The organism is Pseudomonas sp. GW458-11-26-14-LB4 (assembly GCF_059423925.1).
Map to the genome: position 1 here is coordinate 1 of NZ_JBWKYU010000031.1, position 56901 is coordinate 56901.

The window sequence follows — 56901 nt, forward strand, 5'->3', positions numbered from 1 at the left end:
TACTTAACTCATTGAATCTCAAGGAGTTTTCCGTTTCGACTGCGCCGGAAGTGGGGCGAATTATAGAGACTCAGAATTTGCCGTCAACCCTTATTTTCATAAATCTGTCATATCGGTCAAAAAAGCCCCGAAACGCGAAGGCCGACCTTAAAAGGTCGGCCTTCGTTGCACTGCCCTTCTACTTACAAGCTAGGGAAAGCGAATTGCGAAGCCTCATGGCTCGCACGCTGCGGCCAGCGCTGGGTGATCGCCTTGCGACGGGTATAGAAGCGCACACCATCCGGACCATAGGCATGCAGATCGCCGAACAGCGAACGCTTCCAACCACCGAAGCTGTGGTAAGCCACTGGCACCGGCAATGGAACGTTGACGCCGACCATGCCGACTTCGATCTCGTCGCAGAACAGACGCGCCGCTTCACCGTCACGGGTGAAGATGCAAGTGCCGTTGCCGTATTCGTGATCGTTGATCAGTTGCATCGCCTCTTCCAGGCTGTTCACCCGGACGACGCACAGCACCGGCCCGAAGATCTCTTCTTTATAGATGCGCATCTCAGGCGTGACGTTGTCGAACAGGCAGCCACCCAGGAAGAAGCCTTCTTCATGACCGGCAACGCTCAGACCACGACCGTCGACCACCAGGGTCGCGCCCGCTGCCACGCCGTCTTCCACATAACCGCTGACCTTGTCGCGCGCCTGACCGGTGACCAGCGGCCCCATGTCCAGACCGCAAGAAGTGCCGGCACCGATTTTCAGCGCCTTGATCTGTGGAACCAGTTTGGCCACCAGTGCGTCCGCCACCTGATCGCCCACACACACGGCCACCGAGATCGCCATGCAGCGTTCGCCGCAGGAACCGTAAGCCGCGCCCATCAGTGCGCTGACCGCGTTGTCCAGATCCGCATCCGGCATCAGCACCGCGTGGTTCTTCGCGCCGCCCAGTGCCTGAACGCGCTTACCGCGCTTGGTGCCTTCGGAATAGATGTACTCGGCAATCGGGGTCGAGCCCACGAAGCTCAGCGCTTTGACTTCCGGCGCTTCGATCAGCGCGTCCACCGCAGTCTTGTCACCGTGCACCACGCTCAGCACACCTTTCGGCAGGCCGGCTTCCAGCAGCAACTGAGCGATCAGCAGGGTCGAGCTCGGATCACGCTCGGACGGCTTGAGGATAAAGCAGTTGCCGCAGACGATCGCCAGCGGATACATCCACAGCGGCACCATCGCCGGGAAGTTGAACGGGGTGATACCGGCCACCACGCCCAGCGGCTGGAAGTCCGACCACGCATCGATGTTCGGGCCGACGTTGCGGCTGTACTCGCCCTTGAGGATTTCCGGCGCTGCGCAGGCGAACTCGACGTTCTCGATACCACGCTTCAGTTCACCGGCAGCGTCTTCCAGGGTCTTGCCGTGTTCTTCGCTGATCAATTGCGAGATACGTGCTTCGTTCTGCTCCAGCAATTGCTTGAAGCGGAACATCACCTGAGCACGTTTGGCCGGTGGCGTGTTACGCCAGGCCGGGAACGCAGCCTTGGCGGCATCGATGGCGTGCTGGATGGTTTCGCGAGTCGCCAGCGGCAGTTTGTGGATAGCCTGACCGGTAGACGGGTTGAACACATCGACCGCGCGACCGTTCTCGGTCACCAGTTCGCCATTGATCAAATGCGGGATAACGCTCATCGGGGAACTCCTGAATTCTTGTGCACAGACGCCCGCAAGGGCGCCTGCTATTGGCGTATCTATATAGAAGGAAAAATCAGTCGAGCTTGTTCAGCACTTCGCCGACCGCGTCGAACAGACGATCAAGGTCCTGCGGCTTGCTGTTGAAGGTTGGGCCGAACTGCAGGGTGTCGCCGCCGAAGCGCACGTAGAACCCGGCTTTCCACAACGCCATACCGGCTTCGAACGGACGCACGATAGCGTCGCCGTCACGGCCCGCAATCTGGATCGCACCGGCCAGACCGAAGTTACGAATGTCGATGACGTTCTTCGCGCCTTTCAGACCATGCAGGGCATTTTCGAAATGCGGTGCGACGTCGGCCACGCTCTGCACCAGGTTTTCCTTTTGCAGCAGGTCGAGTGCCGCGAGACCTGCGGCGCAAGCCACCGGGTGCGCCGAGTAGGTGTAGCCGTGCGGGAATTCCACGGCGTATTCCGGGGTCGGCTGGTTCATGAAGGTCTGGTAGATCTCGGAGCTGGCAATCACCGCGCCCATCGGGATCGCGCCGTTGGTGACTTGCTTGGCGATGCACATCAGGTCCGGGGTCACGCCGAACGTGGTGGCGCCGAACATGGTGCCGGTACGGCCGAACCCGGTAATCACTTCGTCGAATACCAGCAGGATGTTGTGCTGGTCGCAGATTTCACGCAGACGCTTGAGGTAGCCCTGTGGCGGAACCAGCACGCCAGCGGAACCGGCCATCGGCTCAACGAACACCGCTGCGATGTTCGACGCATCGTGCAGTTCGATCAGCTTCAGCAGCTCATCGGCCAGGGCGATACCGCCCTGCTCCGGCATGCCACGGGAGAACGCATTGCTCGCCAGCAAAGTGTGCGGCAGGTGATCGACATCCATCATCGCCTGACCGAACAGCTTGCGGTTGCCGTTGACGCCGCCGAGGCTGGTGCCGGCGATGTTCACACCGTGGTAGCCACGGGCGCGGCCGATCATCTTGGTCTTGGTCGACTGGCCTTTGAGGCGCCAGTAAGCGCGGACCATTTTCACCGCGGTATCGGCGCATTCGGAACCGGAGTCAGTGAAGAACACGTGGTTCAGGTTACCCGGGGTCAGATCGGTGATTTTCTCCGCCAGCTGGAACGACAGCGGGTGGCCGTACTGGAAGCCCGGCGAGTAATCGAGGGTGCCCAACTGCTTGGCCACCGCTTCCTGGATTTCCTTGCGGGTATGCCCGGCGCCGCAGGTCCACAGACCGGACAGCGAGTCGTACACCTTGCGGCCCTTGTCGTCGATCAGCCAGCTGCCTTCGGCACCAACGATCAGACGCGGGTCGCGCTGGAAGTTGCGGTTGGCGGTGTACGGCATCCAGTGCGCGTCCAGCTTCAGTTGACTGGCCAGTGGCGACGGCGCGTTTTCAGGCATGTTCATCGGGCAAAACCTCGCAGGGCAATAAGCTTCAGAGAGATAGAAAGCGTTGTTGCAGCTAAATTGCCACGCGGATAAAGTCGGTGAAATTCAACTCTTCTAACCTTCAGTTAGAACTCTGCTAAACAATGAGAACATCAGCATGAGCAGCCGCCGCCCCGATCCACTGGCCCAGGTCAGTGACTTTGATATTCGCCTGCTGCGGATTTTTCGCAGCGTGGTGGAGTGCGGCGGCTTCTCGGCGGCGGAAACCGTGCTCGGCATCGGTCGCTCGGCGATCAGCCAACAGATGAGCGATCTGGAGCAACGCCTGGGCCTGCGTCTGTGCCAGCGCGGGCGCGCCGGTTTCTCCCTGACCGAAGAAGGTCGCGAGGTCTATCAGTCGGCGTTGCAGCTTTTAAGTGCGCTGGAAAGTTTCCGCACCGAGGTCAACGGCCTGCACCAGCACTTGCGCGGCGAGTTGATCATCGGCCTGACCGACAACCTCGTCACCCTGCCCCACATGCGCATCACCCACGCATTGGCCCAATTGAAGGAACGCGGGCCGGACGTGCAGATCCAGATCCGCATGATCGCTCCCAACGAAGTCGAACAAGGCGTACTCGACGGACGCTTGCACGTCGGCGTAGTGCCGCAGGCCAGTGCGTTGTCGGGACTGGAATACCAGCCGCTGTACAGCGAACGTTCGCTTCTCTACTGCGCAGTTGGTCATCCGCTGTTTTACGTCGACGATAAACAGTTGGATGAAGAGCGCCTCAACAGTCAGGACGCCATCGCCCCGACCTTCCGCTTGCCGGCGGAGATCCAGGCGCACTATCAAGCCCTCAATTGCACCGCCAGCGCTTCCGACCGTGAAGGCATGGCGTTCCTGATTCTGACCGGACGCTACATCGGCTACCTGCCGGATCACTACGCCAGTCTCTGGGTACAACAAGGTCGCTTGCGTGCGCTCAAGGCCAGTACCCGCTTCTATGATTTGAGCCTGGCCTCGGTCACCCGCAAGGGCCGTCGCCCTCATCTGGTACTGGAAAGTTTTCTCGAAAGCCTGGCCGCCACTCGCTGACGACCGGGTTTTATGCGCCCGGGGCTTGTCCCGCGCCGGTGGTTGCGCTATCAACGCAACTGGTTGCACCCCACAGACCAACCCGGAAGTGCCTATGACCTTTGAAGTCCCCGCTCACGGCGGCAAACCTGCCAGCCGCATTCGTCAGAAGAATGAAGAGACCATCATCAAAGCCGCCGAAGACGAGTTCGCCCGTCACGGGTACAAAGGCACGAGCATGAACACCATCGCCACCAAGGCCGGACTGCCCAAGGCGAATCTGCATTACTACTTCAGCAACAAGCTCGGGTTGTACGTGGCGGTGCTGAGCAACATCCTTCAATTGTGGGACAGCACCTTCAACTCCCTCACGGCCGAGGACGATCCGGCCGAAGCGCTGACCCGCTACATCCGCGCGAAAATGGAATTCTCCCGTCGCCAGCCGCAAGCGTCGCGGATCTTCGCGATGGAAGTGATCAGCGGCGGCGAATGCCTGACCGAATATTTCAACCAGGATTACCGCGCCTGGTTCCAGGGCCGCGCCGGCGTTTTCCAGGCCTGGATCGACGCGGGCAAAATGGATCCGGTCGACCCGGTGCACCTGATCTTCCTGTTGTGGGGCAGCACCCAGCATTACGCCGACTTCGCCACCCAGATCTGCCGGGTGACCGGTCGCAGCAAGTTGACCAAACAGGATATGGAAGACGCCGGCAACAATCTGATCCGCATCATTCTCAAAGGCTGCGGCCTCACTGCTTCTATATAAGTCGTTTTATGCCATTCACCCTCAGCGGCTTTTGCGAGTTCCGCGAAGAAATCCGCAAAAGCCGTTTCATCACCTTCGCTGCGCCGATCGGCAGCCCCGCTGAGGCGCAAGCCTTCATCGAGCAGCACAGCGACTTGAACGCTTCGCACAATTGCTGGGCGTGGAAACTCGGCGATCAGTACCGCAGCAACGACGACGGCGAACCCGGCGGCACTGCCGGTCGGCCGATTCTCGCGGCCATCGAGGCGCAGGACTGCGATCAGGTCGCGGTGCTGGTGATCCGTTGGTACGGCGGCATTCAACTGGGCACCGGCGGTCTGGCCCGGGCCTATGGCGGCGGCGCCAACAAATGTCTGCAAGCCGCGCCGAAGATCGAGTTGATCAGTCGCGTGCCCGTGCGTTGCGCCTGCGCTTTCAGTGAACTGGCGCTGGTGAAGCTGCGGGTCGCGGATCTGGGTGGATTGGTGATCGAAGAAAACTTCACCGCCAATGGTGTCGAGCTGCAACTGGCCGTGGGCGAAGCGCACATCGAGCTGTTGCAGAATCAGTTGGCCGATCTGAGTCGTGGGCGAATCCTGCTGCAGCGTTGAAGCCCCGCCATGTTTTAGGGCACAAGCCGATTTGCTTATACCCGAGACTTGCCCACATCCGCTGTGCACCCGGCTGTGGATAACCTGAGCACAGGAGGCTGTAACCCTTCTGTCACGTGGCTTTGCGGGATTTGCTCACTTTTCGTCCAATCGCCCATCACAACAAACAATTTCACGTAAAAACAATCGCTTAGCGTCGTTTATCGCCTTTGGAAGAAAGCCCGGCAGTGCTTATGCCCGGGATTTTGTCTTGCGCACAAATACTGTGGAGCAACCTGTGGATAAGCCGTTCATGGCTGGCGCAGTCGCATGTTCTGCATGGCTTCGGCGGGATTGCTCGTTTTTTGATCAGCCCGGTGCGGGCAAAACTGGAGCCTGATCAAAGGCTTTGCCCTCAAGTGGTGCCGCGCAAGACGTCGAATTCATTTCACAGGCTCTACGCCACAGGCTGGCAAACAGCGGTCGTGCAGGTTCCTGACTCAATGGCCAGGAAATTGCTTTATCCACAGGCACAAATCCAAGCGACCCGAGCCTGTCATGCCAAACCCCACATCCATACCGCGCCTGCAACTGCGCCACATCAGCAAACGTTATCCCGGTTGCCTTGCCAATGACGCCATCGACCTGAGCATCGCCCCCGGTGAAATCCACGCGCTGCTCGGTGAAAACGGCGCGGGTAAAAGCACGTTGATGAAGATCATCTACGGCGTCACCCAGGCCGATTCGGGCGAGATGCTGTGGCAGGGTCACCCGGTGAGCATGCGCAACCCGGCCCAGGCGCGGCAGTTGGGCATCGGCATGGTGTTCCAGCATTTCTCGCTGTTCGAGACCCTGAGCGTGGCGCAAAACATCGCGCTGGCGATGGGTGCAGCGGCCGGTTCGCCGAAACAGCTTGAGGCGAAAATCCGTGAAGTGTCGCGCCGATATGGCATGGCGCTGGAACCCCAGCGACTTGTCCACAGCCTGTCGATCGGCGAGCGGCAACGAGTCGAGATCGTTCGTTGCCTGATGCAGGACATTCGCCTGCTGATTCTCGATGAGCCGACCTCGGTGCTCACGCCGCAGGAAGCCGACGAGTTGTTCATCACCCTGCGCCGGCTCGCGGCCGAGGGCTGCAGCATTCTGTTCATCAGCCACAAACTCGGCGAGGTGCGCGCCTTGTGCCACAGCGCCACGGTATTGCGTGGTGGCCGAGTGGCCGGGCATTGCGTACCGGCCGACTGCACTGATCGGCAACTGGCGCAATTGATGGTGGGAGAAGCCGCGACATTGATCGGCGAGTTCACGAAGGTCACCGGTGGCGTGGCGTTCTTGCAGGTCAGTGGATTGAACTGGCACAACCCGGATCCGTTCGGCTGCTCCCTGAGCGACATCGATCTGCAGGTGCGCAGCGGTGAAATCGTCGGCATCGCCGGCGTGGCGGGCAACGGTCAGGACGAGTTACTCGCCTTGCTCAGCGGCGAACAAACGTTGCCCCGCGAATCAGCGGCAACCATCCGTTTCCGAGAACACCCCGTCGCCGATCGGCGCCCGGATGCGCGACGCAAACTCGGCCTGGCGTTCGTCCCCGCCGAACGCCTCGGGCATGGCGCGGTGCCGGACATGAGCCTGGCGGACAACGCCCTGCTCACCGCTTTTCAACAAGGCCTGGTCAGCCACGGCTTGATAGAGCGCGGCAAGGTCGAAACCCTCGCCCGAACGATCATCCAGCGCTTCGGCGTGAAAACCCCGGACACCCAGACCGCCGCCCGCAGCCTGTCCGGCGGCAACCTGCAGAAATTCATCCTCGGCCGGGAAATCCTCCAGCAACCGAAACTGCTGATCGCCGCGCACCCGACCTGGGGCGTGGATGTCGGCGCGGCGGCCACCATCCACCGCGCGCTGATTGCCCTGCGCGATGCCGGGGCGGCGATTCTGGTGATCTCCGAAGACCTCGACGAACTGTTCCAGATCAGCGACCGCCTCGGCGCGCTGTGCGGCGGGCGCCTGTCAGCGTTGCAGGACACGGCGCTGACCCGCCTCAGCGACGTCGGCGGCTGGATGGCCGGCCAGTTCGACACCCCTCAATCACAACCGGCCACGGTTTAACGGAGTTTTCCCATGTTGCTTTCCCTCGAACCCCGTGGCCGGCAGTCGCGCCTGATGCTGTGGTGCTCGCCGGTGCTGGCGGCGGCGCTGACGCTGGTCTGCGGATCTTTGCTGTTCGTCGCCCTTGGCCATGATCCGCTGAAGACTTTGCACACCTTGTTGATCGCCCCGATCAGTGACCTGTACGGCGTCTCCGAGCTGCTGGTCAAAACCCTGCCGATTCTGTTGTGTGCGTTGGGCCTCGCAGTGGCCTATCAGGCGCGGATCTGGAACATCGGCGCCGAAGGCCAATTGCTGCTCGGCGCCCTCGCCGGCAGTGCGCTGGCGGTGAACATCATCGATGTGCAAAGCCGTTGGGCGCTGGTGCTGATCCTGCTGACTGGCACGTTCGCCGGCGCCGCGTGGGCCGGCCTCACCGCCTGGTTGCGCACGCGCTTCAACGCCAACGAAATCCTCACCAGCATCATGCTCAATTACATCGCGCTGAACCTGCTGCTGTTCTGCGTACACGGGCCGCTGAAGGATCCGGCCGGGTTCAACTTTCCCGAGTCGGCAATGTTCAGCGATGCCAGCCGCCTGCCGCTGTTGATGGAGGACGGTCGGGCACACATCGGCGTGTATTTCGCCTTGCTCGCATTGGTCGCGGTGTGGGTATTGCTGCAAAAAAGCTTCGTCGGTTTCCAGATCAAGGTGCTGGGCCTGGACAAGCGTGCGGCAGGTTTTGTCGGGTTTCGCGAGAAACGTCTGATCTGGCTCGCACTGCTGATCAGCGGAGGATTGGCGGGGCTTGCCGGTGTCTGCGAAGTCACCGGGCCGATCGGCCAACTGGTGCCGCAGGTCTCGCCGGGCTACGGCTATGCGGCGATCACTGTGGCGTTTCTCGGGCGGCTCAATCCGATCGGTATTCTGTTTTCCAGCCTGTTGATGGCGCTGCTGTACATCGGTGGCGAGAGCGCACAGATGACGCTGAATCTGCCGCAGGCGATCACTCAGCTGTTCCAGGGAATGATGCTGTTTTTTCTGCTGGCCTGTGACGTGCTGATCCTCTATCGGCCACGCCTGAACCTGCGCTGGGTGCGGCGCACTTCTACCACCGCCGTAACCGCCGGAGCGCTGTGATGGATATCGATCTGCTGAGCAATATTTTCTATGCCATGGTGCGCTGCGGTACGCCATTGCTGTTGGTGGCGCTGGGTGAGCTGATCTGCGAGAAGAGCGGCGTACTCAACCTCGGTCAGGAAGGCATGATGCTGTTTGGCGCGGTGATCGGTTTCATCGTCGCGTTCAACAGTGGCAACCTGTGGCTCGGTGTGGCGCTGGCGATGCTAGCCGGGATGCTGTTGTCATCGCTGTTTGCGCTGGTGGCGCTGGTGTTCAACGCCAATCAGGTGGCAACCGGGCTGGCGCTGACGATTTTTGGCGTGGGCCTGTCGACCTTTGTCGGCGCGGCGTGGGTCGGCAAACCGCTGGCGGGATTCGAGCCGCTGGCGATTCCATTCTTGAGTGAAATCCCGCTGATCGGCCGCATGCTGTTTGCCCAGGACCTGCTGGTTTACCTGTCATTCGCGCTGTTTGCGCTGGTGGCGTGGGTGATCGTGAAAAGCCGTGTCGGGCTGATCGTTCAAGCGGTCGGCGAGAACCCGGATGCGGCCAGTGCCATGGGTTTGCCGGTGCTGACCGTGCGCACACTGGCGGTATTGTTCGGCGGGGCGATGGCCGGACTGGCCGGCGCTTATCTGTCGCTGGCGTACACGCCGATGTGGGCCGAGAACATGACCGCCGGACGCGGCTGGATAGCGCTGGCGCTGGTGGTGTTCGCCAGTTGGCGGGTGTGGCGATTGCTGCTCGGCGCGTATCTGTTCGGACTCGCCAGCATCCTGCACCTGGTGGCGCAGGGGTTGGGGCTGGCGATTCCTTCGAGTCTGCTGGCGATGTTGCCGTACGTCGCGACGATTCTGGTGCTGGTGTTGTTGTCGCGGGATGCGCTGCGTACGCGGTTGTATGCGCCGGTGTCACTGGGGCAGCCGTGGCAGGCCGGGCGCTAAGCCGTTACAGCTCGCGACAGCGGCCGGACCGGCAACGCCTGAGCGATGCCCCACGCCACTTCGAGAACCAGGAAACCCACCACCAACGAGCTGGCGCCGTGGGCCAGGGCATACGTCATCCACGCGGCGAACAGAAACCGCGTCACCGCGTCATAGCGCCCATAAACCGGCTGCGGATCACGAATCCGCAGCACCGCCCACATACACACCACCGAACCGAACAAATTGGCTATCAACAGGTGCGCAGGTTCGAACGGCGGCAGCTCGCCGGGCAGCTCCAGCGCCTGACTGAGCGCCGTCAGCAACCCATGCAACACAGCAAAACTCCACGGCGTGACAAACGCCGCCGTCACGATCAAGTCATACCAGGCGCTGCCGCGCACCACCTGCCGATACTGCGTTGAAGTCCACATCATCCTTGCTCCGAAAATTCAGGGAGCAACTACGGTAAAGCCTGGAGTATGCTCCAGGGTCAAACACTTTCGAGACCTGCAAGATGCGCATCGGTGAGTTAGCCCAGGCCTGCGATGTCAGCCGTGACACGCTGCGTTTTTACGAGGAGCGCGGATTGATCGCGGCGCAACGCAGCGCCAACGGTTATCGCGACTATCCGCCGGAGATGGTGCAACTGGTGCTCTATATCAAAACGGCGCAACGTCTGGGCTTTACCCTTGGCGAGATTGGCAACAGCGTTGGCGCGTTGTGGCACTCGCCAAACCCCGACACCACCGTCACGCAACTGCTGCAAGACAAACTCAAGCTGGTCGAAACCCGCATGGCCGAGCTCGGTGAGTTGCGCCAGGAATTGCAGCATCGGCTCGGTCAACGCTGTCCATTGAACCCGTGATCTTTCAACTTTCAAGGAAAGCCAATCATGTCCGCACTTAATCCTGCCAAGCACGCATTGATCATCGGCGCCTCCCGGGGCCTGGGCCTGGGTCTGGTGAAAACCCTGCTGGCCGACGGCTGGCAAGTCACCGCCACGGTTCGCAATCCTTCCAACGCCGAGGCTCTCGAAGCACTGGGCAACGTGCAAATCGAAAAACTCGACATGGACGACCAGCAAGCGGTGATCGCCCTGAGCCAGAAGCTCAAGGGCGAGACCTTTGACCTGCTGTTCGTCAACGCCGGGGTCAAAGGCCCTGACGTGCAAACTCCGGGCGGCGCGACGCTGGCGGAAGTCGGTCAGTTGTTCTTCACCAACGCGGTGGCACCGATCAATCTGGCCCAGCGCTTTGTCGGGCAGATCCGCGACGGCAGCGGCGTGCTGGCGTTCATGAGTTCGGTGCTCGGCAGTGTGACCATGCCCGACGCGCCGGAACTGGCGCTGTACAAGGCCAGCAAGGCGGCGCTGAACTCGATGACCAACAGCTTCGTCACGCAGTTGGGCGAGCAGAAACTCACGGTGCTGTCGCTGCATCCGGGCTGGGTGAAAACCGACATGGGCGGCGAAGGTGCCGACATCGACGTGGAGACCAGCACCCGTGGCCTGGTGGATCAGGTGGACGCGTTTGCCGGCAAGGGCGGCCATCATTTCGTGAACTACAAGGGTGAAACCATTCCCTGGTAATCACTGAACCCTGTGGGGGGCTTGCCCCCGCAGGGTTATCCCGGTGTCTGGTCGGGTCGGGCTTGCCCGTCGCAACATTTTGTTCGAAACTCCGCACCTCGCCCCTCGCGGCGACCCTGGATCAGCAGACAGGGCAACACTGAGCTGGCAACCCTGAACCCCACTTTCAGAGGAGCCGGCCACAATGCCTGCGACCCGTACCTGGTTAAAAAATCCCCTCGCCATTTTCACGGCCAACGGTCTCGATGCCCGTGGCGGTCTGGTGCTGCAAGACGGTGTGATCACCGAAGTGCTCGGCGCCGGCCAGCAACCTTCCGCCCCATGCAATGAAGTGTTCGACGCCCGTGAACACGTGATCCTGCCGGGCCTGATCAACACCCATCACCACTTCTATCAGACCCTGACCCGCGCCTGGGCGCCGGTGGTCAATCAGCCGTTGTTCCCGTGGCTGAAAACCCTCTACCCGGTGTGGGCGCGCCTGACGCCTGAAAAACTCGCCCTCGCCACCAAAGTCGCGCTGGCCGAGTTGCTGTTGTCGGGTTGCACCACCGCCGCCGACCACCATTACCTGTTCCCGGATGGTCTGGAAAACGCCATCGACGTGCAAGTCGAAACCGTGCGCGAACTGGGCATGCGCGCGATGCTCACCCGCGGTTCGATGAGCCTCGGCGAGAAGGACGGCGGCCTGCCTCCGCAGCAGACCGTGCAGGAAGGCCAGGTGATTCTCGACGACAGCCAGCGGCTGATTCACGAGTACCACGAACGTGGCGACGGCGCGCAAATCCAGATCGCCCTGGCACCGTGCTCGCCGTTCTCGGTGACCCCGGAAATCATGTCCGCCAGCGCCGAACTGGCGAACAAACTTGATGTGCGTCTGCACACCCACCTCGCCGAAACCCTCGACGAAGAAGACTTCTGCCTGCAACGCTTCGGCCTGCGCACCGTGGATTATCTGGACAGCGTCGGCTGGCTCGGCCCGCGCACGTGGCTGGCCCACGGCATACACTTCAACCCCGACGAAATCGCCCGTCTCGGCGCGGCGGGCACCGGTATCTGCCATTGCCCGAGCTCGAACATGCGTCTGGCGTCCGGCATCTGCCCGAGCATCGAACTGACCGATGCCGGCGCGTTGTTCGGTATCGGTGTGGATGGTTCGGCGTCCAACGATGCGTCGAACATGATCCTCGAAGCGCGTCAGGCTCTGTACATCCAGCGCCTGCGCTATGGCGCCGAAAAGATCACTCCGGAACGTGTGCTGGGCTGGGCGACCAAGGGTTCGGCGAGCCTGTTGGGCCGTACCGATATCGGTGAACTGGCGGTGGGCAAGCAGGCGGATCTGGCGTTGTTCAAGCTCGATGAGCTGCGTTTCTCCGGCAGCCATGACCCGATCTCGGCGCTGCTGTTGTGCGGCGCAGACCGCGCGGATCGAGTGATGGTCGGCGGCAAGTGGCGCGTGGTTGACGGGCAGGTTGAAGGGCTGGATCTCAAAGGCCTGATTGCCGATCACAGCCAGGCGGCTCGGCAGTTGATTGCCGGCACCTGATCTCCCCCCTCTGATCGTTCCCACGCTCCGCGTGGGAATGCATAACGGGACGCTCTGCGTTCCAGCGTTGGACGCGGAGCGTCCCTTGCGGCATTCCCACGCAGAGCGTGGGAACGATCTGTCGGTGCTGGTCGCTCTCAGAGGCCCAGCAGCGACAACATGATGAACGTCGCAAACAGCACAAAGTGCGTCATGCCCTCAATGGCATTGGTCTCGCCGTCATTGAGGTTGATCGCACTGACGATCAGCGTGATAAAGATCATCACCGTCTGCACCGGCGTCATCGCCATCTGAAACGGCTGCCCCGTGTAGAGCGCCATCGCTTCCATCACCGGCACCGTCAGGATCACCGTCGATAACGAAGCACCCATCGCAATGTTGACCACCGACTGCATGCGGTTGGCCAACGCCGCGCGCAACGCGGTCAGAATCTCCGGCGCCGCCGAAATCGCCGCCACCAGAATCGCCGTGATCACCGGCGGTGCGCCCGTCCCTTCCAGGCCCAGATCGAGGGTCTTGGACATCACCTCGGCCAGTGCGCCGATCACCACCACACCGAACACCAGAATGCCGATCGACAGCGCCAGGCTGACCGGTTTCGGCTCTTCTTCCACGGGCTCTTTCTTGCGGCGTTTGTCCGGGTAGCTGTAGCTGAAAAAGTAGCTGTGCGGCCCGACCTGCATGCGCAAAAACAACGCATAAAGCACCACCATCGCGCCGATGGTGAACGCCGAATAGATTTTCCAGTTGGCCTCGGGGATGAACTCCGGCACCACCATCGACACGCCCATGGCAGTGAGGATCATCACGCTGTAACTGCGGGCCGAATCATCGTTGTATGACTGCTCGCCATGCTTGATCCCGCCCATCAGCGCGGCGAGGCCGAGGATGCCGTTGATGTCGAGCATCACCGCCGAATAGATCGTGTCGCGCACCAGCGTCGGCGAGGCTTCGTTGCTCATCATGATCGCCAGGATCACCACTTCCACCAGCACGGCGGCGAGGGTCAGGATCATCGTGCCGTACGGGTCGCCGACTTTTTCCGCGAGCAATTCGGCTTGATGGGCGACGCGCATCGAGGCGGCGACGATGAACGCGATCAGCACCAGCCCGGCCGTCAGCGCGACGATCTGGCCGCTGTGCAGCAGCCAGTGCTCCAGCGGATACGCAACACAGGTGGCAATGACGGCCAACAGCAGAAAGCTTTCTTGCTTGAGGATGGTGAACATGACGGGCCTTTTTGCCGAAGAGTGCGAATGAGCTACTGACTGCGGGGCGGCGCTAACGTTTCGTTACACCTTAGCGCACCAGTGGATGGCGTCCTTGTACGGACATGCACTTTTTTCGGCCCGGCCGGCCTCATCGCGAGCAGGCTCGCTCCCACTGATCAACGTGTTGCCACATGGGAGCGAGCTTGCTCGCAAAGGCCCCGCCGCGATTTCGACTCGATTTGTTGTCCGCTTGGTCAGTCTTTTGCATTGCCCTCCCCACACACAACAAAAGGGAGTTCGCGTTCATGCAAAAACGTCCACTGCAAACACTGCTGTGCATCGCCATGGGCCTTGGCCTCAGCCTGAGCGCCAGTGCCGCCGATCCACTGAAAGTCGGTTTCGTCTACATCGGCCCCATCGGCGACCACGGCTGGACGTATCAGCATGAACAGGGGCGCAAGGCGCTGGCGGAAAAACTCGGCACGCAGATCACCACCAACTACGTGGAAAACGTCGCCGAAGGCGCCGATGCCGAGCGGGTGATCCGCAACATGGCCAAGGACAATTACGACCTGATCTTCACCACCTCTTTCGGCTACATGAACCCAACGGTGAAAGTCGCCAAACAGTTTCCCAAGGTGACCTTCGAACACGCCACCGGCTACAAGCAGGACAAGAACCTCGGCACCTATCTCGCGCGCACCTACGAGGGCCGTTACGTCGGTGGCTTCCTCGCGGCGAAGATGACCAAGACCAAAAAGATCGGTTACGTCGCCTCGTTCCCGATCCCCGAAGTGATCCGCGACATCAACGCCATCCAGCTGGCCTTGAACAAGTACAACCCCGGCACCGAGATCAAAGTGGTATGGGTCAACTCGTGGTTCGATCCCGGCAAAGAGGCCGATGCCGCCAACGCGCTGATCGATCAGGGCGTGGACGTGGTGTTCCAGCACACCGACAGCCCGGCGCCGATCCAGGCCGCCGAGCGACGTGGTGTGTATGCCGTGGGCTACGCTTCAGACATGGCGCACTTCGGGCCGAAAGCGGTGCTGACCTCGATCGTCAACGACTGGGCGCCGCACTACATTCAGGCGACCCAGAGCGTGATCGACCACAACTGGAAATCCCAGGACTACTGGGGCGGTTTGAAGGAGGGCACGGTCGAACTGCCGATCAGCGATCTGGTGCCGGCACCGGTGAAGGCCGAAGCCGAGCAGATCATCGCCGACATCAAGAGCGGCGCCCTGCAACCGTTCACCGGGCCGATCAAGGATCAGGCCGGCGTCGAGAAAATCCCGGCGGGGGTCAGCGCCACCAACGCCGAACTGGCGTCGATGAACTACTACGTCGAAGGCATGAAGGCCGAGATGCCGAAGTAAATTCCAACATCTACCCTGTGATCGTTCCCACGCTCCGCGTGGGAATGCAGCCCGGGACGCTCCGCGTCCCTGCCGAAAGCGGACGCGGAGCGTCCATTGAGGCATTCCCACGCAGACGGTTCGACGCCTCGACGTGGGAACGATCATTAAAGAGCATTCGAAATGAACCAACTTCCGATCATCGACATCTCGCCACTTTACTCCGACGACCAGAACGCCTGGCCCGCCGTCGCCGAACAGATCGACCACGCCTGCCGCGAATGGGGCTTTTTCTACATCAAGGGTCACCCGATTTCTGCGCAGCGCATTGCATCCCTGCTCGCTCACGCCCGGCGCTTCTTTGCATTGCCGACCGCGGAAAAGCTCAAGATCGACATCACCCGGACCGTCCATCATCGCGGCTACGGCGCCATCGCTACCGAACAACTCGACCCGGACAAACCCAGCGACCTCAAGGAAACCTTCGACATGGGCCTGCACCTGCCGGCCGATCATCCCGAGGTGCTGGCGGAAAAACCGTTGCGAGGCCCCAACCGTCATCCGGCGATTCCCGGTTGGGAAACACTGATGGAGCAGCACTACCTCGACATGCAGGCCCTCGCGCAAACCCTGCTGCGGGCCATGACGTTAGCGCTGGGCATCGAGCGCGACTTCTTCGACACACGCTTTAACGAACCGGTCAGCGTGCTGCGGATGATCCATTACCCGCCGCGCCACACCGCCAGTTCCGCCGAGCAGCAAGGGGCCGGCGCGCACACCGATTACGGCTGCATCACGCTGCTCTATCAGGACACGGCCGGCGGCTTGCAGGTGAAAAACGTCAAAGGCCAGTGGATCGACGCACCGCCCATCGACGGCACGTTCGTGGTCAACCTTGGCGACATGATGGCGCGCTGGAGCAACGACCGTTATCGCTCGACCCCGCACCGGGTCATCAGCCCGCTCGGCGTGGATCGCTACTCGATGCCGTTCTTCGCCGAACCGCACCCGGACACCCGCATCGAGTGCCTGCCCGGTTGCCAGGACGCACACCATCCGGCGAAATATCCGACCACCACCTGCGCCGAATTCCTGCTGTCGCGCTTCGCCGATACCTACGCCTATCGCCGGGAGCAAGAAGCGGTGTGATGGATCGGTTGGTCAGGTTTTGCCAATTGTTTCGGCGGGCATCTGTAGAATGCCGTCATTGCACCTGATGAGAAAAGAATATGTACGACTGGCTCAACGCCCTGCCCAAGGCCGAACTGCACCTGCACCTCGAAGGCTCGCTGGAGCCCGAACTGCTGTTCGCCCTGGCCGAACGCAACAATATCGCCCTGCCGTGGAGCGACGTCGAAACCCTGCGCAAGGCTTACGCCTTCAACAATCTGCAGGAATTCCTCGACCTGTATTACCAGGGCGCCGATGTGCTGCGCACCTCCCAGGATTTCTACGACCTGACCTGGGCCTACCTGCTGCGCTGCAAAGAGCAGAACGTGATCCACACCGAACCGTTCTTCGATCCGCAGACCCACACCGACCGTGGCATCCCATTCGAAGTGGTGCTCAACGGCATCGCCGCCGCGCTGAAGGATGGCGAGCAGCAACTGGGCATCACCAGCGGCTTGATCCTGAGTTTCCTGCGCCACCTGAGCGAAGACGAAGCACAGAAAACCCTCGATCAGGCGCTGCCGTTCCGTGACGCGTTTGTCGCCGTAGGTCTGGACAGTTCCGAAATGGGTCACCCGCCGAGCAAGTTCCAGCGCGTGTTCGATCGTGCCCGTCACGAAGGTTTCCTGACCGTCGCCCACGCTGGCGAAGAAGGTCCGCCGGAGTACATTTGGGAAGCCATCGACCTGCTGAAAATCCAGCGTATCGACCATGGCGTGCGCGCCATCGAAGACGAGCGCCTGATGCAGCGGATCATCGACGAGCAGATCCCGCTGACCGTATGCCCGCTGTCGAACACCAAGCTCTGCGTGTTCGATCACATGTCGCAGCACAACATCCTCGACATGCTCGAGCGTGGCGTGAAGGTCACGGTGAACTCCGATGACCCGGCGTACTTCGGTGGTTACGTGACCGAGAACTTCCACGCGCTGCACACTCACCTGGGCATGACCCAGGATCAGGCCAAGCGCCTGGCGCAGAACAGCCTGGATGCGCGGTTGGTAAAACCGTAACAGCACAAAGCCGTTCGAACACGCCCGTGTTCTAACGGCTTTTCAGTTCTCAGCGCACGACCGCTTCCGTCAGCTCTTCCAGCGTCTTGCCCCGGGTCTCCATCCCGAACAGCCACACCACCCCCGCCGCAATCGCAAAGCACAGCGCCCCCAACGCAAACACCCCGCCCTGCCCGGTGATCGGGAACACCAGCCCGGTGACCAACGGACCGAGCAACGACCCCACGCGCCCGATGGCCGAGGCGAACCCCGAGCCCGTCGCCCGCGCCGAGGTCGGATACAGTTCCGGCGTGTAGGTGTAGAGCACCGCCCACATGCCGAACAGGAAAAACTGCATCAACAGCCCCGTGCCGATCAGCAGCGCCACGTTGCCGCCAAACACCGCGCTTTGTCCGTACAGAAACGCCATCACTCCGCCGCCGAGCAACGTGACGATGCACACCGGCTTGCGTCCCCAACGTTCCACCAGCCAGGCCGCCATCAGGAAGCCGGGAATCCCGCCGAGGGAAATCAGCACCGTGTAATACACCGACTGAGTCACGGCAAAACCCGACTGTTGCAACAACGCACTGAGCCAGGACGTCAGACCGTAAAAGCCGAGTAACGCAAAGAACCACAGGCTCCAGATCATCGTCGTGCGCTGGCGATACAGCGGTGACCAGATCTGTTTGAGTGCCGAAAGGAAATGGCCCGGCGGGGACACGCTGCGTGGCAGACGAACCGGCTCCGGCAATGCAGCACCACCGAGTGAGGCCTGTACCCGCGCCTCGATCCCGCGCAACACTTTGTCCGCCGCGTCATGCTTGCCGGCCTGTTCCAGCCAGCGCGGCGACTCGGGAATGAAAAAGCGGATCGCCAGCACGAACACTGCCGGCACCGCCAGCACCAGAAAGATGTCGCGCCAGCCAATCAACGGCAGCAGGAAATACGACAGCACGCCCGCCGCGACGAAACCCAGCGGCCAGAAACCGTCCATCAAGGCGATGTAACGACCCCGACGCTGGGCAGGAATCAACTCCGACAACATCGACTGGGCAATCGGAAACTCCATACCCATGCCGATTCCCAGCAGGATGCGAAACAGCGTCAGGCTCTCGACCGTCTGCGCCGTGGAGCACAGGTAACTGGCCAGTCCCCACAAGACGATGCTCCACTGGAACACCGGTTTGCGACCGAACCGATCCGCCAGCAATCCGGACAGCGACGCCCCCAGCACCATGCCGAAAAAACTCGAACTGGCCAGCAGGCCAGCCTGCGCACTGCTCAGGCCGAACTCGGCTTTGATCGAGCCGAGCAGGAAGGTCATCATCGCCAGATCCATGGAGTCGAAAAAAAACGCCAGGGCGATGATGATGAAGATGATCCGGTGATAACCGCTGACTGGCAGGCGCTCCAGTCGATCTGCCGCGCTGAAGTTTCCCGTGTCCATGCCACCTCCTCAATCCGAAAAGTCCCCGGATCGAGTGTGCGCGATAGCGGTTGCGCGCCTGTGCCAGATGCGACGTGTTCGCAGCCGTTGACGACGTTCAGTAGCAAGCCAGTGGAAGAAAGCGCTCTACAACGCCATTTCCAGCTCGGTTTCACAGGCGAAACGATGAATTTCCCGCTGGCCCGCCGCCGTCAGTTGCAGGGCTCTGGAATCGTTGGGCAGCACCAGCCAGCCCGACTGCATGAACAGCTGCAGCAACGCCGCGCCCAGCGAGCCCCCCATGTGCGGGCGACGCTCGCTCCAGTCCGGACAGGCGCACGCCACCTGAGCGTTGCGGTGGGCCAGCGCCTGGATGTACACCCCGCGCCCGGCCAGTTGTGTCGAGCCTTTGTGCGTGACCACCACTCTATGTTCAAGCTGCTCGATCCAGCCGGCGTCGAGCAGGCGCTGGTACAGGTCGGCGGCCAGCGTTCCACCCAGATGGTCGTCGCAAAACCGCGCGCGCAGCAGTGACGAAGGCGCCGCCTGGGGTCTGACGACCGGCGAAGCACGCTTGAATACGTCGGGGATTTCTCGTGGAGCGCTGGCCAACGTGGCGCTGGCCAGCGCTTCGATGGCCGCGCCGATTTCGGGAGCCGCCAGGCGGAAGAAGCGTTTGCGACCGCGCGCCTCGACCTTCAACAGACCGCCAGCGGACAAGCGCCCCAGATGCGCACTGGCCGATGACGGCGATAGCCCCGCCAGCAACGCCAGCTCCTCGGTCTGCCGCGCCGAGCCATCCATGAGCGCCCACATCATTGCGCTGCGTTTGGGATCGGCCAGCAACGTGGCGATCTGGCTGATGCAAGGTGCATGTTCCATCTATTCACTCCCTGTTGAATCGTATCGTCTACAGCTCATAGACATCTTGACCAGTAATCAGTCGTCGGCCAAGGCGCGCAAAATACCTTGAGCCCAAGCGAGGCAGCGCGCCGCAGCAAGGAAACCGCAGCACTGTCGCGACCCTCGTCCCTACCCGGCCGGTTGCGGTCTGATCGTTCTCGCATCGGCCTTTTGGTGCGGGCATCAGGCGGTCGCTAGTATAAGCGGGTTGCTCGCGGCGTCCTGCGCCGGAGCGGCCGTGGTTGGTGATTGTTCCTGAGAGAAATTTCGCTATTTACCTGCGACTAATGGTCAGACTTCTGGAAAACGGGAAAACGGCTACTCAATTCGGCGCAACGGCTGGCGAGCATCTCCCTCAGAAGGTTCACCGGCTTACTCAATTGTGCGCGATGGGCGCACAGCAGATTCAGCGGAGCGCGTTCGCAGAGCAGCTCCGGCAACAGCACTTTCAGCCGTCCCGCCAGCACATCACCGGCCACATCGAGCCACGACTTGTAAGCGATGCCGGCTCCCGCCACAGCCCAAAGGCGCACCACATCGGCGTCGTCACTGAAGCGGTCGCCACTGACGGTCAGGCCGACCTCGCGCTTGCCGTCGTGGAAACTCCAATGGTCGTGCACCCGGCCTCCGAGCATATAAAGCAGGCAGTTGTGCTGTGCGAGCTGTTCCAGATGCAGCGGTTCGCCGTGCCGGGCCAGGTAGGCCGGTGATGCACACAGCACCCGTCGGTTGTGCGGGGCAATCGGCAACGCCACCAGACTGGAATCCTCCGGCTCGCCGTAGCGCAAGGCGATGTCCACCGGCTGGCGAAACAGGTCGGCGATGCGGTCACCCAGCAGCAGGCGCACCGTCAGTTTCGGGTGTTCGCGCTGAAAATCATCGAGCCACGGCAACAGCAAGTTGCGCCCGAAATCCGAGGGCGCCGACAGCTGCAGAATTCCGCTGACCTGATCCTGCCCGCTGGCCAGCAGGCGGCGACCCTCATCAAGGTTGCTCAGCGCCGCCCGGGCGTATTCGAGAAACCCTTCACCTTCAGCCGTCAGCCGCAAACTGCGAGTGGAGCGTGCCAACAGCCGCGCGCCCAGTTGCTGTTCTATACGTTTGAGTGCGGCACTGGCCACGGCGGCGGACAGGTCCATCACCCGCGCCGCCGCCGACAGGCTGCCCAGATCCGCCGCCCGGACAAACAACTGCAAGTCATCGAAACGCAGCATCGTCAGCCCCGATTATCAAAAAAATATTGAAAGAGACTGCTCTTTTAGCCGGTTTTATCTCCGGCAGAAATAGCCAATCATGCCATCCATCGAATTCATCCCGTCCCGGAGTCGAACATGTCCCAGCCTTTCACCGCCATCGCCACCCTGATTGCCCGACCTGGCCAGCAGGACGCCCTCGAACAGCACCTGCGTGCCCTGATCGAACCGACCCGCGCCGAAGCCGGTTGCGGTCAATACGAACTGCACCAGGATCTGGCCAACCCGCTGGCCTTCTACATGATCGAGCAGTGGGCCAGCGACGAAGCCCTGCAAGCCCATGATGCCAGCGCCCATATCCAGCATTTCCGCAGCCAGGCCGAGGCGTTCCTCGAACACTTCGAACTCAAGCGCCTGCGCGTCATCGCCTGAAACCTTCCTTTATTCACTTTCGGAGTTCGCCATGAAAGCCATCGCCTATTACGCCTCGCTCCCGATCAGCGACGAAAAATCCCTGCAAGACATCGAACTGCCAGAGCCGGTAGCCGGCCCGCGCGACTTGCTGGTGGAAGTCAAAGCGATTTCGGTCAACCCGGTCGACACCAAGGTTCGCCAGAACGTCGCGCCGGAAGGCGGCGCCGCCAAGGTGCTGGGCTGGGACGTGGCCGGTGTGGTCAAGTCGGTCGGCAGTGAAGTGACATTGTTCAAGGCCGGCGACAAGGTGTTCTACGCCGGCTCCATCGCCCGGGCCGGTGGCAACAGCGAACTGCACGTGGTGGATGAGCGGATCGTCGGCCATATGCCAAAAACCCTCGGTTTCGCCGAAGCCGCTGCTCTGCCGCTGACCGCGATTACCGCTTGGGAATTGCTGTTCGAACGCCTGCAGATTCGCGAAGGCAATACCGATGAAGACCAGAGCCTGCTGATCGTCGGTGCGGCGGGCGGCGTCGGTTCGATCCTCACCCAACTCGCCAGCCAGTTGACCGGGCTCAAAGTGATCGGCACCGCCTCCCGCCCGGAGACCCGCAACTGGGTGACCGAGCTGGGTGCTGACCTGGTGATTGATCACAGCCAGCCGTTGAGCGAAGAACTGAAACGCGCCGATGTCACCCACGTGACCCACGTTGCCAGCCTGACCCAGACCGACCAGCACCTGGACCAACTGGTCGAAGCCCTGGCGCCGCAAGGCAAACTGGCGCTGATCGACGATCCGAAGGCGCTGGACGTGACCAAGCTCAAGCGCAAGAGCCTGTCGCTGCACTGGGAGTTCATGTACACCCGCTCGCTGTTCGAAACGCCGGACATGATCGAGCAGCACAAACTGCTCAACCGGGTGGCCGGGCTGATCGACAGCGGGACGTTGAAAACCACGGTCGGCGAGCACTTCGGCACGATCAACGCGAGCAACCTGCGCCGCGCCCATGAACTGCTGGAAAGCGGCAAGGCCAAGGGGAAAATTGTTTTAGAAGGTTTCTAAAACTCGCAAGACCGCAGCCTTCTCCAGCCTCCGATGTGGCTGGCTCGGGGGCTGCGGTGTTTTTTTGCCGTCAGTCAGATGCTTGACCCTTGTCACAATTGCGATCGTATTCAGGACTACAATCGAGTCCTCTGCGATGCAATCTTTTACGTACGGGAGGTCAGCAATGAAGATCCTGATAAAAGAAGTGGCAAAGTCCCAGTGGCAAGTTCGTCTCGACCAGCACGCCGTGACCTTCCGCAGTGAGGCCGAAGCTCGCGCCTTCACTCGCACCCTCGAAGCGCGTATCTGCGCGCCCCATCAGATTCCCGACCCCGGCCAGCAGCGCGCTGTCGGCTGAGGCAATTCGTCTTAGATTTCAGCCTGCGCCTTTGCCAGCGCCCGGGCATTCTGTATGCGCCGGGTGAGCGTCGCTGCGCACACCACCAGCAAACCACACAAGCTGATGACGATGGCCATCGGCACGGCGGTGCCATCGTGCAGGATCCCCACCAGCGCCGAAGCCCCGGCGGCGACGCTGAACTGCATGCTGCCGAGCAACGCTGAAGCACTGCCGGCGCGACCACCCTGCCCGTTCATCGCACACGCCGCCGCATTGGGGCTGATGCAGCCCAGGCTGGCCACGCAGATGAACAACGGAATCAGCAATGGCCACAGCGCCTCGGTGTGCAAAGAGCTGACCGCAAGAAGCGTCAGCCCGGCACCGAAGTAAACCCAGACCGCTCGCGATAGCAGAAACGCTGGGCCACGCTTGGCCAACAGTCGCGCGTTGACCTGTGCAACAAGAATGAACCCTGCGGCGTTGGTACCGAACAGCCAGCCGAAATGCTCGGCCGGTACGCCATACAACTTGATGAAAATGAACGGCGAGCCGGCGATGTAGGCAAACATCCCGGCGATGGCGATGCCGCCGGTCAGGGCATGGCCCATGTAGACCGGATCAGCCAGCAGCCGGCCGTACTGACGCAAAGCGCCGGACAGCGGCTGACGCGGAACATGCGCCGGCAGACTTTCCGGCAGGCCGAGGGCCACCGCCAGCCCGGCGAGGGCACTGAATACCGTCAGCACCAGGAAGATCGACTGCCATCCCGACGTATTCACCAGCAGTCCGCCGAGCATCGGCGCCAGGATCGGTGCCAGCCCCATCACCAGCATCAACTGCGAGAAGACTTTCGCCGACCCCACCGCGTCGCATTTGTCGCTGACCACCGCCCGGGCAATCACCATCCCCGCACAGCCGCCCAGCGCCTGCACGAGCCGCGCGCCGATCAGCCATTCCAGATTCGGCGCATAGGCGCAGGCCACCGACGCCAGCGTGAACAGCGTCAGACCAATAAGCAGCGGAATCCGCCGACCGAAGCGATCCGCCACCGGCCCGTAAGCCAGTTGGCCGATGGACAAGCCGAAGAAATAGGCCGACAGCGTCAGCTGGACGTGTTTCTCGTCGGTGCTGAACGCCAGCGCCATGGTTGGAAATGCGGGCAGATAGAAGTCGATCGCCAACGGACCGAAAGCGGTCAGGGCACCGAGAATCAGAAGGGTACGGAAGTTCATCAGGCGTCCACGTTCGGCAGGCTTTGGGAGGGCACTTTAGTAGAGAGTGCAGCCCGACAGTCTAGCCGCGCGAGGACGCCTTGAACATTCCGGTAGCTCGCTAACTATTAAAAAGATCAGGCGAGTTTGATGGCGTAGCCTTCTTCGCTGATCGCCTCGATCACCTGCTCGGCACTCAGCGCACTTTCGACGCCGACTTCCTTCGCCGCCAGATCGACCCGCACGCTGGCGGCCGGATCCTTGCTCTGCACCGCCTGGGTGACGGCTTTGACACAGTGACCGCAGGACATGCCTTCAACAGTGAACACTTGCATGGAATGACTCCTTTGAGTGAGGTTGCCGGCAGTTTCGGGCTTGCCACGATGGCAAGGTCAAGTTCTGCAAAAAACTGCCGGGCTGGCAATCGTCGCCGCGCTCGGCCAAGCTGCATGCATCAATGACATGAATTCAGGAGATTCAGCCATGCGCTGGTCAGCTTTCAGCCTGTTTGGCTTTCTCAGCCTCTTTGCCGCGATCCCTTCGGTGCATGCCGCCGGGGAAGATTACGGGGTGCTGATCATTTCCCGCGAGCGCCTGGAAGTCGCGACCTCGTGCGAAATCGGCGTGTACATCCAGGATCAACTGTCGGCGCGCCTGTTCCAGGAGCAAAGCACGTCGTTCAACCTGCCGCCGGGCAATGTCTCGCTGCGCCTTAAACTGCTGCCGGGACAAATGCCGGGCTGCAACCCGGGCATGCTCGCGCCGGGCTCGCAGGAGATCAGACTGCATGCCGGCGAAATCCTGAAATTCCGCATCGCGATGAACCAGGAAGGCATGTACCTCAAGCCGACCGGCCTCGGTTACTAAGGCCTGCCGCTCGTTCCCACGCTCTGCGTGGGAATGCCTCTTGTGACGCTCTGCGTCACGCTTTGGGACGCAGAGCGTCCCCGGCTGCATTCCCACGCGGAGCGTGGGAACGATCAGGCGAACAAGCGAGCAGCCGGTAGCGGAAACTGGCGCTTGACCTTGCCAGCATGGCAAGGTTGATCCTGTAGGCATCTTCTACAGGGAGTACGACCGATGTCCGATTCCATCACGTTCGATCTGCCCATCAGCGGCATGACCTGCGCCAGTTGCGCCGGTCGTGTCGAGCGGGCGTTGAGCAAAGTCAGCGGCGCCAGCGCCGTCAGCGTCAACCTCGCCACCGAACAGGCCCGGGTGCAGGCCCCCGGCGACAGCCTGCCGGCGCTGATGGAGGCGGTCGAACGCGCCGGTTACAGCGTGCCGCAGCAAACCGTGGAATTGAACATCGACGGCATGACCTGCGCGTCCTGCGTCGGTCGTGTCGAACGTGCCCTGAATAAAGTGCCGGGGGTGAAAAGCGTCAGCGTCAACCTCGCCAATGAACGTGCTCATCTCGAATTGCTCGGCGCGGTCGATCCGCAAACCCTGATCGCCGCCGTGAGCAAAGCCGGCTATTCGGCCAGTCTCTTCGAACTCGAACATCCACAATCCGACAATCGCCAGCAACGCCTGAACCATGAACGCTGGGCGCTGATCTGCGCCATCGCCCTCGCCTTGCCGCTGGTGCTGCCGATGCTGCTGCAACCGTTCGGCATTCACTGGATGCTGCCGGCCTGGGCGCAGTTCGCCCTCGCGACCCCGGTGCAATTCATCTTCGGTGCACGTTTCTACGTCGCCGCGTGGAAAGCCGTGCGCGCCGGGGCCGGCAACATGGACTTGCTGGTCGCGCTGGGCACCAGCGCCGGTTATGGCCTGAGTCTCTATGAATGGGCGACTGCTGACGGACGCATGCCGCACCTGTATTTCGAAGCCTCGGCGGTGGTCATCGCTCTGGTGCTGCTCGGCAAATACCTGGAAAGCCGCGCCAAACGCCAGACCGCCAGCGCCATCCGCGCACTGGAAGCGTTGCGCCCGGAGCGGGCGATTCAAGTCATCGATGGCCGCGAACAGGACGTCGCCATCAGCGCCCTGCGCCTCGGTGACCTCGTATTGGTCAAACCCGGTGAACGCTTCCCGGTGGACGGCGAAGTGCTGGAAGGCCAGAGCCACGCTGACGAAGCGTTGATCAGTGGCGAAAGCCTGCCGGTACCCAAACAACCGGGCGACAAGGTTACCGGCGGGGCAATCAATGGCGAAGGTCGCTTGCTGGTGAGCACCACGGCGCTCGGCGCGGAAAGCGTGCTGGCGCGGATCATCCGCCTGGTGGAGGACGCCCAGGCCGCGAAAGCACCGATCCAGAAACTGGTGGATAAAGTCAGTCAGGTGTTCGTGCCGACCGTGTTGCTGCTGGCCCTGGCCACGCTGATCGGCTGGTGGCTGTACGGCGCGCCGCTGGAAACCGCGTTGATCAATGCCGTCGCAGTGCTGGTGATCGCCTGCCCCTGCGCCCTCGGCCTGGCGACACCGACCGCGATCATGGCTGGCACCGGCGTGGCCGCGCGGCACGGGATTCTGATCAAGGATGCCGAAGCACTGGAACGTGCCCATGAAGTCAGCGCCGTGGTGTTCGACAAGACCGGCACCCTGACCTCCGGCACGCCGCGCATTGCGCATTTCAGTGCGATCGACGGTGACGAAAACGCCCTGCTGACAGCGGCCGGCGCGCTGCAACGCGGCAGCGAGCATCCGCTGGCCAAAGCGGTGCTGGATGCCTGTGCCGAACGTAGCCTGAACGTACCGGATGTCAGCGACAGCCAGTCCCTGACCGGGCGCGGCATCGCCGGCAGCCTCGACGGCCGGCGCCTGGCGCTGGGCAACCGGCGCTTGCTGGAAGAAAGCGGTCTGAACGCCGGAAACCTGAGCGAATCTGCCAAGGCCTGGGAAACCGAGGGTCGCACGCTGTCGTGGCTGATCGAGCAAAGTCCGACGCCCCGCGTACTCGGCCTGTTCGCCTTCGGCGACACCCTCAAGCCCGGCGCGCTGCACGCGGTGCAACAACTGGCCGCCCAGCACATCCACAGCCACCTGCTGACCGGCGACAACCGCGGCAGCGCCCGGGTGGTCGCCGATGCGCTGGGCATCGAAAACGTCCACGCCGAAGTGCTGCCGGCGGAGAAAGCCGCCACTGTCGCCGAGCTGAAGAAAACCGGGGTCGTGGCCATGGTCGGCGACGGCATCAACGACGCACCGGCGCTGGCCGCCGCAGACATCGGCATCGCCATGGGCGGCGGCACCGACGTGGCCATGCACGCCGCCGGCATCACCCTGATGCGCGGCGATCCTCGGCTGGTGCCGGCGGCGCTGGAGATCAGCCGCAAGACCTACGCGAAGATCCGCCAGAACCTGTTCTGGGCCTTCGTCTATAACCTGATCGGCATTCCGCTGGCGGCGTTCGGCTTCCTCAATCCGGTGCTGGCCGGCGCGGCGATGGCCCTGTCGAGCGTCAGCGTGGTGAGCAATGCGCTACTGTTGAAAACCTGGAAACCCGAGGATCTGGAGGACAACCGATGAACATCGGCCAAGCGGCCCGCCACAGTGGCCTGAGCGCAAAGATGATCCGTTACTACGAGTCGATCGGTCTGCTCAAGGCTGCCCATCGCACCGACAGCGGCTATCGCGTCTACGGTGACGATGACCTGCACACGCTGGCATTCATCAAGCGTTCGCGGGACCTGGGCTTTTCGCTGGAGGAAGTCGGCAAGCTGCTGACGCTCTGGCAGGATCGCCAGCGCGCCAGCGCCGATGTGAAGGCCCTGGCCCGCCAGCACATCGACGAGCTGAATCAGAAGATCCGCGAACTCGGCGAACTGCGCGACACCCTGCAGGATCTGGTCGAGCACTGCCACGGCGACCATCGCCCGGACTGCCCGATCCTCAAGGAACTGGCGTCGGGCTGCTGCGCGCAACCCGCTCGCGCCTGAGCAGCAGGACTTTCATCGACAGCACAGTGGCGAGGGGAATGCCGTGGAACAACAGCACCACGGCACCCGGCGCCCACCACTCATAGAACGGTGCAGCGATCAGCATGCCGACGCCGAATCCGGTCATCTGCAACAGCGTCAGGAAGCTGAAGATCGGCAGGCGCAGGGGCTCCGGTTCCCGTTGCAGCCGTGACATCAGGCCGACTTCCGAGAAACCGTCACCCAGTCCGGCCGGCAGCGAAAACAGCAACAGACCAACGACGCTGTGCTGCTGGAACATCAGGATGAAGCCGCAGGACATCAGCAACACGCCGCCGAAATAGCGGCGCTCCAGATGGATGTTTTCCGAGCCGTTGAGGCGACTGGCGATCCGCGCGCCAAGCAGCTTGCCGGCGGCCCAGACCGCGAGCATCAGGCCCAGCGTGGTGCTGGCTGAGTCCGGCGTGAGCAGTCTGGAAATGATCGGGAAACCGACGTTGTGAGCAGCGCTGCCAAGGGTGTCAGCCATGGTCACCGCCAGCATCGCGGCCACCACCGGAGCGCTGCGCAGGCCTTGCAGCAAAGCCGACCATTCACCCTGTTTAGCGCTGGATTCGGCCACCGGCTCCGGTGCGCTGAACCGCAGCGGCGCAATCAACACTGCCGCCAACAGATAGGTCAGCGCATTCAGCGCAAACACCGTTTCAAAACCAAATCCCGCGACCAGCAGCCCGGACACCAGACTGCCGCCGACCATCGCCATGGACGAGGCGGACGTGATCCAGGCATTGGTCTTGAGCAACTGCGCCGGCTCGATCAAGCGCGGCAACTGGCTGTTGAGGCCGATGGCGAACATCGAATTACCAAAGCCCAGACCGAACGCGATCAGCGGCAGCAACAACGCCTGCTGACTGACCGGCACGATGAGCAACAGCCCAAGCACAGCGGCGCGCAACAGATCGAAGGCAATCAACGGCAGACGGCTACTGCATCGACGATAAAACGCCGTGCCGATCAAGCTGGCAAAAATCCCGCCGCCCACCCGACTGGCCAGGAAGATCCCGACGCTCATCGCGCTGTTACTCAGCAGATAGACATAAGTGGCCAGCGCAACCATGTTCAGGAAAGCGCCGAAATCGGAAATCAGCCGCGCCGTGATGATCAGCCGGGCATTGTGAGAGGTGGTGGTCACAATCAATCCTTGAATGTGTAAAACCCGGCCGAAGCCGGGTTTTCTTTTTCAGATGCTCACTGCATCCACGGTGGCGGAGGCGGTTCGTCGGACTTGCCCTTGGGCTCGTCGTCCGCCGCGCGGATGGCTTGCTTGCGCTCCTCATCCAGACGCGCCGCTTCGATCTCGCGCAGCACCCCGCCGACATCGGCCAGGTCCTCGGGATCGTCGAACTCGCCGGTCAGCACGCTGGCCGGGTGCAACGTACCCGCTTCGTACAACGCCCACATTTCCTTGGCGTACTTGGTCTTCTTCAACTCCGGGGCAAAGCGACCGAAGTACGAAGCCATGTTGCCGACGTCACGCTCGAGCATGCTGAACGCGTGGTTGTTGCCGGCGGCGTCCACCGCTTGCGGCAGGTCGATGATGACCGGCCCTGTCGGCGTCAGCAGCACGTTGAACTCCGAGAGGTCACCGTGCACCAGACCGGTACACAACATCAGCACGATCTGCGAAATCAGGAACGCGTGATACTCGCGGGCCTGATCCGGCTCCAGCACCACATCGTTCAGACGCGGCGCGGCATCGCCGTATTCATCGGCCACCAGCTCCATCAGCAGCACGCCTTCGAGGAAGTCGTACGGCTTGGGCACACGCACACCGGCGTTGGCCAGGCGGAACAGCGCCGCGACTTCGGCGTTCTGCCAGGCGTCTTCGGCTTCCTTGCGCCCGAACTTGGAACCCTTGGCCATCGCCCGGGCCTGTCGGCTGTTGCGAACCTTGCGGCCTTCCTGATACTCGGCCGCCTGGCGGAAACTGCGTTTGTTCGCCTCCTTGTAGACCTTTGCGCAACGTAACTGATTGCCGCAGCGCACCACATAAACAGCTGCTTCTTTGCCACTCATGAGTGGACGCAGCACTTCGTCGACCAGACCGTCCTCGATCAGGGGTTCAATGCGTTTTGGAGTCTTCATCAGCTTTTATTGTGGGTCCTTTATTACCAAACACGCGAATGTCATTCGTTATACGGCAATCCTCGCATCACGGGGAGGGGTTGCCGACCTGTGAACCTGTGGATGCACACACTGTGCCGGATAAACCGGGCCGATCCGCCTCTTTATCGACCGCTGCGAATCATAGCCGAGGCTGCCGAAGTTGTTGGCGACAGCACTTGAGGGCATTTGCGACAGAATCTGACATCCCGCTGCACGCAGCTCGTAAGAATTTTCTCTTCCGGCCTCAATTTCCCCCTCCGGCAGCCGAATTCCTCAGAGACAGAGGAATTTGTCCGACAATCGTTCCAAAAAAAACTTCGATGTCGCACTCAAGGAAACGGGTGGAAAACAACGTTTTTCGGCTGCCAATAACCGCGAGTCATCTGCACTGCGTGGGCCTACAAGAAAATCTGGAGCGCGGATGAACATCAAACAGAAGTTGACCTGGGCGTTTGCAATCATCGCCTGCTTGCCCGTGGTGCTGGTCGCCACGCTGGTGGTACTGAACCTGCGCAGCGATGCACGGGACGATTTTGTCGACAGCAGCGGGCGCGAGATCCGTCAGGTCAGCAACGCCATGCAGCTTTTCTTTGACGGCATCAGCCAGAACGTCGACTACCTGGCGACGCAACCGCTGATCAAGAACACCGACGACAGCCTCAAGACCTACATGAGCGCCAACGCCGAAAGCATTCCGCAGGGCGAGATGGACAAGAAGGTCTTCGCCTTTTTGCAGGATCTGGGCAACAGTCACCCGGCCTACGCCTACGCAATCGTCGGCACCGCTGCCGGCGGCTACGTTTCCTGGCCCGACGATCCCAAGCTGAGCAACTACGACCCGCGTCAGCGCCCGTGGTACAAGGCCGCGCAGGCCAAGCCCGGCAAGCCGTTTCGCACCGCCGCCTATTACTGGGCGCAGGACGATGCGACCTATGTCAGCACCGTGCGCACCATCGACAACAAGCTCGGCAGCAACGGCGGCGTGGTCAGTATCGACGTGACGCTCAAGCAGCTCACCGAGATCGTCAAACAGATCAAACTCGGCGAAAGCGGTTACTTGATGCTGCTGGAGAACAGCGGCACGGTGCTGGTCGATCCCAAGCAGCCGGAGCACAACTTCAAGCCGCTCGACAGCCTCGGCGAGGGCTACGCGCAACTGGCCAAGGCCGGCAAAGGGCTGGTGGAAGTCGAGCTCAACGGCGAACGTTACATGGCCAACGTCTGGCCTTCGGAACAACTGGGCTGGACCTTCATCGGCCTGATCAAACAGAACGACGTGATGAGCTCGGCCACTAAACTCACCTGGCTGATCGCAATCATCGCTGCCGTGCTGGCGGTGATCTTCGCGGTGGTCGGCGCCAGTTTCGCCAGCCTGATCGTGCGGCCGATCCGCAGCGTGGCCAGCGGTCTGGAAGGCATCGCCCAGGGCGAAGGCGACCTGACCAAGAACCTCGACATCCGTGGCAGCGACGAAACTGCGCAACTGGCCAACTGGTTCAACCAGTTCCTCACCGCGATCCGCAGCCTGATCCAGCACATCGGCGGCGCGGCCGGGAAAATCCTCGCCACCTCGCAGAGTTCGACCCGGGTTTCCGGCGACATGGCCGAAGCCGCCGGGCGCCAGCGCGAAGCGGTGGACATGGTTTCGACCGCGTTCCACGAAATGGTCGCCACCGCCAACGAAGTCGCCCGCTCGTGCAGCCAGGCAGCGGAGTCGGCCGACAGCGGCCAGCGTCAGGCCCGCGAAGGTCAGCAACAGATCGATGCGGCGGTGCACAGCGTCGATCAACTGAGCCAGGAACTGGAGCAATCGGCGCAGTCGATGCAACAACTGGAACGCGACAGCAACGACATCCAGTCGATCCTCGGCACCATCCGTTCCATCGCCGAACAGACCAACCTGCTGGCGCTCAACGCGGCCATCGAAGCGGCGCGGGCCGGTGAGCAGGGGCGTGGTTTTGCGGTGGTGGCCGATGAGGTTCGCGCACTGGCCAAACGCACGGCTGACTCGACGGCGGAAATCGACGGGCTGCTGGGCAACCTCGCCAAACGCACCAGCGCGGTGACCCAGCAGATGCGTGCCAGTCTTGATGTGTCGCAGCAATCGGTAGCGCGGATTGGCGAGGCGCGGGAGAGCTTTGGGCAGATCCGTGAGTCGGTGGATGTGATTCGTGACATGAACACGCAGATTGCGACGGCGGCGGAAGAGCAGCATCAGGTGGCTGAGGACATCAATCGGCACATCAGCCAGATTCATGGTGATGCGCAGTTGGTGGCGGAGCTGGCGAATTCGGCGCGGCTGGATTCGCAGAGTCTGGCGGGGTTGTCGAATGAGCTGGATGGGTTGGTGCGCAGGTTCCGGACTTGAGATTGGGGGCAACCTTAAAAGCCCCCTCACCCTAGCCCTCTCCCGGAGGGAGAGGGGACTGATTGGGGGATGCTTCAAAGATGCATCGACTTGATCCTGCTTTACCGAATCCATAATCGACTCGTTTTTTTCAGGTCGATGTATAACGCCAGACACCTCGGTCGGCTCCCTCTCCCTCCGGGAGAGGGCTGGGGTGAGGGAAAGCTTTTGCTCTTCTAACGCTCGATAATGGCGGTGACACCTTGTCCGCCAGCTGCACAAATCGAAATCAACCCCCGCCCCTGCCCCGCCGCATCCAGCAACTTCGCCAGGTTCGCCACGATCCGCCCGCCCGTCGCGGCAAACGGATGCCCCGCCGCCAGCGAGCTGCCCTTGACGTTCAAGCGGCTGCGATCAATCGAGCCCAGCGGCGCGTCCAGCCCGAGCCGTGTCTTGCAGTACTCCGGATCTTCCCAGGCCTTCAACGTGCACAACACTTGCGCGGCAAATGCTTCGTGAATTTCGTAGTAGTCGAAGTTCTGCAAGGTCAGGCCATTGCGCGCCAGCAAGCGTGGCACCGCGTACACCGGAGCCATCAAAAGCCCTTCGGCGCCGTTGACGAAATCCACCGCCGCCGCTTCGCCGTCCCGCAGGTACGCAAGGATCGGCAGACCACGTTCCTTCGCCCACTCCTCACTGCCCAACAGCACCACCGAGGCGCCATCAGTCAGTGGTGTGGAGTTGCCGGCGGTCAGCGTGCCCTTGGCACTTTTTTCGAAGGCCGGTTTCAGGGTGGCGAGTTTTTCCAGGGTCAGGTCCGGGCGCAGGTTGTTGTCGCGGGTCAGGCCGAGGAACGGGGTCATCAGGTCGTTGTGCCAGCCTTCGCTGTAGGACGCCGCCAGTTTGTGGTGGCTTTCGAAGGCCAGTTGATCCTGTTCTTCGCGGGGGATGTTCCAGGTCTGCGCCATCAATTCACAGTGCTCGCCCATCGACAGGCCGGTGCGTGGTTCGCCGTTGCGCGGGAATTCGGGGATCAGGTGTTTCGGACGCAATTGCAGGAAGGTCTTGAGCTTGTCGCCGGTGGTCTTGGCGCGGTTGGCTTGCAGGAGGATCTTGCGCAGGCCTTCGCTGACGCTGATCGGCGCATCCGACGTGGTGTCGACGCCGCCGGCAATGCCGCAATCGATCTGGCCGAGGGCGATCTTGTTCGCCACCAGCAACGCCGCTTCCAGGCCGGTTCCGCAGGCCTGCTGAATGTCGTAGGCCGGCGTCGCCGGCGACAGGCGCGAGCCGAGCACGCATTCGCGAGTCAGATTCATATCCCGTGACAATTTCAGCACCGCCCCTGCGACCACTTCGCCGATGCGCTGGCCGTGCAGGTTGTAGCGTTCGATCAGGCCTTCGAGGGCGGCGGTGAGCATCACCTGATTGCTCGCGGTGGCATACGGCCCGTTGGAACGGGCGAACGGAATGCGGTTGCCACCAATGATCGCGACGCGGCGCAGCTGACTCATGAAATGCTCCTTGTGAAATATCCGGTCTGAAAATCGAGCGCTGAAAACCCGGTCGGGCCACAAAAGCGCCGAGGGCAAACTACTCTGCTGTTCTAGCGTAGGCCTTATTGCGTGGATCGAACGATTGATTGCCCTTCGCAGTCCACACTTTGAACCCCATCTTCTGGAGAGCGTTCCATGTCTGACCGCTATATCGACTTCGCCAACTCGTCCATCGGCCACCGTCTGGTCGGGGCCCTGGGCCTGCCGTCGCCGGTGCGGCTGGAACGCTGGCAGGCCGGGCGCCTGCGGCCGGTGGAAGGTGCGCTGCTGATCGGCGGCGGGCCGCTGGCCGAGCGGGTCAGCACCTTCGCCAATCGCCTGACCGACGCGATCTACCGCTACGGCGACCAGCCGGCGACCGCCACCCAATGGATTCCCGGCCACGGCCCGAAACTCAAGGCCGTGGTGTTCGACGCCAGCGATTTGCAGCACACCGACCAGCTCAAGCAACTGCGTGAATTTTTCCAGCCGTTGATGAAGAACCTCGACAGCAGCGCACATCTGGTGATCCTCGGCCGCGCCCCGGAAACCCTGCGCGAACCGTTTGCTGCCAGTGCACAGCGAGCGCTCGAAGGCTTCTCCCGTTCACTGGCCAAGGAGCTGCGCAGCGGCGGCACGCTGCAACTGATCTACGTCGGCGAAGGTGCCGAGGATCAACTGGAAGGACCGCTGCGGTTTTTCCTCTCGCCGAAAAGTGCGTTCGTCTCCGGGCAAGTGATTCGCCTGAACCCTTGCGCCACGCCTGTGACCGACTGGACGCGCCCACTGGCCGGGCGCAAGGCGCTGGTCACCGGCGCGGCGCGCGGTATCGGCGCATCGATTGCAGAAACCCTGGCCCGTGACGGTGCCGAGGTGATCCTGCTCGACGTGCCGCCCGCGAAAACCGATCTCGACGCCCTGGCCGCTCGCCTCGGCGGGCGCGCCATCACCCTCGACATCTGCGCCGAAGACGCCGCCACGCAACTGATCGAACAGCTGCCGGACGGCCTCGACATTCTGGTGCACAACGCCGGCATCACCCGCGACAAGACCCTGGCCAACATGACGCCCGAGTTCTGGGACGCGGTGCTCGCGGTCAATCTCAACGCACCGCAAGTGTTGACCAAGGCCCTGCTCGACAGCGGCACCTTGCGCGATAACGCCCGGGTGATTCTGCTCGCCTCGATCAGCGGCATCGCCGGCAATCGCGGGCAGACCAATTACGCGGCGAGCAAGGCCGGGCTGATAGGACTGGCCCAGGCCTGGGCGCCGACGCTGCTGGAACGCGGCATCAGCATCAACGCCGTGGCGCCGGGTTTCATCGAGACCCAGATGACCGCGCACATTCCGTTCGGCCTGCGTGAAGCCGGGCGCCGCATGAGTTCGTTGGGTCAGGGTGGCCTGCCGCAAGACGTCGCCGAGGCCGTGGCCTGGCTGGCCCAGCCGGGCACCGGCGCGTTCACCGGGCAAGCGTTGCGGGTGTGCGGTCAAAGCGTGCTGGGGGCCTGAACATGACCATCGAATGGCAAACCCTGCACCACGAGCCGAGCCTGCCGGGGCTGTATGCCCGGGCGGCGACCCGACGCAAAATCACCGGCACCACCCTGCCCGACAGCGGCTTGCGCTGCGCCGTCGAGGTGGATGGCAAACGTCTGGCGGCGTATCGCAAGGTCTGCGGTTTCGCTGATGACGGCCTGCTGCCGCCGACCTATCCGCATATCCTGGCGTTCGCCCTGCAGATGCAATTGCTGACGGCCAAGGAGTTTCCGTTCCCGCTGCTGGGGCTGATTCATCTGAGCAACCGCATCCGCGTATTGCGGCCAATGGGCGGGATCAGTCGCGCACAAGTCAGCGTCCGGGTGCATAACCTGCAACCGCATCCGAAGGGCGCGACCTTCGATCTGCTGACCACCCTCGACGATCAACTCGGCCCGTTGTGGGAAGCCGAAAGCCGGATGCTCTGTCGTGGCGTGAAGCTCGAAGGCGAAGCGGTCGAGCAGACCTGGGAGCCGACGCTGCCCCTCGCGCAAGTGGCGCAATGGAAGGCGCCGGCGGACATCGGCCGGCAGTACGCGAAAGTCTCCGGCGACTACAACCCGATCCACTTGAGTGCCGCCAGCGCCAAGCTGTTCGGTTTCCCAACCGCCATCGCTCATGGTCTGTGGAACAAGGCCCGGACGCTGGCGGCACTGGCGGATCATCTGCCCAAGGCCAACCTTGAGGTCACCGTGCACTTTCGCAAACCGGTGCGCCTGCCGAGCGAGGTGAGCCTGTTCGCCAGCGCGGCCGGTTCCAGCGGTGAGTTACGCCTGATCGGCGCCGGGGATCTGGAGCACATGGTGGGCAACTGGCAGCCGGTAGCCTGACATCGAGGCCGGGAAAACCTGATCAATTGTGTATATATCACTTAAGTTTTCCCGCGCCGCGAACAACTTCTTCGCCAACAGCCAGCCTTGATTTTCAAGGCTTTTTTTTGCTCGCCTATATCCTCGGTATTAGTCGTTAGGGGGCACTCGCCGCCCCCTGCATAAAGGCGTTAATACCAACTTGAGAATGGCGTGGATCCAGCCTTGCGACTGATATGAGCACAACGGACGAAGGCATTGCCGGCAACAGAACCGGCGAGCCGTCGAAGTCAACGAACGTTGTCACAGGTGCAAGGAACAACCCTCATGAAAACCCACATGAAAGCTCAGGCGTGGTGCAAGTCGGCAACAGCACTGGCCCTTATTCTCTCTCTCGGTCTGGCCGGTTGCAGCAGTGGCGGCGGCGGTCATCACAGCAGCTCCGACAGTTCTTCCCCCGACAGTTCGACTGCGGGTACTGGCGGCACCGGTGGTACGGGTGGTACCGGAGATACCGCAGGCACTGGCGGTACTGGTGGCACTGGTGGCACTGGAGGGACGACAGATCCGACCAATCCGACCAATCCAACTAATCCGACCAACCCGACGGATCCGACCAACCCAACCAATCCGAGCACTCCGACCCCTCTGGTTACCACCACACTGGTGCAGGACGTCGGGAATACCGTCAGCGGCGTCGGCGATGGTGTCGGCCAGGTCGGCGACTCCCTGAGCGGCGTGCCGATTGTCGGTGGCGTGGTGCAAAGTGCCGCCAAAACCGCCGGCAACGTGGTGACCACCCTGGGCGACGGCGTGGCCAACGGCATCGGCAAACTGGCGACCACCGACAATGGCCTGGGCGTCACCGCTTCGGCGGTCGGCGGCGTGGTGCAGGATGTGGGCAACGGCGTGTCCGACCTGAGCGGCAAACTGGCGACCGCCACGGGCAGCGTTCCGGTAGTCGGCGGCGTGGTCACCCGTGTAGCACCGGTGCTCAATGGCGTCGGTGAACGGGTCACCATGCTCGGCGACACGCTCAGCACCGCTACCACCACCGGCCCGCTCGGCTCGGTCACCAAAGAAGTGGGCAGCAAACTGGTGCCGGTGATTGCCATGGTCGAAAGCACCACGGACAAACTTGGCAGTGCCACGGGCCTGGGCGCTCCGGTGAACGGCCTGCTGCAGAAAGTCGGCAGCACCGTCGATGGAGTAGGCGACAAAGTCACCGACGCCGGCAATGGCAACGCCCTGACCAACACCGTCGGCGGAGCCCTGAGCAATGTCGGCACCGCTGTCGGCAAGGCCGGCGGGCTGGTGGACAACGGGACCGGTTCGGGAACGGGCGTCGGTGGCGGTCTGGGCAGCAATGGCCTGCTGCAAACCGTCGGCGGCGCCGTGGTCAACGTCGGCGCAGGCTTGAGCAGCGGCAATGGCAGTCTCGCCGCACCGGGTGGTGTGCTGGCTGCGGCGGGTAATACCGTGGCTTCACTCAACACCGTGCTCGGCGGCTCGGGATCGCCGATCACCAGCCCGACCACTCCCCTGGCAACCCTGGGCAACAACGTGGGCGCCGGACTTGCGCCGGTTACCACTGCGGTCACCAGCCTGACCCAGAATGTCGGTGCCGCCACCGGGCTCGGCTCTCCGGTCGCGGGTCTCACCAGTCAGGTCGGCGGTGCCGTCGGCAATCTGGGCAACACCATCGCCGGCACCAACAGCAACCCGGTCGTGGCGGCGGTCGGTAACACTGTCACCACGGTGGGCAACACGGTCACTGCGGTCGGCGGGCTGGTCAACGGTGGCACTGCCACCGGGACTGGCGGCGGACTGGGTGGAGTTCTCGGTGGCCTGACCGGCGCCCTGGGAGGCAACAATCGCTGATTTGCACCTGGCCGATTCGACGGCCTTACCTACAGCGCCTACGCTTGGTTGAGGGCGGAAGATTCCCACGAGTCTTCCGCTTTTTTCTTAGGAGAAACCCAGCCCCGTGCTGCGGGTTTGAACATGGAGTGTCCTATGCGCGTCATGGCATCCCTGCTGTTGCTCAGTCTCAGTTCCACCGCCCTCGCCGACACCCTGCCCAGCTTTCTCAACAGCAACGAAACCATTCGCAACCTGCCGGTGCCGAACCTGCCCGCCGACGCTTACCGGCCGAACGCCGCGCCGCTGCAAGTGCCGGAGCCCGGTGCCACGGCCACGCAGCCGTTGCTGATGGGCACGAAGATCAACCTCAGAACCGTGCAGATCGAAGGCGGCACGCTCTATCCGCTGAACGAACTGGCCGAAATCTACAAACCGCTGATCGGCCGCGAGAGCAGCCTCGCCGATCTGATCGAAGCCACCCGCACGATCACCCGTCGCTATCAGCAGGACGGTTATCTGCTGTCCTACGCCTTTCTGCCACAGCAGACCTTCGATGACGACGTGGCGCGCGTCGTGCTGGTGGAAGGTTACGTGCGCGACGTGCAGATCGCCGGCGACGTCGGACGGGTCAAAGCCCTGCTCGACCGACTGGCCGCCAAGCTCCAGGCCGAACGCCCGCTGACGCGCAAGACGTTCGAGCGCTACACCACGCTGATGACCCGCATTCCCGGCGTGACGATCCAGGCCCAGGTGCCGCCGCCCGGCACCACCGACGGTGCAACGACGCTGGTGGCCCAGGCCAGTCGCAAGCCGTTCACCAGCACCCTGAGCACCACCGAAGACAACCGCAATGGCACCCAGGCGTTGCTCGGCGTCAGCAGCAATTCACAAACGTCGATGGGCGAACAGTTGAGCCTCAGCGGCCTTTTTCCACCGGGGGATGATCACGAGCATTACTACCGGCTGGACTACAACCAGTTCATCAACGACGAAGGTGCGCAGCTGAGTCTGTCGGCCTCACGCTACCGCGCCGATCCCGGCACCAACGTGCAGTTGAGCAACGGACTGGAACTCAAGCCGCACCGCGAAAACGACCGTTATTCGCTCGGTTTCACTCTGCCGCTGATTGCCGCCTCGGATGAACTGCTGACCGCCGGATCGCGCCTGTACGCGGTCAACGACAAGACCCGCTACAACGTGATCGGCTACCCGCTGAGCGTCGAAGAACGCACCGACATCCGCGCCCTCGCCTTCGAAAGCGACTGGCGCAAGGTCGATGCCCGACAACTGCGCATCCTCAGTGGCGGCGTGTATCAAGGGTTCGACAGCCTGGGTGCGCATACCAACAACAGCGCCATCGACCTCGACTTCTTTCGGGTACGACTTTCCGGGGTGCAGAGCGACAAGTTCCTCGACAACTGGCAAGGGGTGCTGTCGGCTGCGTTGTACTGGAGCCGTGACACCCTGCCGGACAGTGAGCGCGCTGTGTTCGGCGGGCAGAATTTCGGCCGCGGTTATCCCGACGATCAGGCGTCCGGCGACAAGGGTTGGGGCGTGGCTTACGAGATCAATTACAGCTTCAACCGCGACGGCAACTGGGTGCGCATCCTGCAACCGTACTTCGTGCTCGACCGCTCGCGAAGCTGGTTCAATGAGTTGCCGGTGCAGGCCAACAACCTGTCATCGGCGGCAGTCGGCCTGAGATTTGGCGATGCGAAGTACTACAACATCGCCCTGGAAGCGGCCAAGGCGATGTCGGATGAAGCGCTGGACACCTTCAATCGCCGGCCGCGCTACAGCATCAGTTTCAGCTATCAGCTGTAGCACGATCGACCGCTGAATCAGAAGGCGTAGCGTACTTTTGCCGTGAAACCGTCAGCGTCAAAACCGCTGGCGGTCACGTAGTTGTACGACCCGCCGACACTCCACGCGCCCATCCGGTAGTTGGCGCCCAGACCCAGTTCATAACTGTCACGCACCGGAGTGGTGCCACGGCTGGTGAACGAATCGCCACCCAACACGAACGACGACGTGGTGCCGGTCTTGTCGCCAATGACGTCTTGCCAGGCCATCAGCTTCGCTTCGGGCTCAAGGCTGCCGGTGCCCACATCGAACGCAGCGGCCAGACGTGCACCGACACCCATTTCGCCCACTTCATAACGCTGACTGCCGACATTCAGCGAGGCCGAACTGCCCTTCTCGCGATAGCTGTCCATGCCCACGTTGGCGTAACGCGCCCCGACCTGCGGCTCAAGCACCACATCCGGCATCAGGTGCACGCTGTAACCGGCCAGCGCACTCACGCCGAACACATTGCTCTCGTAATCACCCTTGGCGCGGGTGCCGGCGATGTAACGGCGCGACTCGTTGTCGTTCCAGCCGTACATCAGCGACGAATCGACGAACCAGTTGTCGTGGGTCCAGTTGCCGTACAGGGTCAGCGCATGGCCGGTGACCTGGGTCTTGTTGCCGCGATCGGATTTCACATCGGAGTCGAGGTAGCTGTACGCCAGACCGACCGCCAGATCGGCATTCAACTGACCATCGGCACCCACGGCGATGCCATGGCTGTCGGCATCGTAACCACTGACACCACGACGCTCATCCTGGTTGGCATCACTGCTCAAGGCTTGCAGCCAGACACCTTTGTCTGTCGGCACGCCGGCGTTACGGGCGCGACTGGAACGCTCATTGATGACACCCGACACCAGCGTCTGACTGTTGGTAGCCGCGTGAAGCACCCCACGGCTGACATCCGGGCTGAGGGTTTCGGACAACCGCGCCAGTTGCGCATCGGTGCTGGCGTTGGCGAACGCCTGGAACACCGGATCCTGCTCATCGAGCCGCGACAACAGACTCGACACGCGGCCCACTGCCGTTGCCGCATTGCGACTGCCACCCGCCACAAGGGTGTTTTGCGCCAGCACCTCTTCGGACTTGTTGGTCACCACCGACGTGATGTCATTGCCCACGACCCCGAAACTCTTCACATCCAGCAAAGCAGAGGAAGACGTCACGGTGAGGTTATTGCCGCCGACAAGACTGCCCGAGCTGATCAGGGTGTACTTCGTACCACCCGGCGTCACCCGGAAATCACTGGAACGCGCCAACAGACGCAACGTCGCACCCGGCGCGATATCGGTAGTGCCCGTGACCTTCAACACCGGCAGCGCCGGATTGGTGTCATTGCCCAGGTACATTTCCAGCACCGAGTCGGACTCTTCCATGTCGAAGTCACCGATGATCGTGGTGTGCGGCTTCACCAGCGTCAGCGTGCCGTCCTCGATAGTCACGTAACCGGACTTGATGGTCGAACCGTCGAAAACCGCATCGCCGTCGATGATCACGCCGGACAGACCGATCAGATCCCCTTTGACCGTACCGCCGAAAAAGTCGAAATAGCTTTCGCCGTCATCGACCTGGATTGCCGCCGTGCCACCCTCGATCGAACCGAACAGTTGATAAATGGTGAAAGGACTCGCACCCACTGCCTGACCGCTGACGTGCACGCCAATGGACTCGCCGGAAATCGTGCCGTAGTTGGACAGGTTCAAGATCGCTGTACTGGCAGAGGTATTGAAGTTCACGCCTTCAAACGTCACCGCCTCAGCGTTCGCCCCGGTGGCGCGAATAGTCCCGAAGTTATTGACGCTCCCCTTGAGCGTGGCACCGTCAAGAAACAACCCCAGCGCGTCCGACCCGCTGGCGCTGATCGTGCCGTTGTTGCCGATGCCATTCAGTTTGGTTTGCACCAGCATCACACCGCTGGAACTCGCCCCGCTGGCCTCGATCAGCCCATCGTTGCTGAGCGAGCCGTTCAGCTCACTGCCCATATCCGAAATCCCGGTGGAGGTGCCCGATCCAGCCAGTCCATTGACCGAGATCGAACCCTTGTTGATCAGGTTCCCGGCTATTTTGCTGGGCGTCACACCGGAAGCCCCCAGCGCAATGCCCACGCCAAACTTGGCCCCGTCAATGCGGATACTGTCGTTGTTACGCAACTGGTCTGCCGTCAGCCCCAAAAACTGAGCGCCATAGGTCAGCGTCGAAGGCGCGCCGGGAGCAATCGTCCCGTTGCCACGCAGGTCGATCAGACCATAGTTCTGCAGGTTGCTGTTCAATGGCCCGCCGCTCAGGTCGTAGCTCAAATTGGCGCCGGCAGCGGCAACAACGCCCGCGTGCAGCGAAGTTGCAGCAACAGACAGCGCCAGTAACGAGCGGCACAAGCGATCAGTGTTCAATCGAGATTCCCTTCCAAAACATGAAAAACAGTTTCAGCAGGGGGTATCAATTTCACTCAGGCATCCCTACCGAACCCACCAGGTCGTCCGGTTTGGGCGCGGGGAATGTACACGAGCCATCATTTCGACACCATCAAAATGTCAAAGGGATGGCGTCAATTTCAAGATCGGCGTATTCGAAGTAGAAGCTGCGTGAGCACTCAGGAGATATTGATCTTTGGCTTGGGAAACAGATTGTCCAGGGTCTCCAGCAGCCGCACGTGATAGATCGGCTTGCGGAACAGGTCCAGCACCTGCAACCGCAGCATGTCGCTGACATCCTCCATGTCCGCATGCCCCGACGTTACGATCACCGGCAGATGCTGGCGCGAGGTGTGTTCGCGCAGGCGCTTGATCAGCGACATGCCGCTTTCCTCCGGCATGCGAAGATCGGTGATCACCAGGGCGATATCAGGATGGCGGGTCAGGTGATGCAGGGCGAGTTTGACCGACGTCGCGGTGTGACAGATAAAGTCCTCGCCCTCCAGCAACTCCGCCAGCTCCAGCAACGCGTCCTCTTCGTCGTCAACAAGAAGCAACTGTTGGCGGGGCTGTGAAGAAGCAGTCATTGGACAATCCCTGAGAAACTGATGATGGAACCGAGTGTAGTGCGAGATTGGCGAGCCATCGAGTCAGGGTGTCTGTACCGGTGCAGTCTGGGCCGTACCGCCCAGCGCTACTAGAATGTTGTTGAAGATGGCCAGTACCTTGGCGCCGACCGGCGTCACGAACACCACGACCACCACTGCTACCATCGCCACCACAATTGCATATTCGATGGCTGACGCCCCTTCGCTGCTGTGCAGAAACCGGCGGGCGCGCAACAGCAAGTATTCAAATAGCATGGAGGTTCTCCTTCGTGCCGGGGCACTCAGACTGCCGCATCCAGAGTCGCCTGCGATTCTCCGGTCCGGGACGCGGAACGGAAAACCTGCAGGCAGGATTCGAAGGTCAACGGGATGAACGCGATCAAGGTACGGGGCGAGTGACCGCAGTACCACCGAGTGAAACCAGAACGGAGTTGAAGATGTTCAGAACCTTGGCGCCGATCGGGGTCACGAACACTACGACCACCACCGCCACCATCGCCACCACAATCGCGTACTCGATCGCCGAAGCACCTTCTTCACTGTTGAGGAACAGCCGCACTTTGGCCGCCAGATAGTCGAGACTCATACGAAACATACGTCAACTCCTTCGCGCCTTTGGCGCCGATGTCACGCTACAGCGGCAAGGTTCCACCGTGCCATTTGAGCATTGTCAACAAACCCCCTCCCAACAACTGTAAGAACGGATTAATCACAAAGGATTAATCGCTTCGTCATCCCCTGCTTTTCGACTGCTAATTGGCCAACACCCATACTTTCGTGGGTTATTTGCCTGTCAGAAATGGCGTTTTGGCTTGTTTCAGCTAGCGTGGAAATAGCGAAATAGTTGGATGTTCATAGCTGCCTGATTGCGATGTTCCCTTGGTAGGAAGTGCGGGCTGGTAGTGCAGCAGGAAAGGGAGAGCCGTCATGAACAGTCGTGTGACCATGGGCCTTGCAGCGTTGCTTTTACTGGGCGCCATCGTTGTCGGATATTGGGGCCTGGTGCTCAGCCGCCAACCCGCTCCGGTGGCCGAGGCTCCCGCGCCGACGGTGGTCACCGTCGAAACAACCGTCGCTGCCGCCGAAGACCAGACCCGTCAACCTGTCGTGGTGCTGGTGCGTGACGTTCCGCCATTCACCCCTCTTGCTGCCGCCGACCTGGCCGTTGAAAAACTGCTCAGCGCCCCCGCCGGCAGCCTCGGCACAATCGAACAGGCCGTGGGCCGCACTCCGTGGCGCCACCTGAGCGCCGGCACCTGGCTCAACGAAGAAAGCTTCGAGGCCGGCGGCACACTGGCGCGCATGATCCATAAAGACGAGCGCGCGCTGGCCGTGTCGGTCGATGAAGTGATCGGCGCAGCCGGGCAGTTGATCCCCGGGGATTACGTCGACGTGTTGTTGTTCCTGCGCCAGGACGCCGCCAATCCGCAGCAGTCGGCGCAGATCGTTGTGCCAGCCATGCGCGTGCTCGGTGTCGGCGAGCAATACGGCCTGACCAATGACGGCCAACCGTCCGCCCCTGCGTTGAGTGCCGACGACAAGATCAAACAGGACCAGCGCCGGCTTACCGCGCGCACCGTGGTGCTGGCGGTGCCTGAACAATTGTTGAGTCGAATGATGCTCGCCACCCAGGTCGGGACATTGCGCCTGGCCGTACGCAGCAGTGAGGAACAGCGCCTGGCCAAGTATTGGGCCGGCGAAAGTCAGGCACCGGAAAAACTGGTCGCCGCCAACAGTCAACTCTTCCAGTTCACGCAACTGGCGCTGGGGACAGCGCCGAAAGCGTCGTCGAGCGGCGACCAAGCTGTGGCGGCACGACCCGCAGTGGAAGTGATTCGCGGCAATCAGACCAACCAACAAAACCCATGACTGAGCAAGGATCCAAGTGCATGCAGAGTCGTTCCTGGCCGACCTTCAATCCCGTGCTCCGGGCCTTGCTGCTGATGGGACTGTCAATCAATGCTGCGCACGCGGCCACCGGCAACTGCGCGGCCCTCGGACGCTTGCCGCCGGTGATCGAAATCAACGAAGGCTGGCAACAGGACATGCAGTCACCGGTGGCGATCACACGCCTGGCCATCGGCGATCCGAAAATCGCCGACGTGCATGCCAATGGCAATTCCTCGTTCCTTCTGACCGCCGTGGCGCCGGGCGCGACCAGTCTCATGGTCTGGACCGGCTGCTCCAGCGAGCCGCGCCAGAGCATGGTGTTCGTCAAGGGCGCCGCCACCTCGGCCCTCACCAACACCAGTGCGCTGCCGTCGGATGATGCGCTGTTGCCCTCGCAGGTGCAGACCGACATTCGTTTCGTCGAAGTCAGCCGCACCAAGCTCAAGCAGGCCTCGGCTTCGCTGATCGGCACCCGCGGTAATTTCCTGTTCGGTTCCCCCGGCACCCTGCCGCCCATCGACGGCGTTCCGCAACCGCGATTGCCGGTGGACAACTCGCTGTTCAACTTCTCGTGGATCGGCGGCAAGACCATGGCGATCATCAATGCCCTGGAAGGCAGTGGCTTCGCCTACACCCTGGCGCGGCCAAGCCTGGTGGCTCTCAATGGGCAAAGCGCAAGCTTCCTCGCAGGCGGGCAGATTCCGATACCGGTGCCCAGTTCCGGCAGTGACAACGTATCGATCGAATACAAGGAATTCGGCATCCGCCTGACCCTGACGCCCACCATCATCAGCCACGATCGCATCGCCCTGAAAGTGGCGCCGGAAGTCAGCGAACTGGATTTCAGCAACGCGGTGAACATCGCCGGCACCACGGTGCCCGCCCTGACCATTCGCCGCACCGACACCAGCATTTCCCTCGCCGATGGTGAGAGTTTTGTCATCAGCGGTTTGATCAGTACCAGTAACAGTTCCCAGGTCGACAAGTTTCCCGGGCTGGGCGATATCCCGGTGCTCGGGGCCTTTTTCAAAAGCTCGCAGATCAAGCGCGAAGAGCGCGAGCTGCTGATGATCGTCACCCCGCATCTGGTGCGCCCGCTCTCGGCGGAGGCGCAACTGCCGTCGTTGCCGGGTGAAAAACTGCGCAACTACGACCCGAATTTCTACCGCATGTTCTTCCTGGAAAACGGTAACTTCGACAAGCGCAGCGGGTTGTCCCAATGAGCCAGAGCCTGAGTCAGACCTTCCTCGCCATCACCCGCAACAGCACCGATCTGGAATGGCTGCAAAGCGCGCTTGCACCGCTGGGCCAGGTGGTCAGTGCCGGTGGCGGCAGTCTCGACGAATTGCTCGCTCTGGTGGACGTCACCTTCGCCAGTCTGGTGTTCGTCGGCCTCGACCGCGAACACGTGGTGGCCCAGAGCGCGCTGATCGAGGGCGCGCTGGAGGCCAAGCCGATGCTGGCGATCGTTGCCCTCGGCGACGGCATGGACAACCAGTTGGTACTCAATGCGATGCGCGCCGGGGCACGGGATTTCGTCGCCTATGGTTCGCGCTCCAGCGAAGTGGCCGGGCTGGTGCGCCGCTTGAGCAAGCGTCTGCCGCCAGCGCCCCACAACACGCAACTGGGTGGCCTGACGGTTCTGTACGGGGTGCAGAGCAGTTCCGACGGCGCGTTACTGGCTAACCATATGGCGCTGGTGGTGCAAAAGAGCGGGCAGCAGACGCTGCTGCTGGATCTCGGTCTTCCCCGTGGCGACAGCCTGGCGTTGCTGGGGCTGGAGAGTTCGTTCCACTTCGGCGATGCCTTGCGCCACCTGCGCAGGCTCGACGCCACACTGATCGACAGTGCATTCACCAGCACCGAAGCGGGGCTGCGGATTCTGGCGTACGCCGACAATGACGAACCGCTGGAGAGCACCAGTGCCGCCGAGCTGTTCATGTTGCTCAGCGCGTTGCGCCAGCACTTCCAGCACATTGTCGTGAACCTCACCGGCCAGCCCGACAGCGAAGCCCTGCGCACCTTTGTCAGCCATTGCGACAAGCTGATCTGGTACACCGACCAGAATGTTCTCGATTGCCGGCGCAACCTGGCGGTGTTCAATCTGTGGCGGGAAAAAGGCATGAAGCTCGACCACGGGCGGCTGCTGGTCGATCGCTATCTGAGCAACGTCGCGCCGGATGCGGACACCCTCGGCAAGACCTTCAACCTGGAAGTGATCGCGGTGCTGGCCTTGAGTCCGGAGCTGCGCATGAATGCCAAGAACCAGGGCGTCAGCCTGTTTGAACTGGCGCCCCGGGAGAAACTCACCCAGAGCCTGCGGGTGCTCGGCGAACGGCTGGCCAAACGCTCCGAAGGCCTGGCCAAACCCAAGGTCACCTGGTTCGACCGGTTGCGAGGCACCTCATGAGCCCGGAAAAACTCTTCGGTGCACCGGCGCGGGGCCAGTCGGGCAACACCGATCACGAAGGCCTGAAACTGGTCCTGCATCGCTACATCATCGATGCCATCGAGGAGTCCGGAAAAAACCTGCTGGAAGGTTCGCGGCAGTTGCTGGCGCAATTCGTCACCGACAAGGTCGCCGAATACATCGCCCGTCTGCATCTGGCGATTTCGCGCTACGAGATGGAGCGGCTGGCGGAAGAAATCGTCGATGAACTGACCGGATTCGGCCCGCTGGAAGTGCTGCTGCGCGACACCGCCGTAACCGAAATTCTGGTCAATGGCCCGCACCGGGTGTTCGTCGAGCGCGACGGCGTACTGCATCAGAGTGACCTGCGCTTCATCGATGCGCACCACGTAGAACGGGTCATGCAGCGCATTCTCGCGCCACTTGGTCGGCGGCTGGACGAGTCTTCGCCGATGGTCGATGCACGTCTGCCGGACGGCAGCCGGGTCAACGCGATCATCCCCCCGATCGCCCTCGACGGCCCGTGCCTGTCGATTCGGAAATTCCGCAAGGACATGCTCAAGAGCAGCGACCTGATCGCGATGCAGACCATCGACCTGCCGATTTTCGAGTGCTTCCAGGAGGCCGTGGGCAAGCGCTGCAACATCCTGATCAGCGGCGGCACGGGCACCGGCAAGACCACGCTGCTGAATATCCTCAGCCAATTGATCAACCCCCACGAACGATTGGTGACCATCGAAGACGTCGCCGAGCTGCAACTCGGCCATCCCCACGTGGTGCGTCTGGAAACCCGCCCGCCCAATGCCGAGGGCCATGGCGAGGTCAAGGCCAGCGACCTGATCCGCAACGCCCTGCGGATGCGTCCGGACCGGATCATTCTCGGCGAGATCCGTGGCGTCGAAGTGCTCGACGTACTCACGGCGATGAACACCGGTCACGACGGCTCGATGAGCACGGTCCACGCCAACAACGCCCAGGATGCGTTGCTGCGCCTGGAAACCCTGGTCGGCCTGACCGGGCGCTCCGTGGCCGAACGCACCCTGCGGCAGATGATCTGCGCGGCACTCGACGTAATCATTCAGTTGACCCGCATGCCCGATGGCAGGCGCTGTGTCAGTGAAGTGGTGGAAGTGGTCGGCGTGCGTGAAGACGTCTACGTCACCAATACCTTGTTCCGTCTGGATCGACGCACCGGTTTCGGCTTCCTGCGCGAAGCGGTCAACCCGGCCGGCGACAAGTTGCGGCACGAGTCGAGTCTGGGCTGAGCGCATGGAGCCTTCGTCATGATCGGACCGGTGATCCTGATCGTCCTCTGCCTGCTGTTGCTGGGGCTGTCGATTCGCCTGTTCCTGCAGGGCGTACGCAAGACTGCCAACGAGCGGGTGCTCTCTCGCCTCGCCGCCGGGCAGCCGCAAGCAGCCGCCGAAAAATCCTCGTGGACCGGGCTGGAGCGGATGTTCCTGCGCGCCGGCCTCGGCCGGCCGAACGAGCACTTTGGGCTTTGGCTGTCGTTGTGGGTCGTGGCCATGATGCTGGGTTACCTGCTGGCCGACTGGATCGGTCTGCTGGTGCTGATACTGGCGCCGCCGCTGATTTTGCGGTTGTACATCGCGTGGCGATATCGTCGCCGGCTCAATCGGATGATCGAACAGTTGCCGCAGTTGCTCGACCACACCGTGCGCAGTCTCAAGTCCGGCCGGACCCTGACCGATGCAGTGATGGGCGGCATCGAAACCAGTGAGGATCCGTTGAAAACCGCAATGGGCCGGGTGCGGCGCAACGTGCAGTTGGGGGTGAACCTGCCGGATGCGGTCAGTGATTTTGCCGAGCTCTACGAGCAGGACGAACTGCGCATGTTCGCCCTGGGCCTGAAGGTCAACCATCGCTACGGCGGCAACGCCAGCGAGTTGCTGGAGAACCTGATCAAACTGATTCGCGAGCGCGACCAAGGTGCCCGCCAACTGCGCGCCCTGACCGGCGAAACCCGGATGACCGCGTGGGTACTCGGATCGCTGCCGGTGATTCTGGTCAGCTACTTCATGCTGACCAATCCCGGCTACATGCTCGGCATGTGGAACGACTCGGGCGGTCGGACCATGTTGATCGTTGCGGTGGTGTTGCAGGTCTCCGGTTGCCTGGCGCTGTGGCGCATGTTGAGGAGTGTCTGACATGGTGATGCTGGCCAGTCTCATGTTGTTGCTCGGGGCACTGTTGCTGGTCGGCAATCACCTGCTGACCGAGCGGCGTCGGGTGCGTCAGGTCAACCAGCGTCTGCAGGGGCACCTGGTGCGCGAGAACCGTTTCGGCAACTGGTTACGGGCGCTCGGCAGCAGCCGGTTCGGCCAGCGCTCGGTGAGCATCGACAGCGAAACCCAGACCCTGCTCAGCCGTCTCGGCTGGCGCCGCGCCAGTGAGCGCTCGTTGTTTGCCGCCTGCCAGATCGGCACGCCGCTGCTGACACTGGGGCTGGGGCTGTTTCTGAAGGAAGTATTTTTCCCCCTCGCACCCAACGGCTGGCTGGTGCCGATGATCGCCACCGGCGTCGGCTATCTGCTGCCCAAACGTCTGTTGGCGTATGCCGCTGCCCGTCGGCAGAAAATCATTTCGGTGGAAGTGTCGACGTTCATTCCGCTGCTGCGGATCCTGTTCGAGTCCGGCATGGCCGTCGAGCAGGCCCTGCGCGTGCTCAGCACCGAAGGGCAAAAACTGCTGCCGGAGCTGACCAGCGAACTGCGCCTGATTCTGGCCCGTGTCGACTCGGGCCTGGAACTCGGGCAAGAGCTGAACAAAGCGGCCGTGATGCTGGCGGTGGATGAGTTCACCGACACCTGCGTGATCCTGCAACAACTGATTCAACAGGGCGGCGGTGCGATGAAATCGCTGCTGGCGCTCAAGCAACTGCTGGATGACCGACGCCTGACACGCTTGCAGGAATACATCTCGAAGATGTCGGCAAAGATGTCGGTGGTCATGATGCTGCTGCTGTTTCCGGCCTTGCTGATCGTTCTGGCGGGCCCCGGTTTTACCGCAATCACCCGGGCGTTTGCGTCCTGAGAATGACAATGGCGATGGAGAGCGATGGATGAAAGCACTGATGGTCGTGGCAAGTCTGTTGCTGCTCGGCGGCTGCGCAACGGACGGTCAGGCGCCGTGGACGACGATGCTGGCGCCGGCCAGTTGCAGCAAGTTGAGTTCCGAACAGGAGCTGTCGCTGAACCTGGCCGATGACCTGGTCAACGACGGCAAGCTGCACGCCAGCCTGGCCAACCTGCAGGGCCTGCCCGACAACCTCGTCGAAGTGCGACTGCGCAAGGCCAAGGTCTATCGCCTGCTGGGGCGCAGCGAAGCCGAGCCGCTGTATCGCAGCCTGCTCGGCACGTGCCTGAACGCCGACGCCGAACATGGCCTGGGCCAGCTGTATGCCGCCCGTGGCGACAACGGACAGGCACAGGCCCACCTGCAACGGGCGGCGCGGCTGGCGCCGACCAATGAAAACATCCGCAACGATCTGGGCGTGGTGTACCTCAATCAGCTGCGGCTCGAAGACGCTCGTTTCGAGTTTCTGACGGCCATCGAGTTGAAGCAGAACAATCAATTGGCGACGCTGAATCTGGTCACCCTGTTGCTCTATCAGAACAACTGGCAGCAGGCCGCGGAAGTGGTCAGCCGCGCGCACCTGACCCCGGAGCAGTTCACCGATGCCCAGGAACGCGCGGAGAAACTCAAGTCGCCGGTCAAGGCCAGACCCGTCGCTGGCAATCAGGTCGCGGTGGCGGCTGACGCGCAACCGGCGACGATCAAGTGAGCCTCAAGGAGGTGCCATGAACACGTTAAAAACGCTGTGCTGCCTGAGCCTGCTGAGTCTGCCGCTCGGCGCGCTGGCCATCGACGCCGGCCCGGCCTCGGCCCAGCAGCAGGAAACCGAAGGCTGGCTGTTGCTGCAAAGCCGCAACAAGGCCGCGTCCCCCGATCCGCAGGCGGCCACGGCCACCGAGCGTGAGCTGGCGATGCAGCGCTGGCTGAAGAAGTACCAGTACGAAATCCCCGACTTCTATGACCCGGATGCCGGGGGCAAAATCGAGACAAAAAACTGATTCGAGGAAGACGCCTTGGCGACTGCCCCGGTCGACCCAAGGGCCGCCGGGGACATCAATCAGTGCGCCGTAACTCGCTGCCGCAGAGCCGCCGCACTCGGCGACAAGGCCAACGCCAGTTGCGTGCGGTTGTGCATGTGAGTCAGACGCAACACTTGCGAAACGTAGAGCTTCACAGTGTTTTCGGTAATGCCCAGCTCACAGGCAATCTGATAATTGGTTTGACCCTTGCCCACCAGGCGCGCCACGTCCAGTTGCCGTGGCGACAGCTGATTGAAGATCTCGGGAATCTCCAGTTCACCGGCCCCACGGGTGGCTTCGTCACTGACAGGAGCCGGGCCGCGACGCACCTTGTCCAGATCCTGATAGAGATCATCGATGGACGACGACAGGTCCTGAAGCTTTTGATTCAGATGGCCAAGTTGCAGGGTTTTCTGCCGTTCCTGCAACACCGCTTCCTGGCGTTGCAGGCCTTCGAGCAGTTCATCCAGATTGACCGGTTTCTGGTAATAGTCGGCAATCCCGGCGCGCAGGGCCTTGATCACGTCCTGCTTGTCCGCCCGACCGGTGAGCATGATGGCTTCGAACGCCCGGTGTTTGCCGGCCAGCCGTTGCAGTTCCTGCACCAGTTGAATGCCATCCATGTCCGGCATGTGCAGATCGCACAGCACCAGTCCGATCGCGGTGTCAGCCGTAAAACGCTCGATCGCCTCCTTGCTGGACTCGCACGGAACACAACGGTAGCCGCTGCTCTCGAGAAATTCACAGAGTTCTTCGACGATCAGAGGCTGATCATCGACAACGATGACTTTTACCGCAGATGTAAGCTTGTTCACGTGCTGCTCCATGCCCGGGCCAAAGCTGACCATTCCTGTACTGTCAGCCACTGGCTGTATAACTCGTTACTTTGAAGGTAGACCCACTTTCCGACTATGTACATAAGACTAGTGGCGCTTGGCGACTAATGGATCCAAGGTAGTGCAAGCACAAATCCGATCAGCACGAACGGCGCAAATGGCAGCTTTTTTGACATGGATGGCGCCATACATCGAAGTTGATGCCTAAGCCCTTGACTCATATGCAGCCAGACTCTTGGCGCAAGCAGAATCCAGATCAGGCTCGCCGCACCCGCACCGATAAAAATCCCGAGCAGCGAGACGCCGTCCGTCGCAAGACCAAGAGCTGTCATTAGTTTCACATCACCGGCGCCCATTCGGCCCAGAAAATACCCGGGCAACGTGAATGCCAGGGCCACGACACAAGCCCAGCCTCCCTGCCCGGCTTCGGCGCCCATCCAGGTGGTACCGAAAGACAGCAGATAGACCAGCGCAAGGGTCCCGACACCCAGCGTCAGGACGTTGGCAATCCTTCGTTGCCGGGCGTCCTGGGCCGCGCAAGCCGTCAACCAGATCAGAAGGACAAGGCTCTGCATGCGGTAAAAACCGTCCGTTTTTGCTGAATGATTCTATGCTGATACTACGCAGTGACTGTCAGGGTAGACGCACGGATGAAAACCGGCTCTCGGAAGGCGCAAAAAGGTGCGGTGGCGATCGAGTTCGCCCTGGTGTTCGTGATCTTTTTCGCGGTGTTTTACGGTCTGGTCAGCTATGCCCTGCCGTTCGTGCTGATGCAGACGTTCAACCAGGCCACAGCCGAAGCCATACGCCGCGCCGTGGCGGTTGACCCGACAATTCCCAACTATTCAACCGTGGTGGTCAGCACCGCCAATGCCGCGCTGAGCCAACAATTGTCGTCAACGCTGCCTTCTCTGAATGTGGTGGTCGGCACTGATACGTCAACGGTCTATGACCCGACGGCGGGCACGCTCACCGTCAGCGTCAATTACCCGGTGAGCAAACTCAATCAGGTCATTCCGTTTCTGGTGTTGCCGGGCATCGGCGCGGTCCCCAGCCTGCCCACCAACCTGACCGCCATTTCGAGCCTGAAATTTTGACCCCGGGTGACAACCTGCTCGGCCGCCTGCTCAAGCGGGGCATGGTCGCCAGCGACTTGCCAGACGCACTCGGCACCCCGCTGACGGGCCTGCACATCCACCTCGACAGCGAAGGCGGCGTATTGCAAATGGCTGGCCCGTTACGCCTGCTGCTGACGCAACAGACGCCCCGTGACAAACCATTGCCGTTGCGCGACTACCTGCTGGCGCACAGCACGCTGGCCATCGAGGGTCGGCCGCAGGACTGGCAAGGCCACCTGCTGGATCTGGACTTCCACGGCCTCGGCGAGCAGACCTTGCAACTGCGCGGCTGGGTCCAGCCGCTGGGCAATGGCTGGCTGCTGCAACTGATCGACATCGCCGACCTGTTGTCCGAACGCCAGCAAGCGCATCAGCGCGAGGCTTGCCACATGATCGCCGAGCAGATCAGCAAGCAGTTGCGAAGCTGCAGCCTGGGACGATTGCCGATGCTCGTCAGCGAACAATTGCAGGTGATCGCCCAGCGCTGGCAGATCCCGTGCCTGGCACTTGCCCTGCTCGATGAACAGGAACAGGGCTGGCAGATCCATCAGCAATTCCACGCCCATGACGCCCCGGCGCTGTGGCATGACGGCCAGCGTCTGGGCACGCCGCTCGACAGCCTCAATGGCACCGGCCCGCAACGCCTGGGTGAACATTACGGCCAGTACGAACACTCGCGGGTCCAGGGCCTGTTCGGCAATGCCGAAGGCTTCGCCGTACCTTACAGCGATGATCGAGGCGTGATGGCGTGGCTGCTCTGCGGTTTTTACGCGGTGGACAAGACCGCGCCGTACCTGACCGACCGCGACTGGCTGATGCTGGCGGGCGCACTGGCCGGCCCCCTGCTCGGTCGCTTGCGCGAACAACAGCATCAACTGCAGCTGGAACGGCTGGAGTCATTGCAGTCGCTGCTCGGCACCGGATGGTGGGAAATCAGCACGAGCGAGCAGATTCAACTGGCCCCGACGCTGGCCGCCACTCTGCAACAGGACAGCTCGACGCTGACGCTCGACACCTGGCTGACACTGATCCATCCCGCCGATCGCGAAGAGGTCCGCAGCCGCCTGCAAGCATTGCAAATGCACGGGGAAATCCTCGACCTGTGCGTGCGCCTGCATGCTCGCGACACGAGCCAGACGCCGGCGTGGTATCGCCTTCAGGGGCAAGTCACCGGCACCGGCGAGCATCGGCGTCTGGTGGGTTTCATGCTCGACATCAGCGACATCAAGAACCAGCAGCAACTGGCCGCCGCCGCCCATGCGCGGCTGGACAACCTGATCGCCAGTTCACCAGCGGTGATTTACGTCCAGCACTACGTCGAAGGCGCCCTGCTGCCGGCGTTTTTCAGCGCCAGCCTGCAACCGCTGCTGGGCTGGAGCCTGGAAGACTGCGATGCCAGTGCGCTGGCAGAGCGGATTCACCCGGATGACCGCACCCTGTATTTCGAACGCACCCGGCAACTGCTGCGCGAAGGCTCGGTGCGCGCCCGCTATCGGATGCGCGACAGTCGCGGCGACTATCACTGGCTGCTTGACGAAGCCCGGCTGTTGCGCAATGACCTCGGGCTGCCGGTGGAGGCTGTCGGCTTGTGGCTGGATGTCACCGAAGCGACGCTGGCCGCCGAGCAGGTCAAGCAGAGTGAAGAACGCTACCGGATTCTGGTCGAGGACTCGCCGGCGATGATCTGCCGCTATCGCCCGGACCTGATCCTGACGTTCGGCAACCGGCCGCTGGCGACCTATCTGGAATGCGCTCCCGAAGACCTGGCCGGGGTCGACCTGGGCAGCTGGATGTCCGAGGTTCAGCGCGCGGCCTTCGTTGAGCGCCTGGCGCAGTTGACTCCGCAATCTCCCGTCAGCACCGCCGAAATCAATCTGCAATTGCCGGGGCGCGAACATGCGTGGTGGGTGTGGTCGGATCGCGGCGTGTTCGATGAGCACGGCAAACTGATCGAAGTCCAAGCCGTTGGCCGCGACAACACCGAAGTGCGCCGCTCCCAGCAGCAACTCACGCAAAGCGCAAAAATGGCCACCCTTGGCGAAATGGCCACCGGTCTGGCCCACGAAATCAATCAGCCGCTGAACGTCATGCGCATGGCCATCGTCAACGTGCAGAAGCGCCTGAGCAACGGCGATGTGCAGATCGATTACCTGACCGACAAACTCAATCGCATCGACGCTCAGGTGCAGCGCGCCGCCAAAGTGGTGGATCACATGCGGGTGTTCGGTCGCCGCTCCGAGATCGAGCAGCAGCTGTTCAACCCGGCCAGCGCCATCGAAGGCACGTTGTCACTGCTGGCCGAAGGCATGCGCGGCAAAGGCGTGGATTTGCGCATCAGCGAGACCGCGTTCGAGGTTCAGGTACGCGGGTACGTCGATCAGCTTGAACAGGTGCTGATCAACCTGATGGTCAACGCCCGGGATGCGCTGCTGGGCAAACGCGAGTGCGACCCAACGTTCAAGCCGTGGATTGCGATCTACGCCGAGCGCGACGAGCAGAAGGTGCGACTGTGGGTCGAGGACAACGGCGGCGGTATCGACCCGCGTCTGCTGGAGCGGATTTTCGAACCGTTCTTCACCACCAAACCGATAGGCGTCGGTACCGGCCTTGGGTTGTCGGTGAGTTACGGGATCATCGAGAACATGGGCGGCCACTTGAGCGTGCGCAACTCGGCGGACGGTGCACGGTTCTGCATCGAACTGCCGATCGCCCCCGACGACTAGATCACCAGATACGCCTTGCCGGTCTGGCCGCAGGTCATGTTGGCGCCGACGTCGACATCCATCAGATTGATCCCCAGCCCCTTGAGCAAATTGTTCAGCAACGGATCCAGCAACGGACTCACCAGGTCGGTGATCACCGGTTGCAGGATCGTCGTAACATCGCTGATCAGGCTGGCGACGCCTGTGACAATCGCCCCCAGCGGGTTGCTGCCCTGGGGTTTGTAGACGATCAGATTGATCCCGGCGAGGGTGCTTGCCAGGCTGTTGACGATGTTGCTTGAGGGCGCGGCGGCAATCACGCTCGGCGGCAGTTTCAGGTTGGGCGGTGTGGCGAATGGTGTGGTGCTGGAAAACACCAGGTTCTGGGTGTTCTGCGCCACGCTGGTGTTGACCATGATCGCGATGCCGCCGGCGCCGTATGGCACGTGAGTGCTCGGGTCACAGCTGCCGATCCCCAGAATCTTGTGGCAGGTCACCGTGCCCAGATCCACCAGCGGCAACGGTGTGACGGTGGGTTGGGCGGCAGATGAAAAGGCGTTGGTCGGATCGATCTTGCCCACCTTGAGATCGGCAACCGAGGTGATGGTGCGGGCCGTCAGGCTTTTGGTGCCGGTGTTGTCAGTCGGGCAACTGTAATCGGTGACATAACTGATGGCGCCGCCGGCATCCAGGCTGATGTCGATCTGCGGCGAGGGCAGCAGCTTCGGGTCCAGTTGTTCACAACCGGCGCCGAGCAGGCAGCCGACCGAATTCAGTGTAGCGACCAGATTGAGGCTCAACAGCGCATTGAGCGTCGGTGTCAGCGTGCCAA

The 56901-nt window shown here is 62.0% G+C and carries 52 protein-coding genes and 1 pseudogene (1 of these 53 only partly in view); 34 read left to right on the forward strand and 19 right to left on the reverse strand.

Annotated features, from left to right (window positions below):
• Positions 1–182: 182 nt before the first annotated feature.
• The gene (locus AC07XZ_RS27860; RefSeq protein ID WP_102688491.1) at positions 183–1676 is read right to left on the reverse strand and encodes a CoA-acylating methylmalonate-semialdehyde dehydrogenase; all 1494 of its coding nucleotides are present in this window, start codon (positions 1674–1676) and stop codon (positions 183–185) included.
• Between the two features lie 76 nt (positions 1677–1752).
• The gene (aptA, locus tag AC07XZ_RS27865) at positions 1753–3102 is read right to left on the reverse strand and encodes an omega-aminotransferase AptA (protein WP_102688492.1); all 1350 of its coding nucleotides are present in this window, start codon (positions 3100–3102) and stop codon (positions 1753–1755) included.
• Positions 3103–3241: 139 nt separating this feature from the next.
• Here aptA and AC07XZ_RS27870 point away from each other — a divergent pair, with 139 nt between their 5' ends.
• The 6 genes from AC07XZ_RS27870 (at position 3242) to AC07XZ_RS27895 (ending at position 9630) form a co-directional block, all read left to right on the forward strand.
• Entirely contained in the window at positions 3242–4162 is a 921-nt protein-coding gene (locus AC07XZ_RS27870; protein ID WP_102688493.1) for a LysR family transcriptional regulator, read from the forward strand.
• A gap of 94 nt (positions 4163–4256) precedes the next feature.
• Positions 4257–4907 (forward strand): TetR/AcrR family transcriptional regulator, encoded by a 651-nt coding sequence (locus tag AC07XZ_RS27875; protein ID WP_102688494.1) that lies wholly within the window; start codon positions 4257–4259, stop codon positions 4905–4907.
• A gap of 8 nt (positions 4908–4915) precedes the next feature.
• Positions 4916–5497, forward strand: coding sequence for an IMPACT family protein (locus AC07XZ_RS27880; RefSeq protein WP_102688495.1), 582 nt, complete (start codon positions 4916–4918; stop codon positions 5495–5497).
• Between the two features lie 537 nt (positions 5498–6034).
• Positions 6035–7585 carry an ABC transporter ATP-binding protein gene (locus tag AC07XZ_RS27885; protein ID WP_102688496.1) on the forward strand — a complete coding sequence of 517 codons (1551 nt, stop codon included), beginning with the start codon at positions 6035–6037 and terminating at the stop codon, positions 7583–7585.
• Positions 7586–7597: 12 nt separating this feature from the next.
• Entirely contained in the window at positions 7598–8704 is a 1107-nt protein-coding gene (locus AC07XZ_RS27890; RefSeq protein ID WP_102688497.1) for an ABC transporter permease, read from the forward strand.
• Complete coding sequence (locus tag AC07XZ_RS27895; RefSeq protein ID WP_102688498.1) at positions 8704–9630, forward strand: ABC transporter permease; 927 nt, start codon at positions 8704–8706, stop codon at positions 9628–9630. Before AC07XZ_RS27890 ends, AC07XZ_RS27895 begins: the two co-directional genes overlap by 1 nt.
• On the opposite strand, the gene AC07XZ_RS27900 is transcribed toward AC07XZ_RS27895, so the two are convergent.
• Positions 9627–10043 (reverse strand): hypothetical protein, encoded by a 417-nt coding sequence (locus AC07XZ_RS27900; protein ID WP_074689713.1) that lies wholly within the window; start codon positions 10041–10043, stop codon positions 9627–9629. The two genes, AC07XZ_RS27895 and AC07XZ_RS27900, sit on opposite strands and share 4 nt — an antisense overlap.
• An 83-nt stretch (positions 10044–10126) precedes the next feature.
• On the opposite strand from AC07XZ_RS27900, the gene AC07XZ_RS27905 reads away from it, so the two are divergent.
• From AC07XZ_RS27905 to AC07XZ_RS27915, 3 genes are all read left to right on the forward strand, one after another.
• Positions 10127–10477 carry a MerR family transcriptional regulator gene (locus AC07XZ_RS27905; protein WP_011332318.1) on the forward strand — a complete coding sequence of 117 codons (351 nt, stop codon included), beginning with the start codon at positions 10127–10129 and terminating at the stop codon, positions 10475–10477.
• Positions 10478–10504: 27 nt separating this feature from the next.
• The gene (locus tag AC07XZ_RS27910; RefSeq protein WP_064379301.1) at positions 10505–11200 is read left to right on the forward strand and encodes an SDR family oxidoreductase; all 696 of its coding nucleotides are present in this window, start codon (positions 10505–10507) and stop codon (positions 11198–11200) included.
• Positions 11201–11384: 184 nt separating this feature from the next.
• On the forward strand, positions 11385–12743 hold the full coding sequence (locus AC07XZ_RS27915) for an 8-oxoguanine deaminase (protein ID WP_102688499.1): 1359 nt from the start codon (positions 11385–11387) through the stop codon (positions 12741–12743).
• A gap of 137 nt (positions 12744–12880) precedes the next feature.
• Here AC07XZ_RS27915 and AC07XZ_RS27920 read toward each other — a convergent pair whose 3' ends face one another.
• Positions 12881–13972: a calcium:cation antiporter gene (locus AC07XZ_RS27920; RefSeq protein WP_102688501.1), complete on the reverse strand. Its 1092-nt coding sequence runs from the start codon at positions 13970–13972 to the stop codon at positions 12881–12883.
• A gap of 287 nt (positions 13973–14259) precedes the next feature.
• Between AC07XZ_RS27920 and AC07XZ_RS27925 the strand changes: the two genes are divergently transcribed.
• From AC07XZ_RS27925 to AC07XZ_RS27935, 3 genes are all read left to right on the forward strand, one after another.
• Positions 14260–15333: a BMP family ABC transporter substrate-binding protein gene (locus tag AC07XZ_RS27925; RefSeq protein ID WP_011332314.1), complete on the forward strand. Its 1074-nt coding sequence runs from the start codon at positions 14260–14262 to the stop codon at positions 15331–15333.
• A gap of 162 nt (positions 15334–15495) precedes the next feature.
• Positions 15496–16461, forward strand: a complete 966-nt coding sequence (locus AC07XZ_RS27930) for an isopenicillin N synthase family dioxygenase (RefSeq protein WP_102688502.1) — start codon at positions 15496–15498, stop codon at positions 16459–16461.
• Between the two features lie 80 nt (positions 16462–16541).
• Positions 16542–17495: an adenosine deaminase gene (locus AC07XZ_RS27935; protein ID WP_102688503.1), complete on the forward strand. Its 954-nt coding sequence runs from the start codon at positions 16542–16544 to the stop codon at positions 17493–17495.
• A gap of 49 nt (positions 17496–17544) precedes the next feature.
• Here AC07XZ_RS27935 and AC07XZ_RS27940 read toward each other — a convergent pair whose 3' ends face one another.
• From AC07XZ_RS27940 to vimR, 3 genes are all read right to left on the reverse strand, one after another.
• Positions 17545–18924 (reverse strand): MFS transporter, encoded by a 1380-nt coding sequence (locus tag AC07XZ_RS27940; RefSeq protein ID WP_102688504.1) that lies wholly within the window; start codon positions 18922–18924, stop codon positions 17545–17547.
• 126 nt (positions 18925–19050) lie between these two features.
• Entirely contained in the window at positions 19051–19785 is a 735-nt protein-coding gene (locus AC07XZ_RS27945; RefSeq protein ID WP_007958496.1) for an ArsR/SmtB family transcription factor, read from the reverse strand.
• Positions 19786–20090: 305 nt separating this feature from the next.
• Positions 20091–21020 carry a transcription regulator VimR gene (gene vimR / locus AC07XZ_RS27950; RefSeq protein WP_085748594.1) on the reverse strand — a complete coding sequence of 310 codons (930 nt, stop codon included), beginning with the start codon at positions 21018–21020 and terminating at the stop codon, positions 20091–20093.
• A gap of 117 nt (positions 21021–21137) precedes the next feature.
• Here vimR and AC07XZ_RS27955 point away from each other — a divergent pair, with 117 nt between their 5' ends.
• From AC07XZ_RS27955 to AC07XZ_RS27965, 3 genes are all read left to right on the forward strand, one after another.
• Positions 21138–21431 (forward strand): putative quinol monooxygenase, encoded by a 294-nt coding sequence (locus tag AC07XZ_RS27955; protein WP_011332308.1) that lies wholly within the window; start codon positions 21138–21140, stop codon positions 21429–21431.
• A 31-nt stretch (positions 21432–21462) separates the two neighbouring features.
• Positions 21463–22476 carry a zinc-binding alcohol dehydrogenase family protein gene (locus AC07XZ_RS27960; protein WP_102688505.1) on the forward strand — a complete coding sequence of 338 codons (1014 nt, stop codon included), beginning with the start codon at positions 21463–21465 and terminating at the stop codon, positions 22474–22476.
• 166 nt (positions 22477–22642) lie between these two features.
• Complete coding sequence (locus AC07XZ_RS27965) at positions 22643–22816, forward strand: hypothetical protein (RefSeq protein WP_165369572.1); 174 nt, start codon at positions 22643–22645, stop codon at positions 22814–22816.
• A gap of 11 nt (positions 22817–22827) precedes the next feature.
• Here the strand turns inward: AC07XZ_RS27965 and AC07XZ_RS27970 are convergent, their stop codons facing one another.
• Together AC07XZ_RS27970 and AC07XZ_RS27975 are read right to left on the reverse strand one after the other, a co-directional pair.
• Complete coding sequence (locus AC07XZ_RS27970; protein WP_102688506.1) at positions 22828–24030, reverse strand: multidrug effflux MFS transporter; 1203 nt, start codon at positions 24028–24030, stop codon at positions 22828–22830.
• Positions 24031–24146: 116 nt separating this feature from the next.
• Positions 24147–24344: a heavy-metal-associated domain-containing protein gene (locus AC07XZ_RS27975; protein WP_007958490.1), complete on the reverse strand. Its 198-nt coding sequence runs from the start codon at positions 24342–24344 to the stop codon at positions 24147–24149.
• A 148-nt stretch (positions 24345–24492) separates the two neighbouring features.
• Between AC07XZ_RS27975 and AC07XZ_RS27980 the strand changes: the two genes are divergently transcribed.
• The 3 genes from AC07XZ_RS27980 to cueR all read left to right on the forward strand — a co-directional run bounded on the left by AC07XZ_RS27980 (position 24493) and on the right by cueR (position 27893).
• Positions 24493–24876, forward strand: coding sequence for a hypothetical protein (locus tag AC07XZ_RS27980; RefSeq protein ID WP_102688507.1), 384 nt, complete (start codon positions 24493–24495; stop codon positions 24874–24876).
• A gap of 213 nt (positions 24877–25089) precedes the next feature.
• Positions 25090–27483, forward strand: coding sequence for a heavy metal translocating P-type ATPase (locus tag AC07XZ_RS27985; protein WP_102688508.1), 2394 nt, complete (start codon positions 25090–25092; stop codon positions 27481–27483).
• Positions 27480–27893 (forward strand): Cu(I)-responsive transcriptional regulator, encoded by a 414-nt coding sequence (gene cueR, locus AC07XZ_RS27990; RefSeq protein WP_007958485.1) that lies wholly within the window; start codon positions 27480–27482, stop codon positions 27891–27893. The genes AC07XZ_RS27985 and cueR overlap by 4 nt, the downstream gene beginning before the upstream one ends.
• Here the strand turns inward: cueR and AC07XZ_RS27995 are convergent.
• Positions 27847–29064, reverse strand: a complete 1218-nt coding sequence (locus AC07XZ_RS27995) for an MFS transporter (protein ID WP_102688509.1) — start codon at positions 29062–29064, stop codon at positions 27847–27849. The two genes, cueR and AC07XZ_RS27995, sit on opposite strands and share 47 nt — an antisense overlap.
• A 56-nt stretch (positions 29065–29120) precedes the next feature.
• Entirely contained in the window at positions 29121–30017 is an 897-nt protein-coding gene (locus AC07XZ_RS28000) for a PA4780 family RIO1-like protein kinase (RefSeq protein WP_011332300.1), read from the reverse strand.
• A 598-nt stretch (positions 30018–30615) separates the two neighbouring features.
• Here AC07XZ_RS28000 and AC07XZ_RS28005 point away from each other — a divergent pair.
• Positions 30616–31548: pseudogene (locus AC07XZ_RS28005) on the forward strand (cache domain-containing protein); the annotation flags it as partial.
• Between the two features lie 129 nt (positions 31549–31677).
• Positions 31678–32406: a methyl-accepting chemotaxis protein gene (locus tag AC07XZ_RS28010; RefSeq protein ID WP_371320909.1), complete on the forward strand. Its 729-nt coding sequence runs from the start codon at positions 31678–31680 to the stop codon at positions 32404–32406.
• 215 nt (positions 32407–32621) lie between these two features.
• Here the strand turns inward: AC07XZ_RS28010 and AC07XZ_RS28015 are convergent, their stop codons facing one another.
• Positions 32622–33899 carry an acetyl-CoA C-acetyltransferase gene (locus AC07XZ_RS28015; protein WP_102688511.1) on the reverse strand — a complete coding sequence of 426 codons (1278 nt, stop codon included), beginning with the start codon at positions 33897–33899 and terminating at the stop codon, positions 32622–32624.
• Between the two features lie 177 nt (positions 33900–34076).
• Between AC07XZ_RS28015 and AC07XZ_RS28020 the strand changes: the two genes are divergently transcribed.
• The 4 genes from AC07XZ_RS28020 to AC07XZ_RS28035 all read left to right on the forward strand — a co-directional run bounded on the left by AC07XZ_RS28020 (position 34077) and on the right by AC07XZ_RS28035 (position 39952).
• Positions 34077–35429 (forward strand): 3-oxoacyl-ACP reductase, encoded by a 1353-nt coding sequence (locus AC07XZ_RS28020; protein WP_102688512.1) that lies wholly within the window; start codon positions 34077–34079, stop codon positions 35427–35429.
• Between the two features lie 2 nt (positions 35430–35431).
• Positions 35432–36286 carry a MaoC family dehydratase gene (locus tag AC07XZ_RS28025; RefSeq protein WP_102688513.1) on the forward strand — a complete coding sequence of 285 codons (855 nt, stop codon included), beginning with the start codon at positions 35432–35434 and terminating at the stop codon, positions 36284–36286.
• Between the two features lie 318 nt (positions 36287–36604).
• The gene (locus AC07XZ_RS28030) at positions 36605–38146 is read left to right on the forward strand and encodes a collagen-like triple helix repeat-containing protein (protein WP_102688525.1); all 1542 of its coding nucleotides are present in this window, start codon (positions 36605–36607) and stop codon (positions 38144–38146) included.
• Between the two features lie 135 nt (positions 38147–38281).
• Positions 38282–39952 (forward strand): ShlB/FhaC/HecB family hemolysin secretion/activation protein, encoded by a 1671-nt coding sequence (locus tag AC07XZ_RS28035; protein ID WP_102688514.1) that lies wholly within the window; start codon positions 38282–38284, stop codon positions 39950–39952.
• 17 nt (positions 39953–39969) lie between these two features.
• Here the strand turns inward: AC07XZ_RS28035 and AC07XZ_RS28040 are convergent, their stop codons facing one another.
• The 4 genes from AC07XZ_RS28040 to AC07XZ_RS28055 all read right to left on the reverse strand — a co-directional run bounded on the left by AC07XZ_RS28040 (position 39970) and on the right by AC07XZ_RS28055 (position 43593).
• Positions 39970–42369 carry an autotransporter family protein gene (locus tag AC07XZ_RS28040; protein WP_102688515.1) on the reverse strand — a complete coding sequence of 800 codons (2400 nt, stop codon included), beginning with the start codon at positions 42367–42369 and terminating at the stop codon, positions 39970–39972.
• A 200-nt stretch (positions 42370–42569) separates the two neighbouring features.
• Positions 42570–42977: a response regulator gene (locus tag AC07XZ_RS28045; RefSeq protein WP_085748607.1), complete on the reverse strand. Its 408-nt coding sequence runs from the start codon at positions 42975–42977 to the stop codon at positions 42570–42572.
• 63 nt (positions 42978–43040) lie between these two features.
• Positions 43041–43253, reverse strand: a complete 213-nt coding sequence (locus AC07XZ_RS28050; RefSeq protein ID WP_085748608.1) for a Flp family type IVb pilin — start codon at positions 43251–43253, stop codon at positions 43041–43043.
• A gap of 124 nt (positions 43254–43377) precedes the next feature.
• Positions 43378–43593, reverse strand: coding sequence for a Flp family type IVb pilin (locus AC07XZ_RS28055; RefSeq protein ID WP_102688516.1), 216 nt, complete (start codon positions 43591–43593; stop codon positions 43378–43380).
• A 332-nt stretch (positions 43594–43925) separates the two neighbouring features.
• Here AC07XZ_RS28055 and cpaB point away from each other — a divergent pair, with 332 nt between their 5' ends.
• The 8 genes from cpaB to AC07XZ_RS28095 are packed head-to-tail and all read left to right on the forward strand — an operon-like array spanning position 43926 to position 51392.
• On the forward strand, positions 43926–44867 hold the full coding sequence (gene cpaB / locus AC07XZ_RS28060; RefSeq protein ID WP_102688517.1) for a Flp pilus assembly protein CpaB: 942 nt from the start codon (positions 43926–43928) through the stop codon (positions 44865–44867).
• A 20-nt stretch (positions 44868–44887) separates the two neighbouring features.
• Positions 44888–46111, forward strand: coding sequence for a type II and III secretion system protein family protein (locus AC07XZ_RS28065; protein WP_102688518.1), 1224 nt, complete (start codon positions 44888–44890; stop codon positions 46109–46111).
• Positions 46108–47298 (forward strand): CpaE/TadZ family protein, encoded by a 1191-nt coding sequence (locus AC07XZ_RS28070; protein ID WP_085748611.1) that lies wholly within the window; start codon positions 46108–46110, stop codon positions 47296–47298. Before AC07XZ_RS28065 ends, AC07XZ_RS28070 begins: the two co-directional genes overlap by 4 nt.
• The gene (locus tag AC07XZ_RS28075) at positions 47295–48563 is read left to right on the forward strand and encodes a TadA family conjugal transfer-associated ATPase (protein ID WP_102688519.1); all 1269 of its coding nucleotides are present in this window, start codon (positions 47295–47297) and stop codon (positions 48561–48563) included. The genes AC07XZ_RS28070 and AC07XZ_RS28075 overlap by 4 nt, the downstream gene beginning before the upstream one ends.
• A gap of 18 nt (positions 48564–48581) precedes the next feature.
• Positions 48582–49466, forward strand: coding sequence for a type II secretion system F family protein (locus AC07XZ_RS28080; protein WP_102688520.1), 885 nt, complete (start codon positions 48582–48584; stop codon positions 49464–49466).
• Position 49467: 1 nt separating this feature from the next.
• Positions 49468–50352 carry a type II secretion system F family protein gene (locus AC07XZ_RS28085; RefSeq protein ID WP_085748614.1) on the forward strand — a complete coding sequence of 295 codons (885 nt, stop codon included), beginning with the start codon at positions 49468–49470 and terminating at the stop codon, positions 50350–50352.
• Positions 50353–50380: 28 nt separating this feature from the next.
• Entirely contained in the window at positions 50381–51103 is a 723-nt protein-coding gene (locus tag AC07XZ_RS28090) for a tetratricopeptide repeat protein (RefSeq protein ID WP_085748615.1), read from the forward strand.
• A 16-nt stretch (positions 51104–51119) separates the two neighbouring features.
• Positions 51120–51392: a DUF3613 domain-containing protein gene (locus AC07XZ_RS28095; protein WP_085748616.1), complete on the forward strand. Its 273-nt coding sequence runs from the start codon at positions 51120–51122 to the stop codon at positions 51390–51392.
• A 59-nt stretch (positions 51393–51451) separates the two neighbouring features.
• Here the strand turns inward: AC07XZ_RS28095 and AC07XZ_RS28100 are convergent, their stop codons facing one another.
• Complete coding sequence (locus AC07XZ_RS28100) at positions 51452–52228, reverse strand: response regulator transcription factor (RefSeq protein WP_085748627.1); 777 nt, start codon at positions 52226–52228, stop codon at positions 51452–51454.
• Between the two features lie 125 nt (positions 52229–52353).
• On the reverse strand, positions 52354–52824 hold the full coding sequence (locus AC07XZ_RS28105) for an A24 family peptidase (protein WP_085748617.1): 471 nt from the start codon (positions 52822–52824) through the stop codon (positions 52354–52356).
• Between the two features lie 75 nt (positions 52825–52899).
• Here AC07XZ_RS28105 and AC07XZ_RS28110 point away from each other — a divergent pair, with 75 nt between their 5' ends.
• Complete coding sequence (locus tag AC07XZ_RS28110) at positions 52900–53346, forward strand: TadE/TadG family type IV pilus assembly protein (protein ID WP_085748618.1); 447 nt, start codon at positions 52900–52902, stop codon at positions 53344–53346.
• On the forward strand, positions 53343–56090 hold the full coding sequence (locus tag AC07XZ_RS28115; protein WP_102688521.1) for a PAS domain-containing sensor histidine kinase: 2748 nt from the start codon (positions 53343–53345) through the stop codon (positions 56088–56090). Before AC07XZ_RS28110 ends, AC07XZ_RS28115 begins: the two co-directional genes overlap by 4 nt.
• On the opposite strand, the gene AC07XZ_RS28120 is transcribed toward AC07XZ_RS28115, so the two are convergent.
• A protein-coding gene (locus AC07XZ_RS28120; RefSeq protein WP_102688522.1) for a pilus assembly protein TadG-related protein crosses the window boundary here: on the reverse strand, positions 56087–56901 show its final stretch. 1183 nt of this gene lie beyond the right edge of the window; only the last 815 of its 1998 coding nucleotides appear in the window; the start codon falls outside the window, past its right edge; its stop codon occupies positions 56087–56089. The genes AC07XZ_RS28115 and AC07XZ_RS28120 overlap by 4 nt on opposite strands.

Bases quoted from the DNA above. Each gene is read 5' to 3' on its own strand.
- AC07XZ_RS28075 (WP_102688519.1), top strand. From the start codon at position 47,295: ATGAGCCCGGAAAAACTCTTCGGTGCACCGGCGCGGGGCCAGTCGGGC.
- AC07XZ_RS28035 (WP_102688514.1), top strand. From the start codon at position 38,282: ATGCGCGTCATGGCATCCCTGCTGTTGCTCAGTCTCAGTTCCACCGCC.
- AC07XZ_RS27875 (WP_102688494.1), top strand. From the start codon at position 4,257: ATGACCTTTGAAGTCCCCGCTCACGGCGGCAAACCTGCCAGCCGCATT.
- AC07XZ_RS28010 (WP_371320909.1), top strand. From the start codon at position 31,678: ATGGTTTCGACCGCGTTCCACGAAATGGTCGCCACCGCCAACGAAGTC.
- AC07XZ_RS28020 (WP_102688512.1), top strand. From the start codon at position 34,077: ATGTCTGACCGCTATATCGACTTCGCCAACTCGTCCATCGGCCACCGT.
- AC07XZ_RS27930 (WP_102688502.1), top strand. From the start codon at position 15,496: ATGAACCAACTTCCGATCATCGACATCTCGCCACTTTACTCCGACGAC.
- AC07XZ_RS28055 (WP_102688516.1), bottom strand. From the start codon at position 43,593: ATGTTTCGTATGAGTCTCGACTATCTGGCGGCCAAAGTGCGGCTGTTC.
- AC07XZ_RS27895 (WP_102688498.1), top strand. From the start codon at position 8,704: ATGGATATCGATCTGCTGAGCAATATTTTCTATGCCATGGTGCGCTGC.
- AC07XZ_RS27945 (WP_007958496.1), bottom strand. From the start codon at position 19,785: ATGGAACATGCACCTTGCATCAGCCAGATCGCCACGTTGCTGGCCGAT.
- AC07XZ_RS28110 (WP_085748618.1), top strand. From the start codon at position 52,900: ATGAAAACCGGCTCTCGGAAGGCGCAAAAAGGTGCGGTGGCGATCGAG.
- vimR (WP_085748594.1), bottom strand. From the start codon at position 21,020: ATGCTGCGTTTCGATGACTTGCAGTTGTTTGTCCGGGCGGCGGATCTG.
- AC07XZ_RS27905 (WP_011332318.1), top strand. From the start codon at position 10,127: ATGCGCATCGGTGAGTTAGCCCAGGCCTGCGATGTCAGCCGTGACACG.
- AC07XZ_RS27860 (WP_102688491.1), bottom strand. From the start codon at position 1,676: ATGAGCGTTATCCCGCATTTGATCAATGGCGAACTGGTGACCGAGAAC.
- AC07XZ_RS27970 (WP_102688506.1), bottom strand. From the start codon at position 24,030: ATGAACTTCCGTACCCTTCTGATTCTCGGTGCCCTGACCGCTTTCGGT.
- AC07XZ_RS27910 (WP_064379301.1), top strand. From the start codon at position 10,505: ATGTCCGCACTTAATCCTGCCAAGCACGCATTGATCATCGGCGCCTCC.
- AC07XZ_RS28095 (WP_085748616.1), top strand. From the start codon at position 51,120: ATGAACACGTTAAAAACGCTGTGCTGCCTGAGCCTGCTGAGTCTGCCG.
- AC07XZ_RS27960 (WP_102688505.1), top strand. From the start codon at position 21,463: ATGAAAGCCATCGCCTATTACGCCTCGCTCCCGATCAGCGACGAAAAA.
- AC07XZ_RS28045 (WP_085748607.1), bottom strand. From the start codon at position 42,977: ATGACTGCTTCTTCACAGCCCCGCCAACAGTTGCTTCTTGTTGACGAC.
- AC07XZ_RS27980 (WP_102688507.1), top strand. From the start codon at position 24,493: ATGCGCTGGTCAGCTTTCAGCCTGTTTGGCTTTCTCAGCCTCTTTGCC.
- AC07XZ_RS27940 (WP_102688504.1), bottom strand. From the start codon at position 18,924: ATGGACACGGGAAACTTCAGCGCGGCAGATCGACTGGAGCGCCTGCCA.
- cpaB (WP_102688517.1), top strand. From the start codon at position 43,926: ATGAACAGTCGTGTGACCATGGGCCTTGCAGCGTTGCTTTTACTGGGC.
- AC07XZ_RS27915 (WP_102688499.1), top strand. From the start codon at position 11,385: ATGCCTGCGACCCGTACCTGGTTAAAAAATCCCCTCGCCATTTTCACG.
- AC07XZ_RS28000 (WP_011332300.1), bottom strand. From the start codon at position 30,017: ATGAAGACTCCAAAACGCATTGAACCCCTGATCGAGGACGGTCTGGTC.
- AC07XZ_RS27870 (WP_102688493.1), top strand. From the start codon at position 3,242: ATGAGCAGCCGCCGCCCCGATCCACTGGCCCAGGTCAGTGACTTTGAT.
- aptA (WP_102688492.1), bottom strand. From the start codon at position 3,102: ATGAACATGCCTGAAAACGCGCCGTCGCCACTGGCCAGTCAACTGAAG.
- AC07XZ_RS28085 (WP_085748614.1), top strand. From the start codon at position 49,468: ATGGTGATGCTGGCCAGTCTCATGTTGTTGCTCGGGGCACTGTTGCTG.
- AC07XZ_RS27900 (WP_074689713.1), bottom strand. From the start codon at position 10,043: ATGTGGACTTCAACGCAGTATCGGCAGGTGGTGCGCGGCAGCGCCTGG.
- cueR (WP_007958485.1), top strand. From the start codon at position 27,480: ATGAACATCGGCCAAGCGGCCCGCCACAGTGGCCTGAGCGCAAAGATG.
- AC07XZ_RS28080 (WP_102688520.1), top strand. From the start codon at position 48,582: ATGATCGGACCGGTGATCCTGATCGTCCTCTGCCTGCTGTTGCTGGGG.
- AC07XZ_RS27985 (WP_102688508.1), top strand. From the start codon at position 25,090: ATGTCCGATTCCATCACGTTCGATCTGCCCATCAGCGGCATGACCTGC.
- AC07XZ_RS28025 (WP_102688513.1), top strand. From the start codon at position 35,432: ATGACCATCGAATGGCAAACCCTGCACCACGAGCCGAGCCTGCCGGGG.
- AC07XZ_RS27880 (WP_102688495.1), top strand. From the start codon at position 4,916: ATGCCATTCACCCTCAGCGGCTTTTGCGAGTTCCGCGAAGAAATCCGC.
- AC07XZ_RS28030 (WP_102688525.1), top strand. From the start codon at position 36,605: ATGAAAGCTCAGGCGTGGTGCAAGTCGGCAACAGCACTGGCCCTTATT.
- AC07XZ_RS27920 (WP_102688501.1), bottom strand. From the start codon at position 13,972: ATGTTCACCATCCTCAAGCAAGAAAGCTTTCTGCTGTTGGCCGTCATT.
- AC07XZ_RS27935 (WP_102688503.1), top strand. From the start codon at position 16,542: ATGTACGACTGGCTCAACGCCCTGCCCAAGGCCGAACTGCACCTGCAC.
- AC07XZ_RS27975 (WP_007958490.1), bottom strand. From the start codon at position 24,344: ATGCAAGTGTTCACTGTTGAAGGCATGTCCTGCGGTCACTGTGTCAAA.
- AC07XZ_RS27885 (WP_102688496.1), top strand. From the start codon at position 6,035: ATGCCAAACCCCACATCCATACCGCGCCTGCAACTGCGCCACATCAGC.
- AC07XZ_RS27965 (WP_165369572.1), top strand. From the start codon at position 22,643: ATGAAGATCCTGATAAAAGAAGTGGCAAAGTCCCAGTGGCAAGTTCGT.
- AC07XZ_RS28105 (WP_085748617.1), bottom strand. From the start codon at position 52,824: ATGCAGAGCCTTGTCCTTCTGATCTGGTTGACGGCTTGCGCGGCCCAG.
- AC07XZ_RS27925 (WP_011332314.1), top strand. From the start codon at position 14,260: ATGCAAAAACGTCCACTGCAAACACTGCTGTGCATCGCCATGGGCCTT.
- AC07XZ_RS28050 (WP_085748608.1), bottom strand. From the start codon at position 43,253: ATGCTATTTGAATACTTGCTGTTGCGCGCCCGCCGGTTTCTGCACAGC.
- AC07XZ_RS28015 (WP_102688511.1), bottom strand. From the start codon at position 33,899: ATGAGTCAGCTGCGCCGCGTCGCGATCATTGGTGGCAACCGCATTCCG.
- AC07XZ_RS27890 (WP_102688497.1), top strand. From the start codon at position 7,598: ATGTTGCTTTCCCTCGAACCCCGTGGCCGGCAGTCGCGCCTGATGCTG.
- AC07XZ_RS28065 (WP_102688518.1), top strand. From the start codon at position 44,888: ATGCAGAGTCGTTCCTGGCCGACCTTCAATCCCGTGCTCCGGGCCTTG.
- AC07XZ_RS28090 (WP_085748615.1), top strand. From the start codon at position 50,381: ATGAAAGCACTGATGGTCGTGGCAAGTCTGTTGCTGCTCGGCGGCTGC.
- AC07XZ_RS27955 (WP_011332308.1), top strand. From the start codon at position 21,138: ATGTCCCAGCCTTTCACCGCCATCGCCACCCTGATTGCCCGACCTGGC.
- AC07XZ_RS28070 (WP_085748611.1), top strand. From the start codon at position 46,108: ATGAGCCAGAGCCTGAGTCAGACCTTCCTCGCCATCACCCGCAACAGC.